43 protein-coding genes are annotated in these 47,691 nt (G+C 64.5%); 18 read left to right on the top strand and 25 right to left on the bottom strand.

From position 1 onward, the window contains the following. Window positions 1-115: 115 nt before the first annotated feature. The 8 genes from G3O00_RS12380 to G3O00_RS12345 all read right to left on the bottom strand — a co-directional run bounded on the left by G3O00_RS12380 (window position 116) and on the right by G3O00_RS12345 (window position 6,201). On the bottom strand, window positions 116-1,060 hold the full coding sequence (locus G3O00_RS12380; protein ID WP_206143098.1) for a catechol 2,3-dioxygenase: 945 nt from the start codon (window positions 1,058-1,060) through the stop codon (window positions 116-118). 17 nt (window positions 1,061-1,077) lie between these two features. Then, complete coding sequence (locus tag G3O00_RS12375; RefSeq protein WP_206143097.1) at window positions 1,078-1,434, bottom strand: 2Fe-2S iron-sulfur cluster-binding protein; 357 nt, start codon at window positions 1,432-1,434, stop codon at window positions 1,078-1,080. 1 nt (window position 1,435) lies between these two features. After that, entirely contained in the window at window positions 1,436-2,500 is a 1,065-nt protein-coding gene (locus G3O00_RS12370) for a 2Fe-2S iron-sulfur cluster binding domain-containing protein (RefSeq protein WP_206143096.1), read from the bottom strand. 26 nt (window positions 2,501-2,526) lie between these two features. After that, complete coding sequence (locus tag G3O00_RS12365) at window positions 2,527-2,883, bottom strand: phenol hydroxylase subunit P4 (protein WP_206143095.1); 357 nt, start codon at window positions 2,881-2,883, stop codon at window positions 2,527-2,529. A gap of 79 nt (window positions 2,884-2,962) precedes the next feature. Beyond that, a complete protein-coding gene (locus G3O00_RS12360; protein WP_206143094.1) occupies window positions 2,963-4,513 on the bottom strand; it encodes an aromatic/alkene/methane monooxygenase hydroxylase/oxygenase subunit alpha in 1,551 nt (516 codons plus the stop codon). 38 nt (window positions 4,514-4,551) lie between these two features. Further along, on the bottom strand, window positions 4,552-4,821 hold the full coding sequence (locus G3O00_RS12355) for an MmoB/DmpM family protein (RefSeq protein WP_059684923.1): 270 nt from the start codon (window positions 4,819-4,821) through the stop codon (window positions 4,552-4,554). A 35-nt stretch (window positions 4,822-4,856) separates the two neighbouring features. Then, the gene (locus tag G3O00_RS12350) at window positions 4,857-5,852 is read right to left on the bottom strand and encodes a phenol hydroxylase (RefSeq protein ID WP_206143093.1); all 996 of its coding nucleotides are present in this window, start codon (window positions 5,850-5,852) and stop codon (window positions 4,857-4,859) included. 16 nt (window positions 5,853-5,868) lie between these two features. Beyond that, on the bottom strand, window positions 5,869-6,201 hold the full coding sequence (locus G3O00_RS12345) for a phenol hydroxylase subunit (protein WP_346778968.1): 333 nt from the start codon (window positions 6,199-6,201) through the stop codon (window positions 5,869-5,871). Window positions 6,202-6,385: 184 nt separating this feature from the next. Here G3O00_RS12345 and G3O00_RS12340 point away from each other — a divergent pair, with 184 nt between their 5' ends. Both G3O00_RS12340 and G3O00_RS12335 read left to right on the top strand, forming a co-directional pair. Then, window positions 6,386-8,074 (top strand): sigma-54-dependent Fis family transcriptional regulator, encoded by a 1,689-nt coding sequence (locus G3O00_RS12340; protein WP_206143092.1) that lies wholly within the window; start codon window positions 6,386-6,388, stop codon window positions 8,072-8,074. Between the two features lies 1 nt (window position 8,075). Beyond that, the gene (locus tag G3O00_RS12335; RefSeq protein ID WP_206143091.1) at window positions 8,076-8,831 is read left to right on the top strand and encodes a GntR family transcriptional regulator; all 756 of its coding nucleotides are present in this window, start codon (window positions 8,076-8,078) and stop codon (window positions 8,829-8,831) included. 24 nt (window positions 8,832-8,855) lie between these two features. Here the strand turns inward: G3O00_RS12335 and G3O00_RS12330 are convergent, their stop codons facing one another. Then, window positions 8,856-9,680 (bottom strand): PhnD/SsuA/transferrin family substrate-binding protein, encoded by an 825-nt coding sequence (locus tag G3O00_RS12330; protein ID WP_206143090.1) that lies wholly within the window; start codon window positions 9,678-9,680, stop codon window positions 8,856-8,858. Window positions 9,681-9,981: 301 nt separating this feature from the next. Here G3O00_RS12330 and G3O00_RS12325 point away from each other — a divergent pair, with 301 nt between their 5' ends. Beyond that, the gene (locus G3O00_RS12325; protein WP_206143089.1) at window positions 9,982-11,007 is read left to right on the top strand and encodes a fatty acid desaturase; all 1,026 of its coding nucleotides are present in this window, start codon (window positions 9,982-9,984) and stop codon (window positions 11,005-11,007) included. 184 nt (window positions 11,008-11,191) lie between these two features. After that, entirely contained in the window at window positions 11,192-12,394 is a 1,203-nt protein-coding gene (locus tag G3O00_RS12320) for a benzoate/H(+) symporter BenE family transporter (protein WP_206143088.1), read from the top strand. A gap of 25 nt (window positions 12,395-12,419) precedes the next feature. On the opposite strand, the gene G3O00_RS12315 is transcribed toward G3O00_RS12320, so the two are convergent. Together G3O00_RS12315 and G3O00_RS12310 are read right to left on the bottom strand one after the other, a co-directional pair. Further along, window positions 12,420-13,307 carry an NAD(P)H-binding protein gene (locus tag G3O00_RS12315; protein WP_206143087.1) on the bottom strand — a complete coding sequence of 296 codons (888 nt, stop codon included), beginning with the start codon at window positions 13,305-13,307 and terminating at the stop codon, window positions 12,420-12,422. Window positions 13,308-13,660: 353 nt separating this feature from the next. After that, window positions 13,661-14,578, bottom strand: coding sequence for an AraC family transcriptional regulator (locus G3O00_RS12310; RefSeq protein ID WP_206143086.1), 918 nt, complete (start codon window positions 14,576-14,578; stop codon window positions 13,661-13,663). 194 nt (window positions 14,579-14,772) lie between these two features. Between G3O00_RS12310 and G3O00_RS12305 the strand changes: the two genes are divergently transcribed. Further along, window positions 14,773-14,970, top strand: a complete 198-nt coding sequence (locus G3O00_RS12305; protein WP_206143085.1) for a hypothetical protein — start codon at window positions 14,773-14,775, stop codon at window positions 14,968-14,970. Between the two features lie 64 nt (window positions 14,971-15,034). On the opposite strand, the gene G3O00_RS12300 is transcribed toward G3O00_RS12305, so the two are convergent. Further along, window positions 15,035-15,988: a LysR family transcriptional regulator gene (locus G3O00_RS12300; protein ID WP_011356572.1), complete on the bottom strand. Its 954-nt coding sequence runs from the start codon at window positions 15,986-15,988 to the stop codon at window positions 15,035-15,037. Window positions 15,989-16,089: 101 nt separating this feature from the next. On the opposite strand from G3O00_RS12300, the gene G3O00_RS12295 reads away from it, so the two are divergent. From G3O00_RS12295 to G3O00_RS12285, 3 genes are all read left to right on the top strand, one after another. Further along, window positions 16,090-17,448: an NAD(P)/FAD-dependent oxidoreductase gene (locus tag G3O00_RS12295; protein WP_206143084.1), complete on the top strand. Its 1,359-nt coding sequence runs from the start codon at window positions 16,090-16,092 to the stop codon at window positions 17,446-17,448. A 326-nt stretch (window positions 17,449-17,774) separates the two neighbouring features. Next, a complete protein-coding gene (locus G3O00_RS12290; RefSeq protein ID WP_043178987.1) occupies window positions 17,775-18,209 on the top strand; it encodes a phosphatase in 435 nt (144 codons plus the stop codon). Window positions 18,210-18,388: 179 nt separating this feature from the next. Then, the gene (locus G3O00_RS12285) at window positions 18,389-20,008 is read left to right on the top strand and encodes a histidine-type phosphatase (protein WP_206143083.1); all 1,620 of its coding nucleotides are present in this window, start codon (window positions 18,389-18,391) and stop codon (window positions 20,006-20,008) included. Window positions 20,009-20,098: 90 nt separating this feature from the next. Here G3O00_RS12285 and G3O00_RS12280 read toward each other — a convergent pair whose 3' ends face one another. From G3O00_RS12280 to G3O00_RS12270, 3 genes are all read right to left on the bottom strand, one after another. Further along, window positions 20,099-20,629: a YcxB family protein gene (locus tag G3O00_RS12280; RefSeq protein WP_206143082.1), complete on the bottom strand. Its 531-nt coding sequence runs from the start codon at window positions 20,627-20,629 to the stop codon at window positions 20,099-20,101. A gap of 229 nt (window positions 20,630-20,858) precedes the next feature. Beyond that, on the bottom strand, window positions 20,859-21,539 hold the full coding sequence (locus tag G3O00_RS12275; RefSeq protein WP_206143081.1) for an alanyl-tRNA editing protein: 681 nt from the start codon (window positions 21,537-21,539) through the stop codon (window positions 20,859-20,861). A gap of 36 nt (window positions 21,540-21,575) precedes the next feature. Next, window positions 21,576-22,595, bottom strand: a complete 1,020-nt coding sequence (locus G3O00_RS12270; RefSeq protein ID WP_206143100.1) for a sterol desaturase family protein — start codon at window positions 22,593-22,595, stop codon at window positions 21,576-21,578. A 94-nt stretch (window positions 22,596-22,689) separates the two neighbouring features. Here G3O00_RS12270 and G3O00_RS12265 point away from each other — a divergent pair, with 94 nt between their 5' ends. Next, window positions 22,690-23,736, top strand: a complete 1,047-nt coding sequence (locus G3O00_RS12265; RefSeq protein ID WP_206143080.1) for an AraC family transcriptional regulator — start codon at window positions 22,690-22,692, stop codon at window positions 23,734-23,736. 74 nt (window positions 23,737-23,810) lie between these two features. Continuing rightward, complete coding sequence (locus G3O00_RS12260; protein ID WP_206143079.1) at window positions 23,811-24,116, top strand: hypothetical protein; 306 nt, start codon at window positions 23,811-23,813, stop codon at window positions 24,114-24,116. 35 nt (window positions 24,117-24,151) lie between these two features. Here the strand turns inward: G3O00_RS12260 and G3O00_RS12255 are convergent, their stop codons facing one another. Beyond that, the gene (locus tag G3O00_RS12255) at window positions 24,152-24,448 is read right to left on the bottom strand and encodes a hypothetical protein (RefSeq protein WP_206143078.1); all 297 of its coding nucleotides are present in this window, start codon (window positions 24,446-24,448) and stop codon (window positions 24,152-24,154) included. Window positions 24,449-24,940: 492 nt separating this feature from the next. Between G3O00_RS12255 and G3O00_RS12250 the strand changes: the two genes are divergently transcribed. Beyond that, complete coding sequence (locus G3O00_RS12250) at window positions 24,941-26,509, top strand: EAL domain-containing protein (RefSeq protein WP_241025096.1); 1,569 nt, start codon at window positions 24,941-24,943, stop codon at window positions 26,507-26,509. Between the two features lie 145 nt (window positions 26,510-26,654). On the opposite strand, the gene G3O00_RS12245 is transcribed toward G3O00_RS12250, so the two are convergent. Beyond that, the gene (locus tag G3O00_RS12245) at window positions 26,655-27,029 is read right to left on the bottom strand and encodes a nuclear transport factor 2 family protein (protein WP_206143077.1); all 375 of its coding nucleotides are present in this window, start codon (window positions 27,027-27,029) and stop codon (window positions 26,655-26,657) included. Between the two features lie 103 nt (window positions 27,030-27,132). Here G3O00_RS12245 and G3O00_RS12240 point away from each other — a divergent pair, with 103 nt between their 5' ends. Further along, entirely contained in the window at window positions 27,133-28,119 is a 987-nt protein-coding gene (locus G3O00_RS12240; protein ID WP_206143076.1) for a LysR family transcriptional regulator, read from the top strand. Window positions 28,120-28,303: 184 nt separating this feature from the next. Here G3O00_RS12240 and G3O00_RS12235 read toward each other — a convergent pair whose 3' ends face one another. From G3O00_RS12235 to G3O00_RS12210, 6 genes are all read right to left on the bottom strand, one after another. Continuing rightward, window positions 28,304-29,221 carry a hypothetical protein gene (locus G3O00_RS12235; RefSeq protein ID WP_206143101.1) on the bottom strand — a complete coding sequence of 306 codons (918 nt, stop codon included), beginning with the start codon at window positions 29,219-29,221 and terminating at the stop codon, window positions 28,304-28,306. A gap of 25 nt (window positions 29,222-29,246) precedes the next feature. After that, entirely contained in the window at window positions 29,247-30,284 is a 1,038-nt protein-coding gene (locus G3O00_RS12230) for a sel1 repeat family protein (protein ID WP_206143075.1), read from the bottom strand. Window positions 30,285-30,422: 138 nt separating this feature from the next. Then, window positions 30,423-31,595, bottom strand: a complete 1,173-nt coding sequence (locus tag G3O00_RS12225; RefSeq protein ID WP_346778967.1) for a sel1 repeat family protein — start codon at window positions 31,593-31,595, stop codon at window positions 30,423-30,425. Window positions 31,596-31,736: 141 nt separating this feature from the next. Beyond that, on the bottom strand, window positions 31,737-33,047 hold the full coding sequence (locus G3O00_RS12220; RefSeq protein ID WP_174929867.1) for a sel1 repeat family protein: 1,311 nt from the start codon (window positions 33,045-33,047) through the stop codon (window positions 31,737-31,739). Window positions 33,048-33,050: 3 nt separating this feature from the next. Then, complete coding sequence (locus G3O00_RS12215; RefSeq protein ID WP_206143074.1) at window positions 33,051-35,066, bottom strand: phosphatidylserine/phosphatidylglycerophosphate/cardiolipin synthase family protein; 2,016 nt, start codon at window positions 35,064-35,066, stop codon at window positions 33,051-33,053. 3 nt (window positions 35,067-35,069) lie between these two features. Continuing rightward, a complete protein-coding gene (locus G3O00_RS12210; protein ID WP_206143073.1) occupies window positions 35,070-37,916 on the bottom strand; it encodes a type VI secretion system Vgr family protein in 2,847 nt (948 codons plus the stop codon). A 184-nt stretch (window positions 37,917-38,100) separates the two neighbouring features. Between G3O00_RS12210 and G3O00_RS12205 the strand changes: the two genes are divergently transcribed. The 5 genes from G3O00_RS12205 to G3O00_RS12185 all read left to right on the top strand — a co-directional run bounded on the left by G3O00_RS12205 (window position 38,101) and on the right by G3O00_RS12185 (window position 43,630). After that, a complete protein-coding gene (locus tag G3O00_RS12205) occupies window positions 38,101-38,340 on the top strand; it encodes a hypothetical protein (protein ID WP_278648012.1) in 240 nt (79 codons plus the stop codon). Window positions 38,341-38,582: 242 nt separating this feature from the next. Then, window positions 38,583-39,341, top strand: a complete 759-nt coding sequence (locus G3O00_RS12200) for a hypothetical protein (RefSeq protein ID WP_174929863.1) — start codon at window positions 38,583-38,585, stop codon at window positions 39,339-39,341. Between the two features lie 96 nt (window positions 39,342-39,437). Continuing rightward, window positions 39,438-41,819, top strand: a complete 2,382-nt coding sequence (locus G3O00_RS12195) for a DNA polymerase II (RefSeq protein WP_206143071.1) — start codon at window positions 39,438-39,440, stop codon at window positions 41,817-41,819. A 90-nt stretch (window positions 41,820-41,909) separates the two neighbouring features. Then, window positions 41,910-43,031, top strand: coding sequence for a J domain-containing protein (locus G3O00_RS12190; protein WP_206143070.1), 1,122 nt, complete (start codon window positions 41,910-41,912; stop codon window positions 43,029-43,031). Window positions 43,032-43,306: 275 nt separating this feature from the next. Continuing rightward, window positions 43,307-43,630: a DUF4148 domain-containing protein gene (locus G3O00_RS12185; protein ID WP_206143069.1), complete on the top strand. Its 324-nt coding sequence runs from the start codon at window positions 43,307-43,309 to the stop codon at window positions 43,628-43,630. A 101-nt stretch (window positions 43,631-43,731) separates the two neighbouring features. Here G3O00_RS12185 and G3O00_RS12180 read toward each other — a convergent pair whose 3' ends face one another. Further along, the gene (locus G3O00_RS12180; protein WP_206143068.1) at window positions 43,732-45,108 is read right to left on the bottom strand and encodes a pectin acetylesterase-family hydrolase; all 1,377 of its coding nucleotides are present in this window, start codon (window positions 45,106-45,108) and stop codon (window positions 43,732-43,734) included. A gap of 66 nt (window positions 45,109-45,174) precedes the next feature. Then, complete coding sequence (gene plcR / locus G3O00_RS12175; RefSeq protein WP_206143067.1) at window positions 45,175-45,888, bottom strand: phospholipase C accessory protein PlcR; 714 nt, start codon at window positions 45,886-45,888, stop codon at window positions 45,175-45,177. A gap of 430 nt (window positions 45,889-46,318) precedes the next feature. Between plcR and G3O00_RS12170 the strand changes: the two genes are divergently transcribed. After that, a complete protein-coding gene (locus G3O00_RS12170) occupies window positions 46,319-47,545 on the top strand; it encodes an amino acid deaminase/aldolase (RefSeq protein WP_206143066.1) in 1,227 nt (408 codons plus the stop codon). The last annotated feature ends 146 nt before the right edge of the window (window positions 47,546-47,691 follow it).

The following is a 47,691-nucleotide window of genomic DNA, read 5'->3' as shown; positions in this document are numbered from 1 at the left end:
CGGCGGCCGCTGCCGCCGCCTGCGCGGCGCGCGCCGCGGCGGGCCAGTCGATCGTGCGCGTGACGACGCTGCGGGTCGAATCGTTGCAAGCCATGGCGGTGTGCTCCTGTGCGTGTCAGGTGTAGACGGTCGTGAACGCTTCGTTCAGCTCACCGGAATGGAAGAAGATCCCGCGCCCGAGCTCGTCTTCGGTCCAGGTCGTGACCGGGCGGTCGGGCTGCGCGAGATAGCCGAGCCCCGCGAAGGTCTCGTTGCGGTTGCCGCTCGGATCGAAGAAATAGATGGTCGTGCCGCGCGTGATGCCGTGCCGCGTGGGCGCGACGTCGATCTTCACCTTGTTCTTCGCCATCACGTCGGCCGACTTCAGCACGTCGGCCCAGTCGTCGAGGAAGAACGCGATGTGATGCAGCCCGTTGCGCGGGCCACCGACGAACGCGATGTCGTGCGGCGTCGAGCTGCGGAACATCCACGTCGCGGCCTGGATCGTGTTGCCCGGGCCGACCATGACCTGCTCGGCCAGGTGGAAGTCGAGACACTCGGCCATGAAGCGCGTGTTCTCCTCGACGCGGTTCACGCCGGCTTCCGGGTTCATCTCGCACATCAGCAGGCAGTGATCGAGCCAGTGCACGGCCGAGCCCGGAATGTCGTCGGGCCACGGATCGGGATTCAGCGAGCCGACCGCGGTGCCGACCTGCTCCTTCTGCGCGAACAGGCGCAGCTCGTGCCCGCTCGGCAGCAGGAATCGCAACTGGCGGCCCACCGCCGGCAGCGCGCCGTCGGGCAGCATCTCGGTCCGGATGCCATACGCCTCGATACGCTGCTGCAACGCGTCGAGATCGGCGTCGTGCTCGACCTTGTACGCCGCATGCTTGAGCCCCGCCTGATCGGACGACGACAGGATCAGCGAATACCGGTCCCATTCGTCCCAGCATTTCAGGTAGACGTTGCCGGCCGCGTCGCGCATCGTCTCCTGCATGCCGAGCACGCGCACGTAGTGACGCAGCGCCGCTTCCATGTCCATCACCTTCAGATTGACATGACCAATACGCATCACACCCATGGTGAGTCTCCTCCTGGTTACTTGTTGAATACCGGCGCCCCGGCGCAGGCCGAGCCGCAGAAAAACGGTTTTTTCAGCCGGCCCGCCACTTCCAGCTCGACGTCGCCGTCCGGCGCGACGCGGCACGCGAGCGCATAGCCGTCGCGCTCCTCGTCGGCGCTCACGTGCGCGCGGCTGATCGGCCCGAGCCGATGCACGACGCCGCGCAGCACGCGCACCTTGCACACGCCGCACCCGCCGTTCAGGCACCCGACCGGAATGCCGCGCCGGCCGAGCTTCGCCATCCCGGCCAGCAGCGATTCGCCGGACGCGCACGCATAGCGCTCGTCGGTCTGCGCGATCGTCACCGTGGCGCACACGCGGCCCGCGTCCATGTCACACCCGCCGGAACAGCGGACTGCGCGTCTGTTGCGCGTCGGCCGCCGAGATGAACTTCTCGTGATAGATGTCGCGCTCGAACAGGCGGCCCTTCATCAGCGCGGTGATGCAGGCGTCGATCATCGCGGGCGGCCCGCACAGGTACGCCTGGTGGCCGGAGAAGTCGCCGTCGAAATGCGCGTTCGCGACGTCGTGCACGAACCCCTGCGCGATTCCGCCACCGGCATCCGCCGCGCCTTCGGACAACGCCGGCACGTACGTGAAGTTCGGGTAGCGCTCGGCGAGCGCGCGGAATTCGTCGTGGTAATAGAGTTCCTTCGCGTTGCGCTGGCCGTAGACCAGCGTGATCGGCGCGGTGACGCCGCCGTCGAGCAGGTCCGCGATCATCGAGCGCGGGCTCGACAGGCCCGATCCGCCGGCCATGAAGATCATCGGCAACGCGGCCGAGCGGCGCACGAAGAAGCGGCCGTACGGGCCCGACAGCCGCACGCGGTCGCCCGCCGCCAGTTGCTCGTGCAGGTAGCCGGTGCCGAGACCGCCCGGCACCTGCCGCACGTTCAGCTCGATCTCGCCGGTGGCGGCCACGTCGGCCGGCGAATTCGCGATCGAGAACGCACGGCTCTGCCCGAGCCCCGGAATCTCGAGCTGCACGTACTGGCCGGCCTGGAAATGGATCGGTTGCGACAGCTTCAGGCGGATCGACTTGATGGTCGGTGTGAGCTGCTCGATGTGCGTGACGTCTGCCGCGAAGTCCTTGACGGGGATGATCTCCGCGTCCGGCTCCTCGTCGACGTCGGCCTCGATCACGGTGTCGGCCTGCAACGTCGCACAGCACGCGAGCGCCTTGCCTTCCTCGCGCTCGAAGTCCATCAGCGCGAACGGGTTCGCGTCGCCGAGGTCGGTCTCGCCGTCGAGCACCGCGACCTTGCAGGTGCCGCACAGCCCGTGACAGCACGCATGCGGAATGTAGATGCCCTGGCGCAGCGCCGCGTCGAGCATCGTCTGTCCTTCCTCGACCTCGATCGTGACGCCCAGCGGCTCGATGGTAAGTTGGTGGCTCATGATGGTTCGTCCGTCCGCGCTTGCGGTCAGAAGCTCGCGCCGCCGAGGCCGTCGAGGCCCGGTGTGCGGAAGCTGATCAGGTCCTTGTGCCCGAGGCCGTTGCCGGCCAGGCTCTTTGCCGCGTCCGGCGCCCACGGCTCGCCGGAACGGAACCACTCGACGCGATTCCAGTCGATCTTCGCGAAGTCCGGGTGGTAGCCGTAGACGGGCGGCAGCACGTCGCGTGCGAGCGCGCCGAACGGCAGGTCCGGCGGCAGCGGCAGGCAGAACGGCGCCGGGAACATCAGGTGGTCTTCCCAGCACACGTAAAGCAACGGTGCCGGAAACTTCCCGACCTCATCCTTGATCGGGAAGTCGTAGGGTTTGAGCGCGATGACGGCCATGCTTGTCTCCTGTCGGCCGGCGTTCGCGCATGCGCGCGTGCGCCGGTCTCGTTCAAGTTGCGTAGGGGATGCGGATCGATCAGTTGCTCGTTGCCTGGCCACGCCATGCCGCGAAGTTCTTCTGGTCTTCGGAGCCCTCGAAATCGAGGTTGTCGCGACCCATGCCCACCGCGTAGTAGTCGAGTACGGCGGCGAGCGGATCGAAGCCTTCCGCGCTCGGGTCCGCATCGGGCGGGAAGCAGTTGCCCTGGTGGATCTGGTGCACGGGCAGCCACGCCTGCACGTACTTCTGCGGCTCGTGATCGAAGATTTCCTTGCAGTGATCGCTGCAGAAATGGAACTTGTTGCCGAGGTAGTCCGATTCGCGTGCGCCGATCTTGCGCGGGTTGCCGCGCTCGGTGAACAGCATCGGGATCTGGCAGGTCTGGCACAGCATCGGCAGCGTCTTCATGTAGAAGCGGTTGCCGGCTTTCGCCTGTTCACCCCAGTGGTCGAAGCGCGGGCGGTAGTAGCGGTCGAACGAGTCGGGATATTTCGCCGCCAGCCAGGTCATCTCGTCTTCCGTCGGCACCCAGGTGTGGAACGCGGATGCCGCGTTGAAGCCGTAGAACGTCGACCATGCCTGGTGGCTGATGTGGTCCTTGCCTTCGCACGCGTCCTGCCAGCCCTTCGGCTCGCGAATGCCGTAGCGCGCGAGATCCTTGAACAGCGCGCCGCCGTTCTGCTCCGCGTACATCTCCCACGATTCGCGCCAGCTCATCACGCGCTTCGGCTGCATGTAGTCCATCATCATCGCGACGAGCGTCAGCAGCCGGTAGCCGCGCCAGAACCACTTGTCGATCCAGCGCTGCACGATCGGCACGTTGCCCGGGTCCTGCTCGAGCAGGAACTTGATGCACTCGATGCCGAGCGTCATGTGGCGCGATTCGTCCGACTGCGCGGAGAAACCGAACGTGACGGTCGACATGTCGCCGTTGTAGGCCGCACCCGACATGAACGGCACGAACAGCAGGTTCGTCAGCACGTATTCGAACGAGAAGCTCACGGCGGTCAGGAATTCGAACGGCCCCGACGAGTACGCATCCTCGAAGAACGACTTCGGCACCGACAGATACCAGACGCGATCGAACCAGTGGTTCGAGTGATGGAACCCGTTGAAGAACTTGTTGTACGTCGACATCGCGTGCGTTTCGGTCTGGTAGTGCCGCAATTCGTCGATCGACTGCATCTGGCACGCGATGCGCGCCCCCTCGCCGGTGAAGTGCCGGCCGACGTGCGCGAAGCCGCGATGCGCGAGGTATTCGAGCGGCGTCACGCCCTGGATGAACAGCTTCAGCGCGTTGATGTAGCGCGCATCGGTCACGCCGAGGAACGCGTTGTTCTGCGTGAACGCGTCGATCACCGCGTACAGCTTCTTTTCCTTCTCGCCCTGGTATTTCCAGTACGCGTCCATCGTCAGGCGGAACGGGTCGACCCATTTGTCCCAGTCGTGGATCTTGATGCCCTCGTAGCGGTCGTACGGGAAGACCTTGTCCATCGGCTGGTAGGTCGTTTCCCAGCCGAGGCCGCGCGTCATCGCCGCGTAGCGGTCCTTCAGGCCGAGTTTTTTCTTGAGCGTAGGCGTGTCCATTCGTGTCTCCGGTGTTGTCGGTGCGCGTGGCGCGGCGTTCAGTGCGACCAGCTCAGCGTGAACTGGTCGTCGTCCTCGTCGATATGGCCGGACAGCGTGATCAGGTTCACCTGCAGTTGCTGCAGGTCGAAACGCGTGCCGGTGAGTTCCTCGATCGTTTCGCGGCGGATCGTCAGCCGGTCGGGCGAATCGATCTTGACCATGCCGGGCGACTCGACCACCGTCGCGAGCGGGTTGTCCGCGACGATCGCCTCGACGATCGGTCTGGACTCCTCATTGGCCTGAAAGGCGATGAATACGTTGGACATGCTGGTTTCCTGGATGAAAGTTGGGCGGCCCGGGCTCAGAGCGCGATGCCGAGCTTCGCGACACGCGTGTGGAGCTGTTCTCGCGCTTCGTCGAGCGCGGCGCGGCCGTCGTCCTGCAGCGCCAGCGTCGCCACCGGCGCGAGCGCCGCGTCGGCCCGCTCGGACCAGTCGCGCGTCCAGCGTGCCAGCAGCGCGCGGTTGTCGTCGGATTCGGACGCCATCGTCTTTACAACGGCATCGATCCAGCGGTTCGATTCGGTGTGCCATTCCGGCATGAACGCGGTCAGCATCGCCACCGCCGAGCCGCCCGCGAGCGCGATCCGCTCGTCGACGAAGCGGTCGTACACGAGCGGGTAAAGCAGCCCGTCGAGCGCCAGGTTCTGCGCGACGAACAGTTCGACCGGATCGGCAACCACCAGCGTGTCCTCGACATAACGCCGCAGCGGCTGCCACGCGGCGCCGGTCGTCCACGCCGCCTTGGCGGTGTCGAGCACATCGGGCTCGGCCATCGCGAGCGCGAGCCGCGTGAGGTATTGCGCGACCCCGAGGTTGTCCATCGCATGAAACATCGCGGGCGCCGTGAACGCGGTGCCGTAGCCGAGCGCGCAGACCTGCGCGTTGTTCATGTTCGCGCCCCAGGCCGCGTGGCGCAGCGGCACCAGCACGTCGAGCGCATGCGCGGCGACGTCGTCGCGCATCAGGCCGATCATCCGGCGCGACTCGACGAACTCGAAGTTCGCTTCCATCGTGTCCTGCTGGCGCGCCCGCGTGGTCGCCCACGACGCGTAGTAGAACTGGCGCGGGTCCTTCAGCGCGTACCAGTTCGCCATCCGGATCGCCGAACGCGACGCGTCGAAGATCTCGTAATCGGGATCCCACGTCGGGCGGTAATGGAAGTTCGCCTGGGGCTGCGCGCCCATCATGCCTTCCTGGTAGCGCGTCGCCGTCTTGTCGCCGCCGATGTTCTGCGCCACGTGCGCAAAGGTGTGCCGGAGCGGCTTGATGTCGACTGTCTTCAGCTCGATGGTCACTTCTTGCTCCTCAAGGTCATGGGTTCGCTTCGACGTCCAGCCGCGTGACCTGCTGTTCGCGGCAGAACGCGTCGAAGGCGGCAGGAGGCAACGTCAGCTCGACGCACAACTCCGGCGCGCCGCCGATCGAAAACTCGAATTCGACGAAGCCGCGGGTGTTCGTGCCGGTCACGCGGACGCATTTGCGGCCCGGGTCGAGCGGGAAAAGATCGGTGTCGGTTGGATTCATGTCCGGTGTCGCCTCCATGCCGTCCTTCAATGCAGCATCCGTGCCACGCGCGGCCGGTTCGGCAAAAAATCTCGATAATTCAGGGAAAGCCCTGACGCAAAGTTCAAATTCGCGATCCACAATGGCGGTTAACCAGAATCGAAACCGCGCCCGGGCGATAGCGCTGAACCCCAGATTCGGCGGCCCTCTTCATCATTTGAGCAACCCGGCAGCGCGCATTTGATGAAATGATCAAACGGCTGCCCGGGTTCGGGCGCCGCGAGCGGAAATTTCGAAAATCACGAGAAATCTCGACGGAGGAGACATGACGCGGCCCAGCCTGCCCCCCTTGCCGCCGGACACCGACCTGCGCAAGCTGATCCATTTTTCGGCGAGCGACGGCCGCATCTGGCTCGCCGGACAGCGGATGGTGCTGCTCCACGCCGGCGCGCTGGCAACGCTGCGCCAGGAGTTGATGGAAAGCGTCGGGCCCGCGCAGACGCGGCGCTTCTTCACGCGCGTCGGCTTCGCCGCCGGCGAACGGGACGCCGCGCTCGCCCGCGAGATCCGCAGCGGCGCGTCGCTGTTCGACATGTTTCATGTCGGCCCGCAACTGCACATGCTCGAAGGCGCCGTGCAGGTCACGCCGTTGCGCTTCGAGGCCGATCCCGCGACGGGCGCGTTCTATTGCGAATACCGCTGGGAACATTCATGGGAGGCCGACGTGCATCGCCGCACGTTCGGGCCGCAGCCCGAGCCGGTGTGCTGGATGCTGATCGGCTATGCAACCGGCTATACGAGCGCGTTCATCGGCCGGACGATCCTGTTCAAGGAAACGAGCTGCGTCGGCATGCAGGACCCGCACTGTACGATCGTCGGCAAGCCGGCCGAGGAATGGCCCGATGCCGAGGAAATCTCGTCGTGGTTCAAGGCCGATTCGCTGATCAATACGATCCGCGACCTGCAGACCGAGGTCGAATCGCTGCGCCTCGAGATCGCGCCCGACGATGACCGCACGCGGCTCGTCGGGCGCTCCGACGCCTTTCGTGCCGCCTATGCGCTGCTGGAGACGGCCGCGCCGACCAAGGTGGCCGTGCTGCTCACCGGCGAGACGGGCGTCGGCAAGGAGCGCTTCGCCCGCGCGCTGCACAGCCTCAGCCCGCGCGCCGCGAAGCCGTTCATCGCGATCAACTGCGCGGCCATTCCGCACGCGCTGATCGAGTCGGAACTGTTCGGCGCGGAGAAAGGCGCATTCACGGGCTCGCAGGTCGCGCGTGCCGGGCGCTTCGAGCGCGCGAACGGCGGCACGCTGTTCCTGGACGAGATCGGCGAGTTGCCGCTCGACGTGCAGGCCAAGCTGCTGCGCGTGCTTCAGGAGGGCGAGGTCGAACGGCTCGGCGCGACCGACAGCAGGAAGGTGGATGTGCGCGTCGTCGCGGCCACCAACCGCGATCTCGAACAGGCCGTGCGCGACGGCACCTTCCGCGCCGACCTCTACTACCGGATCAACGTCTACCCGGTGCTGATTCCGCCGCTGCGCGACCGGCAGGACGACATCGCGCTGCTCGCCGACGCGATGCTGGAGCGCTTCGCCTCGCTGCACGGCAAGCCGGCGCCCACACTGACCGACTATGCGTACGACGCGCTGCGCGGCTACCGGTGGCCCGGCAACGTACGTGAGCTCGAAAACCTGATCGAGCGCGCGGTGATCCTGTCGCGCCCGAACCGGCCGGTCGACGCGAAGGACCTGTTCCCCGGCGTCGGGCTGCCCGGCGGCGCAACCGTCGACCGGGCGGGGCAGATCAAGCCGGCCGCCGCGCTGTCGATCGACTGCGCGACGATCCTCGACCAGTTGCAGGGCGGCGGCGGGCTCGACGGCCTCGAGCGCGCGCTGCTGCACGAGGCCGTCGATCGCGCGAACGGCAACCTGTCGGCCGCCGCCCGCCTGCTCGGGCTGACGCGCGCGCAGCTCAGCTATCGCCTCAACCGCAAACAGGATCAGGAGGAAACGTGACATGAACACCATCCTGCCCGCCCACCCGTTCGCCAACGCACTGCCCGACGACACCCCGCCCGCGAGCGAGCCGGCCGCCGACGACGCGGTGGAACCGCATGCGCGCACGCTCAGCGAGCATGCGTACCACCAGCTTCGCCAGCACATCATCGAGGGGCACTACCCGCCCGGCGCGAAGCTGCGCGTCGAGCACCTGAAGAACGTGTACGGCGTCGGCGCGGGCACGCTGCGCGAGGCGCTCACGCGGCTCGTCAGCGATGCGCTGGTCGTCGCCGAAGGACAGCGCGGGTTTCGCGTCACGCCGATGTCGGTCGACGATCTCGAAGCGATCACGCGGCTGCGCATCCATATCGAGGTCGATGCGCTGCGCGAATCCGTGCGGCGCGGCGACGATGCGTGGGAACACCGGGTGCGGCAAAGCTTCGAGATGCTGTCGGCCTGGGAGCAGCCGGTATCGATCGAGCACCGCACCGCGTGGGAAGCATGCAACCGGCGCTTTCACGAAGCGCTGATCTCGGCGGCCGCGACCCCGTGGACCTACCTGATCCTGCGCATGCTGTCGCAGCAAAGCGAACGGTACCGGCGCGTGTGCATCGGGCTTGGCGATTCGAAGCGCGACGTGCATGCGGAGCATGCGTGCCTGTTCGAAGCCGCAATGCGGCGCGCCGATGCGCGCGCGGCGCTCGCGCTCGAAGACCATATCGGCACGACGCTCGCCGTCGTGCGCAACGCGCCGCCCGGTACGCTGCCGTTCTAGTGCTTCACGGCGCGCTCGTAGCGCTCAGGCCAGCGCGGGATACCCGTGCGCGGCCGCCTCGCGCTCGAACCTCGCAATCGTGTCGTAATCGCCTGACGACAACCGTTCGAATCCCTTCAGCCGCAGTACGCGCGCCCGCTCGGCATCGGCCGCGACCGCGTGATCGAGCGCGTCCCGCAACGCGGCGACCTGCGTTTCCGGCAGCGCGTGCGATGCGATGAACGGCAATCCCGGCGCAGCGGCCGTCGTACCGATGATCCGGATGTCCTTCAGCAATTCGGGCAGTGCGTCCCGCACGTACGCGAACGTCACGCAGTCGATCGCCGCGCAATCGGCCTCATCTGAAGCCAGCGCACGCAGCACGTTCAGATGCGAACCGAACGGCGTGACCGATCCGAAGAATCGTCCGTCGCGCGCATGCGGCGCAACCGCATGCCGAAGCGCGCTCATCCCGCTGTGCGAATCTCCGCCGTTGAATGCGGCCCGCAGCCCCCGGCATGCGGCGAGCGTCGTCGCGCCGCCCGCATGCGCGCGTGCCGACACGACCAGCACGCTGCTGTAGTGCGCGCCGTGGCAGCCGTCCGCATCGAACACGGGGGTCGCGATCAGTCGCACGACATCGCGCAAGCCCAGCATCCGGTACGGATAGCCGCAGGTCTGCGACAGCAGCAGATCGTCGCGCTGCCATAGCGCGTGCAGGTCGTCGAACGATTCGTCCGGAAGCGCGACATCGACGGGCCCACCCGCGTTCGCGAACGCATCGAGCGCGTCGCGCAGCAGTGCGCGCCATAGCGCGTCATGGCGCGGCGTCACGTTGTACATCGGCAGTACTGCGATCCATGGGTTCATGCGGGCATTCTACGCATCGCCGCTCGCATAGCGGAATCTGAGTCGATCTTGGCAAAACGGGGGCCGAACGTGGCGCAGCGCGCCCGAAGCTTATCGGCCACGCGACGATAAGCAAATGCGAATCGATTGGTTGGCCGCCCAGCGCGATCCCGGTACCGTCGTGATGCCTGCCCGAGCATCGCCATCGCACGTGATAACGGACAGGCCGACCGTGATCCGCGAGACACCTGCGCACCCGGGCCGAGCGCACCGGTTCAACCGCTCGTTCCCCGCACCGCCCATTCAATCCCGCCTCAACGCCATGGCCGAATACTTCGACGTCGACCACGCGCGTGCGATCGCCGCGCTCGACACCCGCTTCACCGCCCGCACCGAGTGGCCGACCTGGCTGCTGGTCGTCGCGATCTACGGCGGCTGGCTCGCCGTGCTGCTGCTCGTACGCGACGGCACCCTGTCGCTCGCGGCCGCGACGCCGCCGCTGATCCTGCTCGGCGCGTGGCATCTGTCGCTGCAGCACGAGCTGCTGCACGGCCATCCGACGCGCTCCGCGCGCGTGAACAAGCTGCTCGGCTATCCGCCGCTGACGGTCTGGTATCCGTACACGCTGTATCGCGACACGCATCTCGACCATCACCGCGACGAAGACCTGACCGTGCCGGGCGTCGATCCCGAAACGAACTACGTCACGCGCGAACGCTGGGCGCAGTTGCCGCGCTGGCGCCGCGTGCTGACGGTTGCACGCAAGACTTTCATCGGACGATTCGTCGCCGGGCCGCCGTTGAGCATCTTTGCGATGGGCATCGATGCATGCGCTGCGTTTCGTCGCGGCGACTTTCGCTATCTGCCGATGTGGGCGATGCACGTCGCCTGCGTGGTTGCGCTGCTCGCGTGGCTGCAATGGGCGATCGGCGTGCCGTGGTGGTATTACCTGCTCGCGGTCACGTGGCCCGCGTTGTCGATCGCGATGATCCGCTCGCTGTACGAGCATCGTGCCGCGCCGCATCCGAAGGCGCGCATCGCGATCAATGAAGCCGGCTTCGCGATGCGGCTGCTGTACCTGAACAACAACTATCACCTCGTCCATCACGACCTGCCGAAGCTGCCGTGGTACGACTTGCCGCGCGCGTACCGGATGCGTCGCGACGCGTATGCGCGGAAGTGCGGCGGCTTCGTGATTCGCGGCGGGTATCGCGAACTGCTCGCGCGCCATGCGTGGACGCCGACCGATACGCCCGTGCATCCGTTCGATCAGGGCACGGCGTCGTTGTCGACGGGGAGCGGCGTGAAGGTGGCGGTAGTCGACAAGGTGGTGCAGATCAGTACGTGACGTTCGGCGAAGCCTACGATTCGTCCGCTCAGCGGCATATTTCTTACGAAATGCCGACAATTTGACGGACACCCGCGCATTGCCAATTACGCCGGCAATGCCCAGAATGACGGCTCGTCCGGGGCTTCCAACAATCATTCGCCCCGGCTCTGCTCCCGGCCGCGCGCCGCACTCCCCCACGACGATGCAACCGAACACCCCGCCCGGCGCAATCCGCGCGATCGGCAACGACTGGTCCGTTTCCGCGATTACCGCGGGCTTTCTCGCGGTACTGATTTCTTACGCGGGCCCGCTCGCGATCTTCTTCCAGGCCGCGCAGGCGGCGCATGCGTCGAACGCGATGGTGTCGTCGTGGGTCTGGGCGATCTCGATCGGCGCGGGCGTATCGGGCCTGTTCGCGAGCTGGAAGCTGAAGGTGCCGGTCATCACTGCGTGGTCGGCGCCCGGCACCGCGCTGCTCGTCGGCCTGTTTCCACAACTGACGCTCAACCAGGCCGTCGGCGCGTACATCACGGCTGCGCTGATCATCCTGCTGATCGGCGTGACCGGCTATTTCGACCGGCTCGTGCGCCACATTCCGCGCGGCATCGCGTGCGGGATGATGGCCGGCATCCTGCTGCCGTTCGGCACGCATGCGTTCGCTGCCGCGTCGGAGCAGCCCGCGCTCGCGTTCGGGATGATCGCGGCCTACGTGATCTTCAAGCGCCTGCTGCCGCGCTACAGCATCGTGCTCGTCTTGCTGACGGGCGCCGTGCTGGCGACGCTGCTCGGGATGACGCATCTCGGCAACGTGTCGGCGAGCCTCGCGCACCCGATTTTCATCACGCCCGAATGGACGCTCGGCACGACGCTCAGCCTCGCGCTGCCGCTCGTCGTCGTCAGCCTCACCGGCCAGTTCCTGCCGGGCATGACGATCCTGCGCGTGTCCGGCTATCACACCCCCGCGCGTCCGATCATCACGGCGACCAGCGTGATGTCGCTCGTGGTCGCGTGCTTCGGCGGGATCACGATCGTCGTCGCGGCGATCACGGCCGCGCTGTGCACCGGCAAGGATGCGCACGAGGATCCGGACCGGCGCTACGTCGCCGGGCTCGCGAACGGGGCAATCTACCTGCTCGGCGGACTCTTCGCGGGCTCGATCGTCGCGGTGTTCTTCGCGCTGCCGAAGGCGTTCGTCGCAATCCTCGCGGGGCTCGCGCTGATCGGTGCGATCGGCGCGAACGTACACGGGATCTTCGAGGACGAGAACCACCGCGAAGCGTCGCTGATCACGTTCCTCGCGACCGCGTCGGGCATGACGTGGCTTGGGCTCGGCTCCGCGTTCTGGGGGATCGTGATCGGGTCGCTTTCATATGCGGTACTGAACAAGGTGCGGCGACCGGCGTGATGCGCAATGCGGGTCGCCACCGCTGTTACCGCGCGTGCTGGCGCACCAGTTGCGCGAGCGCGTCGGTCAGCGTCGTCGTGCCGTAAAGCCGCTCCGACACACCCGCCTCGACGTCGATCTGCCCGGCGTTGTGCACGTCGTAGAGATCGACGATCAACTGCGCATGGCGTTCGCTGAGACCCGCACGCAGCAGCGTCGCCACCCACGTGTCGCGCGGAAGTTCATGCGCGACGATCGCGCGGCCGGCCGCCGCGCCGAGCGTATCGGCAATCGCCGTCACGCTCACCCGTCGCGGCCCTTCGACACTGACGATGCGCGGCCCGTTGCCGCCTTCCGGCGCATCGAGCAGCAGCCGCGCCGCGACGACGCCCACATCGGGCGCCCAGACCGTCGGGAACACCTTGCCGACCGGATGGTGAAAGCTCGGCAGCACGCCGGTGCCGAGCGCAACCGGCAGGATGCGCGTCCAGTTCTGCAGATGCTCGGCCGAGCGCAGCAGCGTCACGTGCGTCGGGATCGTCCGCAGCCGTTCCTCGAAGTGATGAAACAGCCGGGTGATACCCGTATTGCCGTCGCGCTCCGCACCGTAGTCCGACAGCGCGAGCAGCACCGGCGGCGGGTTGGCGGCGAGCGCGGCGGTCGCGACGTCGATCGTCCGCGTCATCGTCGCGGCCGGATCGGGGTCGGCGACAGGTACCGGGCACAGTATCTGGACGGCCCGCGCGCCGTCGATTGCCGCTGCGACCGCGTTCGCGTCCGTCAGCTCCGCGATCACGACGTCGCAGCCGAGCTGCGCGAAATGCTCACGATGGCGTGCGTCGCGCAACACCGCGCGCACGGGATGGCCGGCGTTGCGCAAGGCCGTCACGGTCGACTGGCCGACGTTGCCGGATGCACCGAAGATCACGAACACGATTCGCTCCTGAGGGGATGAAGGTGGGGTGATTGTCGGTTTGCGCGACGGGAACGGCGCGCAGGGAGGGATGAATACAGCAGGAAAGGATGATCGATTGGAGAGAGGCGGCGGCCATGCGAGTCGCCCGCTGCCTCGCCAGTCGCTTCGAATCTGACGCTCTACCGACGACGAGCAACGGCACACCCTCGATCGATGCGTCGCTCACGCTCAATGCGTTGCGCGTCAGCAGGCTCGCCGATGAGGCGCTTTCCGGATGAGGGCGCGCGCGACAATTGTCCAGCAGCCTGCTGGAGAGAATCGCCCCGGAATCTAACGCGACAACTCACATCCTCCGCGATGCCATCACTTCGCTACGCCCCGCTCCCGCTGCCCTCACCGTCATACGCGAGCCGCAGCCCACCCCGCCCCCCCGACCGCGCAATCTCGGTCGGCGTCGCCCCCAGCACGCGATTCATCCAGTTCGCCATGTGGCTCTGGTGTGCGAACCCGGCTTCGAGCGCGATCTGGCTGATGCTGAGCCGGCCTTCGAGCAGCAACGCCTTCGCGCGCTCGACCCGGCGCCGCACGACGTACTGGTGCACCGGCATCCCGAGCGTTTCGCGGAACAGCACCTTGAAATGCGGCACGCTGATCGACACGAGCGCCGCGAGTTCGGCCAGCGTCATGCGCCGGTCGAGGTTCGCTTCGACATAGTCGATCACGCGCGCGGCCGCCTTCGGCGCGAGCGTGCGGCGGCGCTCGCGGAACGCCGGCTGGCCATCGACCAGCCGCGCGACGAGCGCGGTGCACAGGCTTTCCGCATAGAGCGGATCCGACGCGTCTTCCGCTTCGAGTTCGGCGGCCATCGCCCATGCGATGTGCTGCAGGCGCGGGTCACGCACCTGCAGCCGGCGGCGGATCTGCCCCTGCGACGGCTTCAGTTCGAGCTGTTCGACGGTCCGCCGCACGAACGTGTCGCTGAGCGCGATATGGAGGATCTGGCAGTCGGCGCTGTCGGTCCACTGGCCGGGCAGGCCCGCCGGAATCACGTCGACGTCGCCATGCGCCTGGATGCGCGACACGCGCTCGCCGTCGCACACGCAATCCGCGCGAACGGGCGACCCGATATGCACGCCGATCCGGTGATGCTCGGCCGCCGGAATCCGGTAGGTGCCCGCGCGGATTTCCAGCAGCGACGCGCCGAAGCCCTGCCAGCCAAGCCCGCGGCTCGAGCGCAGGCTGACCGGGACGCCGTTGTCCGTCGGCGCCGCGAGAATCGCATCGCTCATGGCCTTCCTCCAGTCGATGGGGATGTCGAACGCGCATTGTGACGCGTTTTCGGACCGTCTGCCGGGCCGGCCGGTGGCCCGCCCGGGTCGAGCAGAAAAAGATCATCCGTTTCTGCTCAGGGCCATCCTTGCGTGTGCGCCGGCGAGCGCCGCGCCGCTTACGATGGCCTCATCCGACACCTACGGAGACCGTCATGCCCCATCAGTGCCTTGTGCAACGCACCGCGCTCACCGCGCCGTCGCCCGCCACCACCCACCCTTCATCCGGCCCCCGCTCCCGCAGCAATCGCACCACGTTCGCCGCCTGGTGCCTGCGCATCGTCGGCTGGTACCGGCTCGAACGGCTGCTCGCGTCGATCCCCGACAGCAACGACGACTTCGGGCTCGTCTGACCGGCCACGCGGCGGCGTCGCCCGACTCATTGCGCCACCTACTTGCACCACCTACTTGCGCCACCTACTTGCGCCGCCGTTCATGCGGCGCCACCGTCGCGCCGTCGATCACCGGTGCGCCCTGCTTGATCAGGAAGTCGCGGAACAGCCCCGTGACCTGCGAAATCCGCCGGTCGGCGAGCGTGACCACATACCATTCCCGCTCGATCGGGTTGCCGGGGAACGGCAGTTGCCCGAGCAGCCCGGTGCGCAGTTCGAGTGCACACGCGTGCAACGACAGGAACGCAACGCCGAGCCCGGCTTCGGCCATCTGCTTGATGGCCTCGTTGCTCGACAGTTCGGAGCCCACATGGAACCGGTAACCCCCGTTCTTGAACAGGCTCTCGACGGTCGAGCGTGTACCCGCGCCGCGTTCGCGCACAAGCAGGTGCGCGGATTCGAGATCCTTCAGCGCGACACGCTTGCGCTGCATCAGCGGATGGCCGGGCGCCGCGACGAACACCATCGGATGCTTCGCGAACTCGACCGCGTGCGTGCGCAGTTCCTTCGGCGCGCTGCCCATCACCGCGAGATCGATTTCATGCGTCGCGAGCATGCGGATGATGTCGTCGCGATTTCCAACCTTGAAATAAGTCTTCACATGCGGACGCGTCGCGGTGAATTTCACGAGCAGCGGCGGAATCAGGTACTCGGCCGTCGTGATCGCGCCGATTCGCAACGTACCGCCGAGATCGCCCGTCAGCGCTGCCACTTCGTCACCGGCCTCGCTCCACAGATGCAGGATCTCGCGCGCGTAGCGCGACACGATCTCGCCGGCCGCGGTCAGCTGCACGCCGCGCCCCACCCGCTGCAGCAGCGCGGCGCCCACCGCCTCCTCGAGCAGGCGAACCTGCAGCGACACGGCGGGCTGCGTCAGGTTCAGTTCCTCGGCCGCCCGCGACACGCTGCCGAGCCGCGCAATCATGTCCAGCGCCTTCAGCTGCCGGAACGTCGCGGTCTTTCCTATAAGTGAATACATATGAGTCGCTTATAAACATTAAATTGTTCGTGTGGGTTCGAAACTATATCGTCGGTTCTTGAGCAATGTCATCCGAATCGTCATTAAAGCGGGAGCCCAACATGGACAACACCACGCCCAACCTTGCAACGGACCGCGCATCGCGCCTGCCGCGCATCGTGATCGTCGGCGGCGGCGCCGGCGGCCTGCACCTCGCCACGCGTCTCGGCGATACGGTCGGACGCCGCGGGCAAGCCGAAGTCGTGCTCGTCGACCGCTACCCCACGCACTTCTGGAAGCCGCTGCTGCACGAAGCCGCCTCGGGCCATCGCGACCCGGCATCGCACACGATCGAATACGCGGCGCAAGCGAAGCGCCACGGTTTCCGCTTCGTGCAGGGCGCGCTGCAACAGGTCGACCGCACGGCACGCACCGCAACGATCGCGGCCGTGCAGGACGCGGACGGCACGGAAATCCTGCCGCAGCGCGAGCTCGACTATGACGATCTCGTGCTCGCCGTCGGCAGCGTGACCAACTTCTTCAATGTGCCGGGTGCGGCGCGCCACGCGCTGCCGCTCGAAAACCTCGACCAGGCCGAGGATTTCCGGCGGAAGTTTCTCGCGGCCTGCACGAAGGCGAATCACCTGGCCGAGCAGCAGCCCGCGCGGCGCGCGGCGCCGATCTGCATCAACGTGATCGGTGCGGGCGCGACGGGCGTCGAGCTGGCAGCGGCATTGCGGGATTCGATCCAGCAGTTGACGACGTACCGCTTCAAGGCGCTGGTGTCCGCACGCGACGTGCACATCCGGCTGATCGAAGGCGGCCCGCGCATCCTGCCGGCGCTCGACGAGCGGCTGTCCGGCAAGATGCACGCGCAGCTTCGCGCGCTGAACGTCGACGTGCTGACCGATACCCGCGTCGCGGAAGTCGGCGCGGATGCCGTGACGACCTCGACCGGCGAACGGCTCGCGAGCGACATCACAATCTGGGCGGCCGGCGTGGCAGGCCCCGCGTTCCTGCGGCAGATCGGCGACATCGCGCTCAACCGTTCGAACCAGGTGATCGTGACCGATACGCTGCAGACGCCGGACGATCCGCACGTGTATGCGTTCGGCGACTGCGCCGCCTGCCCGACGGCCGGTGCAAACGGGTTCCTGCCGCCGCGCGCGCAGGTCGCGTATCAGCAGGCCGTGTACCTGGTCAACGCGTTCGCGCGGCGCGTCGCCGGCAAGCCGGTGGCCGGCTTCACGTTCCGCGATGCGGGCACCGTCGTGTCGCTCGGGCATGCGGGCGCCGTGTACCAGGCCGACATCAGCGTGCGTTCACGCTCGCTGATCGTCGACGGGCTTGCGGCGATCGGGCTGTACAAGTTCCTGTATCGCAAGCACCTGTTCAGCGTGGTCGGCGTGAAGCGTGCGCTGTTCCAGTCGCTGAGCCACTGGCTGCAAAGCCGCAACCAGCCGTCGATCAAGCTGCACTGATCGCGCCGGTTCACACGCGCCATCGCAAGACGGCATATCGGGCGTGCTTCGCTCGATATGCCGTTTTTTCATATGCACATGTGCGGTGCATTCAACGTGTGCGCGAATCTGGTGCATCACATCGAAGGCCGTCGATACGATGCGATGCGCGCGGAACAGGCCGTACGACACGCATCCCGCGCCCACATTGGCTCGCCACCCCATTCATTAGTCAAATCGTATGGGTCGGATATAAATATTAATTGGTCGCGATTTCGGGATCGACGCTAAGGTGTGTGGCATTCCCGTCGGCGAACGGATCATCACGTCTCTGAAGAGGAATTACCGTGGTTATCGAAGCCATCGTCACCCGTCTCGACGCAGCATTCGCGCAAATCGAAGCAACACCGGATTCGCATGAATCGCGCCATCAACGCGACGCGATCATCCAGTGGCTCGACCGAGCATCGGAAGAAGGATATCGACTCGGTCTCGTCACGACGCTGCCGGCCGCACGGCTCAGCGACATGTTCGAAGGCCAGTTCGGCCGCGCGAATCTCGACCGCTTCTCGGTCGTCGTCACGGACGCCAATCAGCAGGACTCCGGATCAAACCAGCATCCTTTCGACGTCGCGCTGCAGGCACTCGGCGTGCCGCCCGAACGCGCGGTGGCGATTGCGAGCAGCGAACCGGAGCGGCGCGAAGCCGAGCATTTCGGCCTGTCGCGCTGCGTGAACATCACCGACACCGTGCGCTCGATCGCATCGGCCGGCCTGCACTGAACGCCGGCACACGGGCCGGCAGTGGCCGGCCGGCCTCGATCCGGCGGCAATCCGACGATTGCCCGACCGAATCCTGACATTCTACTGTCAAAGTCGCTTGCAACACTTCCGGGCTTGACCGATCTCTCCCGGAGACGGGACGACGCGATCCTGCATCGTCCCGCCCGTTGCACGCCACGATGACACGCCCGATCCGCACCGCCACCGCCCTCGTCGTTTCCTGCCTGCTGCTCGCCGCTTGCGGCGGCGACGACTCGACACCGCCCGCGGCTTCTGCCGACAACAGCGGCTCGACGCCCGCACCGCAGCCGCAGCCTCAGCCCAAGCCGACACCCGCGACCTACTACCAGACGAAGACGCCGTACCGCCCGCAGCAGGATGCCGCGACGTACGAAGCGCCGCCCGCCGGCTACGCGCCCGTCTATACCGAACTCGTCGCGCGCCACGGCTCGCGCGGGCTGTCTGGCTTCAAGTACGACGGCGCGATCTACGCGATGCTGGTCAAGGCCGAGGCCGACGGCGCACTGACCGCGCTCGGCGCGCAGCTCAAGGCCGACACGTACGCGATGATGAAGGCCAATGCGCTGCTCGGCTATGGCGTGGCGGGCATCTCGACGCCCGGGTACGGCAACCTCACGCAAACCGGCATCCGCGAACACCAGCAGCTCGCCGCACGTCTCGCGCAGCGGCTGCCCGCCCTGTTCGCGGCCGGCAACCGGCAGGTCGTCGTCGTCAACTCGGGCCAGGATCGCGCGGTCGACAGCTCGACGTATTTCTCCGCGTCGCTCGTGGCCGCGCAGCCGGCGCTGGCCACGGCGATCACGCTGCCCGCCGCGCCGTCCGGCTATCCCGCGAACGCGCCGGTCGCGCAGCCGGCCGGCACTAATCGCTTCCTGCTGTATTTCCACTCGCTGAAGCCGGCCACCGATCTCGTGACCGATACGGGCAATCCGTACTACGCGACCTACCAGGCGAGCCAGGCATACCAGGCCTATGCGAGCGACGCGACGGTGGCCGCGAAGCTCAACGCAATCAAGGCCGCGCCGCAGGCGGCCGACGTCGCGCAGACGGTGCTGTCCGCGCTCGTGTCGCAGGCATTCGTCGCGAAGCTCGGCACCAACGGCTACACGTTCGCGAACACGGGCACCTATGCGTTCACGTCGGCGGACGGCAAGTTCACCAACACGCTGAAGGGCGACGGCAAGACGAAGATCGCGACGGCCGTCGATGCAGTGAACGTGCTGTACAACCTGCTGCAGGTCGCGCCAGCGATGACGGCGGAAACCGGCGGCGTCACGATGGAGAAGTACATCGGCGCGGAGCAGGCGCAGTATCTCGCGTATCTGCAGGATGCCGAGGACTACTACCAGAAGGGGCCCGGCATCCAGGAAGCGAACCCCGTCACGTACCGGATGGCGAAGGTGCTGCAGGACGATTTCTTCGGCGAAGTCGACGCGATCGCGCGCGGCGACCTGACCCGCGCCGCGAAGCTGCGCTTCACGCACGCGGAGATCGTGATTCCGTTCGCGTCGATCATGAACCTGAAGAACGTGTTCGTGCCGACGCCGCAGGCGCAGACCTACACGTATGCGAACAACCCGTGGCGCGGCGATCAGGTGTCGCCGATGGCCGCGAACATGCAGTGGGATGTCTATCGCAACGGCTCGCGCCTCATCGTGAAGATGCTGTACAACGAGCGCGAAACGGATTTCCAGGCCGCGTGCGACGGCGCGAAGATCGCGCCGGGCAGCCACTTCTATGACTACGCGGGGTTGAAGCAGTGTTACGGGTATCAATGAGGTGAGGCGGCACGCGCATCCCGTGCCGTGCCCGGTTCGACACCCGGGCGCAGCACCGCGTCCGCGTGTCGACGTGCGCGTGGCTGCCCGTCAGATCTTGCGGACGCCGTTCCGGACCAGCGTCTGGTGCAGGAGAGCCACCTGCGACTCCGCCAGCACCCGCTTCGGTATGAGGCGGAACATCACCCCCGACTGATAAAGCAGGATCACGTCTCGATCCTCGCTCCAGTGAATGAGATCGGCAAAGCGAAGTTCCTCGCGTGAGGTCGGGGATTCGACGATGAAGCATTCGCTGCGCCAGTCGACTGTGTGCGGCTGATGGAGTGCCTTTTGCTGGCTGTAGATCTTGCGAGCGGCACGACGCAACATCAGATGGCCGACCAGCGGCACGCCGATCGTGACCACCGCCGCGATTCCCGCGATCCACCAGACATTGCGCCAGTCCAGCCAGGCGCCGTTAACCACCCGGAAACCGCCGAAAAAAAGCACGACGTACACGATCACGATGATCGCAAACGACTTGAGCAGATATTTCCAGTTGTATCTGCGCCAAAGGTTCAGGCGGTAAGCGTGGACCAGGTCTTCCACGGTCAATTGAAATACGATCTCGGTATCGCTCATGCGCGGGCTCGGAATGTTCGCTGTTGTTATGCTTGCGCGGGAAGTTTCACCGCGAGCGCCGCGACCCGAATAGCGGGCGATGCGTGCGCAGCGTGACCTGCAAACGGAGCCACGCGAAATCGCTGGCCATTCGATGCATGGATCGCCAATATACATGCGCAGAACACAGGCTTTGCCGAATCGCGTATCGGCGACGGCGTTCAGCCTTTCGAGCGTGCCCGTCCGAGGATCACGCAACCTGCCCGGCCCGATGCCCGCCGGCCATCTCCGGCTCGACCAGCATCACCTCGATCCGCTCCTTGCCCTTACCGGTATTCCTGCGCTTGAGCGTCAGCATGCCGATCTCGCCGGTCGACGCCGGATGCGTGCCGCCGCACGCCATCGTCGCGAAGCCATCGACCGTCCAGAACCTGCGTTGCGCGTCGACATCGCTGAAGTCGGTCACGATGCGCAGGTCGCGCTTCGACAGATCGGCCGCGGCCGATTCGATCTCGGGAAACAGCGGCGCCACGCTCGTGTCGCTCGCGAAGTCGATGCGCGCCTTGTCCTGTCCGATATGCGCACCGATGCGCTCGATGCCGGGCCTGAGCCGATAGACCAGCTGCAGCACCATTTCTGCCGCGAAATGCAGACGCATCAGCCGGTACCGCCGTGCCCAGTCGATGCGCCAGGTCACGCGATCGCCGACGCTCAGCGCATGATCGTGCGGCAGCGTATAGACGATGTCGAGGCCCTGCTTGTCGGCCTGGATGACCGGATAGCCGCCCAGTGATCCCGCGTCGCTTTCCTGCCCGCCCGAAAACGCAAAGAAGATGGTTTCGTCCACCTGCACGCGGTCGCCGTCGACGTGGCTGACGACGGTATCCAGCGTGGTCCGGTAGGGATCGTCCCAGAATACTTTCTTCGTCATTGCCTGCCGTGCCTTTCGCCGAGGAAAACGTGCAGGTTAGCCGGATCGCGTCCCCGTGGCTTGTACGATCTTGCGCCCTTGCGCTGGCGCCCCCTCGTCAGGCATGGCACGCGATGCTGCCGCGGCGTCCTCCTCGCCCTTGCGCTCGACACTCCACGTATGAATCGGTCGATGCCCCGGCCGCTCCCATTCCGGCGGCATCCACAGGTGTTTCAGCCGTTGCACGACGGGACCGGGTGCGAACACGTCGCGCCACATGTCGACGAATTCATGCAGGTTCAACACCAGGAAGTTGTACGAACGAATCTGCTGCGTGATCCCGTAGTCGACCGGCTCCGTCTCCTCGACATACGTGCCGAACAGGCGATCGAAGATGATCAGCACGCCGCCGTAGTTCCTGTCGATGTAACGCGGATTGCGGCCGTGATGCGCGCGATGGTTCGACGGCGTGTCGAACACGTACTCGAACCAGCGCGGCAACCGTTCGATCGCTTCGGTATGCACGAAGTACTGGTATGCGAGATCGACCGCGAGCAGGAACAACACGACCGCGGGCGGGATGCCGAGCCACACCGGCGGCAGGTAGAACACGAACACGCCGACGAACGCGTTCAGCAGCGACTGCCGCATCGCCGTCGTGAAGTTCATCACTTCGCCGCTGTGATGCGGCACGTGCGCGGCCCAGAACCAGCGCACGCGGTGTGACGTGCGATGAAACCAGTAGTAGCAGAATTCCACGACGACGAAGATCGGCACGATCGTGAGGCCGTTCACCGGCACGTCGAACAGGCGGTGCCGATACACCCACGCGAAAATCGCGCCCGTGAACAGCAGCCCCATCACGGTCTCGGCCACCTGATAACCCGCGCCGAGCGACAGGTTCGCGACGATCTCCTTCCAGCGAAACGGCTCGCGGCGGCCGCGCCCGGTCATCACCGCGTATTCGATCGCGAACGCGATCAGGAAGACCGGCGTCATGCCGATCAGCAGCACCTGCTTCCAGTCCACGTCGTTACCCAGGAACGCATGGAGCCACGTCATCAACTCGGTCGGCATGTTCGCGGCCTCGATCAAGAACTGACCGGCAGTATGGTCGCGCACGGGTCGACCCGCGTTGACACTTGCCGACGATTACTTGACACTTTCCGCCATGCCCGCCGCCTCCCCGCTATCGACGCAGCGCGTCTACTACTCGAGCACCTACGTGCGGCTGCTGTTCGACTATCTGTCCGAGCAGGGCAAGGATGCCGCGCGTGTCCTCGGCGAGGCGAGGCCACCCGAGGACGATCGCGGGCTCACGCTGTACGCGAGCGCGCACTGGCGGCGCCTGCTCGAATGCGCGGTGCGCGCGCTCGACGATCCGCTGCTCGGCCTGCATGTCGGCCAGCGCATCACGCCCGCTCATCTCGGTGCGCTTGGCTATGCGTTGCATGCCTGTCGCGATGCCGGCGCCGCACTCGCACGCTGGCAGCAATACGAACACCTGATCGCGAACGTCGCGCGCATGGAAGTGCGGGTCGAGGCGACATCGGTCTCGATCGAATGGCACGACGCGCCCGAGCCGCTCGGCCCGCTCGTCGACGAAGTGGCGCTCACGGCCATCGTCCAGTTCGCGCGCAATATCACCGGCACGCGTCACGGGCCCGACGAGGTCTGCTTCATGCACCCGTCACCCGCCGACGAACAGCCGTACGTCGACTATTTCGGCTGCCCGGTGCGGTTCGGCCAGCCGGTGAACCGCCTCGCGTTCCCGTTGCACCTGCTCACGCAGCCGCTGCGCCAACCGGATGATGCGCTGCTGCAGATGATGGAACGCCAGGCCAGTGTGCTGCTTGCCGAGTTGCGGCAGACGGACGATCTCGAACAGTCGGTGCGCGAAGCCGTTGCGCGCCTGCTGACGCAGGGCGAAGCGAGCATCGAGCAGATTGCTGCGGACCTGCATGTATCGTCGCGCACGCTGCATCGTCGGCTTGCCGAACTCGGGCTCAACTTCCGGATACTGCGCGAGGACACGCGACGGCGGCTCGCGATCGACCACCTGAACGATCCGCGGCTGACACTCGCGGAGGTCGCGTGGCTGCTCGGCTATTCCGAACACAGCGCATTTACGCGCGCCTTTCGGCGCTGGACCGGCGAATCGCCGCAGCAGTGGCGCAGCCGGCAACCTGCGCGGGCCGCGAACGTCGTGCGCGGCTGAGCGCAGCGCGCATGCGTGCCGTCGACGAACTCGCCTCCGCGCGCGCGGTCGAACGAGCATCGCCGGAGAATCCCATGAAACGCATTGCGATTGCCGCTGTCCTGACCCTGCTGGCCGCCGTCAGCTTGCCGGCCGCCGCCGGTGCACCATCCGGCAGCGCCGAGCCGGCTCCCGTTCAAGCGCACGCAAAAAACTGCGTGCCGTCCCGCGACGCCACACACGACACCCGCTCGCCATCGAAGGCGCCGCCGATCCGCGTATGCGTCAGCGATTCCAATACGCAGTTGAACCTGCCGTGGTTCCTGACCGATGTGCTCACCGCAGTGGACACGCACCAGTCGGGCGGTGACCTGCTGCGCAAGATGCGCAACGATTTCTGAATCGCGGCCCGTGCGACGCGCCGGCACCGTATCGTTCACTCACCTTCAGACGCCTGCAGCACCTGTATGAACGTGCCGACCATGCCGGCCCACATCGCAGGGTCCGCAATGCTGCGCAACAGCACGAGCAATTCCTTTCGCTCACCTTTCGAAAGCGGCCCATGTGCGCCGCTGATGGTGTTGTAGCGCGGCGTCCCGCGTGAAGCGAGCGCGCGGTCGAGCGCGTAATTGCGGGCCTGCCCGTTCACGTCGATCCGGATCCACAGCGAACCGCCATCGGCCGCGGCTGCACCATCGGTCACGATGACCGTGGGCACGGTATTTTCTGCCATCCCGAAGCTCCGGCGAGACGCGCGACCGACTCGCGCGGCGACCGATCACCGGCCGCCGGCAGGTCGACGAAGACAGCATCCCGAAAGAATGTTTCCTGTCGAGACACAATGACAAAATTACACCAATAGTTGAATAACAATATTTCGTAATCTCTCTTCACATCTTATACTTGCCGCGCACCATCCTCGTGCCAAAGAGACGGTGTTTTTAGTCCCGGCCGCAAGACCATGCGGCCGGGGTTTTTTTCGGTGTGCTACGTCAATATACATGCGCCGTATGCACATGTTTATAGAGGCAAGCCTCCGAAATAAATGGCCGATTGCAACGGGGCTGCCGCATATACCCGTCGCGACCGTAGAATCGATCGCATCGCCGCGATACCGGCGCGCACAACGCATCGCCCGACCCTGGCATGACGCGTGCGCGCCGTTCGTGTGCCGACCGGTTCGACTTGCCTCTCTCTGCAAACAACACCAAAGGCGACCGCGGGAATGTCGGCGTTCACGCCAGGCTCGAAGGCAGTTTTCCAGCACAGCGGTGCGTGGCCGCGAATCGTCTTTTTCGTTGCCGTAATCGTTTGCGTGCTCGTGCCGGCATGCGCGCTCGTGCTTGCCGACCGCTACGCGCGCGACACCGTCACCGAGCATGAACACGTGGTCGCGACCGACATCGCAGCCTCGGTGGACCGCATCCTCGACGGTGCGCGCCTGCGGCATGTGGACGAACTGACCGCGCTCGTCGGGCGGCCGTGCGCAACGGTCTTCCGGACGCTCGCCGAGATCGGCACGCGGCTGCGCTACCTGCGCGCCGTTGCGCTGGTGCACGACGGCCGCGTCATGTGCTCGTCGGCGCTGGGGGCGATCGACTTGCCGCTCGGCGCGTACACCCACGAGCCGGAACCGGGATCGACGCTCGTCACGCTGCTGCGCCAGACGCCGTTCCAGCAGGGCATCCCGGTACTGCCCGTGTTCTATGCCACCGCGCCCGGCGCGGGTGTGCTCTACCTGATCGAAGGCGACTACGTGGCCGACGCGCTCGCACACGGCGCCCGCTACGGGACGGAAACCGCGACGCTGTCGATCGCCGGGTCGGGCCATCTCGATCAACATGGGAAGTTTTCACCGGAGTCGGCCACGGAACCCACCGGCGGAAGCACGATCGTGTCGCCCCGCTGGCCGTTCACGGTGCGGGTGGCCGCCTCCACGCACTATGCGTCGCAGATCCGGCAGCACTATCGGCTGATCGGCATCACGATCGTGCTGCTGGCGGACGGCCTCGTGATGGCAGCCTACCTGCTGGCGATGGCACCGCGCCGGCTGCTGCTGAAGGCCGTGCGCAACGCGCTCAGGCGCGACGAGCTCCATGTCGTGTACCAGCCGATCGTCGATGTCGAGACGCGCCGGACCGTCGGCGTCGAGGCGCTGCTGCGCTGGCAGCATCCCAAGTGGGGGGCCATCAGCCCGGCCGTGTTCATCCCGCAGGTTGAGTCGAGTGCGGTATTGCCGAAAGTGACCGAATTCGTGCTGCGGACAGCCGTGTCGGAATTGTCCGCGCTGACGCCATCCGTGCCGCTGCGCATCGCCATCAACATCGCGCCGAAGGATCTCGAGCGCACGCGGTTCGTGTCCGTCGTCGAGGAGGCGATCCGCGCGCTGCCGCCGGGCTTTACGCTGGTGCTCGAAGTGACCGAGCGCATCCTGCTCGAGAAGAACGCGCGGACCACCGCGATCTTCCATGCGCTGCGCGCAAAAGGCGCGAAGTTCGCGATCGACGATTTCGGCACGCATCACAGCAATCTCGACTTGCTGTCGCGCTTTCCGTTCGACTACGTGAAGATCGATCGCCAGTTCGTGTCGCAACTGAACGGCGGGAATGCCGGGTTGATCGAAGGGATCGCGTCCGTGGCGCATCACTACGACCTGAAGATCATCGCGGAAGGTGTGGAGACCGAAGTGCAGCATCGCGCGCTGCATACGGTCGGGATTCAGTATGCGCAGGGCTACCTGTATCAGCGGCCGCAGCGGGTGGAGCATTTGAAGCAGGATGTTGCGTGGGTGTAGGCGTAGCGGGCGGTGTCGCCGGCGCATCCGCGCCGACGGCTACCGTGCGCCGTATTGACCGTCTTTTTTCGTTCGTCGGCGTTTGCGTGCATGCTGTCGCGCACTCACGAATCCGGACATTGATGCGCATCCGCCGAGCAGCACTTCAGTCGAACGTACGCACTATCGCGGATGCCTTGGTAGCGATCAGCCAGCTTCCCTCGATCTTATGCATGACGAAGTGATCGTTGAACAGCCTGCTTCCGATCCGCACCCGCACCGTCGCCGTTGAAAGGCCGTCCGAGACATGCGCCATCGAGAGGATCGCCTCATCTCTGGGCGCGCCAGTCGATCGGGGACTCTGCCTGCCGTTGATCAGCGCCGCATACTCCTGCGACGACAGGGTGCGCAACTGGCCTTCATCCACCCACTGAATCAAGCAGCTCGGGTGAAAGATCGTGTCGAAGTCACGGCTCTTCGGCTCATAAGCCAAATTGAAATAATCGTCGATCAAAGCGGTGACGGCTTGGGTCTGGGTCATGGCTGGCTTTCCTCGATAGTGAACGGCTCGTATAGTGAGCGCTCCTCTCCGCCTTCGGCTACGGCGATCCGGTTATCGCTGCCATTACAGGAACACATGGATCATGGAAGACCTCGATGGAGGGCTCGTCGGCGGCTTGCTCGTTCTGGCAGCCATCGCCGAATCCGGGAGCTTCGGCCGTGCTGCATCTCGTCTCGGCAAAACCCAGCCGGCGGTCAGTCGCGCTATCCAGCGACTGGAGGACCGCCTGCGCGCGAAGCTCGTGCATCGCACCAGCCGGCACGTCGAAGTGACGGACGCCGGCCACGCGCTGCTGTCCAAGGTGCTGCCGTTACTCCAGGGGATTGAAGAAGCGACCGCCGGCGCCTCTCACCAGACCTCGATCGTCAACGGAACGCTTCGTGTGGCGTGCGATGCCGTGTTCGCCCGCCTGGTGCTCGCGCCGGAGCTGGCCCAGTTCATGAAGGATCACCCTGCGCTTCACGTGAAGCTGGAGACCCGGAACGACCTCTCGGACCTGATCAGCGACGGCTTCGATCTCGCCATCCGATTCGGACCGCCAACCGTTTCAACCCTGGTCTGCCGCAGGCTGTACAGTCCGCGGGTCCTGACCGTGGCCGCACCGTCGTACCTGGAGCAACGCGGTCGGCCGACGTCGCCGCAGGATCTGGTCGACGATGGCCATGAATGCATCCTGGCCATCGATCCGGCTACCGGCAGACCCTTCGATTGGGAGTTCTGGCGTGGCAGCGAGAAAGTGAAGGTGGCAGTCGGCGGGAAGCTGATGGTCACGGATGCGGGAACCAAGATCGGTGCCTGCCTTGCAGGCTACGGGATCGCGCAGATAATCGACCTCGGGATCGACACCCACCTGCGGGCGGGTGCGCTGGAGCCGGTTCTGACGGACTGGTGCGACGAGACGTTCCCGCTTTACGTCTACTATCCCAGCCGGAATCACGTGCCGGCCAAGGTGAGAGCGTTCATCGACTTTGTTGTCGGCATGATGCCCGGGCTGCGGTCGAAAGGTGATGATGCCGCCGCTGGCCGGCAGCCATCAGCGGCGGTGCTTGAAACGTTGCGTCGCGAGTAGCCTGCTTCTTTCCGTCGCGGGCGCTTGCGCCCGCCCGAAGCCGTTCCCGTCGTGCGACCTCGAATACGTGTCGCAGGCACTGCTCGTCGAAGGCAAGTCGATCGACAACCCGTGCCAACCAATCGACGAGTTCCAGTTCCTCTTCGATCACGACGAGCCCGTACTCGCGCGCTACCACCTGAAGCTACGGCGACGGCATGCCCTGCGGCGTTTCGACCGTGTCGCGGCTCACGGACGCGTAGAACACGCGGAACCACACCCAACAAGCCACAAAGACACCGCCAAGAACAACGATCGCCATCATTCCGGACAACACGCGCGCCCTCAGCATGCCGCCAAGCAACTGCACCGCGAAATAGAACACCATCGAGGTGGATGCCATCGCCGCAAGCGACGCGCCCAGCAGACGCCAGCCGTGCAGTCGCACGAGATCGCGAGGCAGGCCGAGTCGCGCTCCCGCAAAGACCAATGCTGCGGGAACGGCAACCGCGCCAACGTAGCCGAACATCATGCGCGCAAGGTCGTCGTCAAAATAGTCGAGCAACATCGGCACCGTCGTCGTCATCAAGAGCAGACATACGCTGGCGAACAGCCACGCCGCGAGACCGGCAATGGACCGCGCTGCGCGATCTCGCGGCGCCTCGGGTAACGCATCGTTGCGAAACATGCGCGTGACGAGCCACCATGCGAACCAGGCCACGCATGCATAAAGGGCAGCGCTCACCGGCGCGATGAGATTCACGATGGCCGTCAGATGGGTGCCGTTGCCGACCAGACTCAGCACCACCGCCTGGATGATGAATATCTGTGCGATCTGCCAGACCAGCAGGCACAACGCATAGCTCGCGAGCAGCCTCGCTGGGCGACGGAATGCAAGCTGATCGCGATGCTCCCCGTGCCATCGAACAATCAGATAAACCAGGCCGGTTCGAAACACCAGGTTCTGGATGTAACTGGCCAGTTGGAAAGCCAGCATCTGCGGGTTTAGCGAGAACTTCGTCATCTGCACGAAGAGGCCGGACAGAAACAGCACCGTGATGATGAACGCTGCGATGAGTGCCGCCGCGCCGGGTAGCGAGACGGGCCGGGTGGGTGAATTCATGCGGACTCCGGGGTCGATGAGGTAATCAGCCGTGCGGTGCCGGGCTTCCGGGAAGCGGTAGTCCCGTCGCGGGGTCGAGATGCCTGGCTTTTGCCAATTCGTTGATGAGTTCGTCCGAGGGCTTCGGGGGCGGTGTGGCGGCGTCTTGATCCTTTTGCCATTGGAATGTGCCGTTCCACGCCGGGAGCTTTGCAGGCGGCAATGGAACGATCTTGTCCAAGTCGGAGACCTTGGGATTACGGCCGTCATTGGCTCGAAGAAATTTTCCGATAACGTTGTATCGGTGAACACGCTCAGGATCGGCGTGAACGTCAAGATTGCTTACGGGGTCGTTCCCACCATTTGCATCAAACGCGCTCTCAAGTATAAGTGCCGATTGACTGCTTCCTGCCGCGACGCTCATTTGAAATGCCTTGGCAGCACCACTGAATTCTTTGTCGGTCTGCAAGCTCACGCCAAGGTAGTTCGCCGCCTCGGCATGACCCTGCTCCGCTGCACATTGAAACATCTGGCGAGCGATGTCGGGCGCAGCATCGGCCGGATCAAGCAAGTTCGCAACGTAATATTGAGCATCGGCGTTGCCCAGATCAGCCGCTTTACGAATGTACCGGCGTGCGGCGTCTTCATCATGCTGGAGGCCATAGCCGTTCAGCAGGTAGTGGCCAATATCGTAATAGCCGCTAGCGACACCCGCCGCGATCAACTGCTCTGCAAGGTCCACACTCTCCTTCCCCGCGTCAGGTGACGACGCAGCCCCGGACGAAATCAGAATTTGTAGATTGTGATTGGCCTTGTAATGCCCGAGCGCTGCTGCAATCCGGTAGTAGCGAGCGACGTCGTTGAAATCTTTCTGCCCGTCTTTCTTCTCAAGATACCGGCCGTATTGAAACAATTTATCCGCCTCCGGATCGACAGGGGGCAGATGATCGACCTCGTGCACGCAGGTGAAGGCTAGATTCAGACGTACCGCGCTCACATCAGGTAACGGATTCGCGGCATTTTCGCTCTTCGAGCAAGCTGCCAGCAGACACGAAATCAGGAGGACGATACGCGTTCTACGCATGACTGATCTAGCCTGTTTCGCGTGACTTCAATCGCTCGAGCGATTGGCCACGCAGCGTTGGTGAATGAGTCGATCAAGCCTGATCAAGGTATGCCACAAGTTCCCACGAAACCCGTTCGACGCGTTGACGTGTTCCCATCATGCTGTCGAGTACCACCAATTTTCTCGATTCATACACGACGATGGACGGCAATACGTCGCCCTTGAGAAACCGGCGCTGTGTATCGGCAATCTGAGCCGTTCCGAGTTTCGCGCACCATACGCCGTCTTCCTGGCAGGTTCGCCGATGTGTGCAACCGTCCCCAACGGCAGGCGGGATGCGACGCTCTCCGGTTGATCGGTCAGTGAGGTCTTGTCCGTCGATCCCGGAAGCGGTAGCCCCGTCGCGGGATCGAGGTGCTTGGCTTTCGCCATCTCGTTGACGAATTCGTCCGAGGGCTTCTGCGGCGGAGTGGCGGCATCCTGCTCCTTTTGCCACTGGAACGTGCCATCCCATGGGGGCAGCTTCGCGGGTGGCAGCGGAACGATTTTGTCGAGGTCGGGAACCTTGGGGTTGCGACCATCGTTGGCGTTGAGAAACTTGCCAATCAAATCGTAGCGTCGCGAACGCTCCGGATCGCTCTGCAATTCAAGATAGTCAAGTTGATTCGACTTCGGCGGCCCCTTGAATCCGTCTCGCAGGAACGACGCCGACATGGCATCGCCTGCACTCACCCCTTTCTGGAAAGTCGTCACAGCGTCCAGGTAAAGCCCGCCGGTCTTTTGATCGACACCCAGCAAGTTTGCCGCCTGGCCGAATCCCTGATGGGCCGCACACGCCAGCATTTGCCTCGCAATATCAGGCGCTTTGTCATTGGGCAGCAGCAGGTCGCCTAGATGGAACTGCGCTTCCGGATTACCCAAATCGGCCGCTTTGCGGAAATTCTGCAGTGCACCTTCCGCATCCTGCTTCAAGCCATAGCCAGTCTCAAGATAGTGCCCGATATCGTAGTAACCGCCCGGGATTCCTTGCTTGACCAGTTTCATGCCAAGGTCGACGACCTCGGTCCCAGCATCCGGCGAATCCGCCAATCCTTGCGAAATGAGCGATTGCAGGTTTTGGTTCGCTCTGTAGTGGTCGTGCGCCGCGGCGATCCGGTAGTAGCGGGCTATATCGTTGAAGTCCTTGGGACCATCTTTTTTTTCCAGATACCGTGCGTAACGGAACAGGTTATCGGCCTGCGGATCGAGAGGTGGCAAATGATCCGCTTCATGCACGCAAGTGAAGGCAAGGTTCTGACGCACAGCACCCGCATCAGGCGGCAAATTCATCGCCTTTTCGCTCTTCGAGCAACCTGTGAGCAGACACGTAACGAGCAGGACAACAGGCGTTCTACGCATGATCAATCGAGCTTGCTTGCGTGGCCGTCATCGCGCGAGCGATTGGCCACGCAGCATTGTTGAATGAGTCGATCAAGCCTGATCAAGGTACGCAACGAGTTCCCATGCAACTTGTTCGACGTGCTGGCGCGTACCCATCATGCTGTCGAGTACCGCCAGCTTTCTCGGTTCATGCACGACGACGGACGGCAACGCGTCTCCCTTGAGAAATCGACGCTGCGTGTCGCCAACCTGGCCGGTAACAAGTTTCGCGCACCATACGCCGTCTTCCGGACAAGGTTGGCCAGTGTGTGCGACCGTACCCAACGGCACGCGGGATGCGACGTTTTCAGGTTGCTCGACCTGTGACGTCTTGTCTACCGATCCCGGAAGCGGCAACCCCGTCGCGGGATCAAGGTGCTTGGCTTTCGCCATCTCGTTGATGAATTCGTCCGAGGGCTTCTGCGGCGGAGTGGCGACATCCTGCTCCTTTTGCCACTGGAACGTGCCGTCCCATGGCGGAAGCTTTGCGGGTGGCAGCGGAACGATCTTGTCGAGGTCGGGAACCTTGGGATTCCTGGTTTCGTTGTCGGTCAGAAATTTCCAGATTGCTTCGTAGCGCTTGGTTCGCTCGGGATCGTTCTCGAGGCCGAGATAATTTAGACGATCGGATGGCGGCGGACCTTTAAAACCATTACTCAAAATTGCGGCGGACATAGCGTCCCCCGCTCGAGTGCCAGATTGAAATGTCTTAACGGCCTCATTCTGATTTTCATTATTCTTCTGATCTATTCCTAACGTCCCCGCAGCACTCCCATATCCTTGGTCCATTGCACATTTCAACATCTGCCGAGCGATATCGGGAGCCCGATCATGTGGTGCAAGCTGCTCGGCGACGTAGGCTTGTGCCTCAGGACTTCCCATGTCGGCCGCCTTCCTGAAATACCGCAAAGCCATCTCGGCATCCTGCTTCAATCCGTATCCGACTTCGAGATAGTGCCCGATGTCGTAATAGCCGCCAGGAACACCATCGTCGATCAATTTTTTTGCCAATCCGACGGTCTCTTTTGCTCCATCCGGTGAATTGGCCAACCCTTGCGAAATCAGCTTCTGCGCATTGTTGTTGGCCTTGTAGTGACCATACGCTGCAGCTATCCGATAGTATCGAGCAATTTCATTGAAATCCTTTGGCCCATCTATTTTCTGCAAATATCGACCGTATTGAAACAACCGATCAGCCTGCGGATCCAGTGGCGGAAGGTGCTTGACCTCATGGGCGCATGTGAATGCGAGATTGGCCCGCACGGCCGACATATCGGGTAGGTTCGATTCCACTGAGTCTTCCTTATGGGTGCAAGCGCACACCAACAACACGACCGCATAAATCACAAGTGACTTTCTCATCTTTCAGTCTATGTAGGTGCGTTTGTCTGACGTGCGCATGAAACGAACAATCGAAGCACATGGCGATTTTCCTCCGTCATTCTTTAAGCTATCGTTATTCTTTATCATTATTTCCCATTGAATGTACGCCTTCTCCGGATCATCCTGTGCACCCTCCTTATTTGTATGCAGGCTCCACAACTGCTGGCGTAGCCTCTTGGTCACGTCACCATTCTCGTGACAAATATTGAGTTCGCTATCCGCTTCCATGCTACGTGTGTTGATGTTTGCCGAACCCAGTGTCGTAAACACATCGTCGATCGTCATCAATTTTGCATGAACATAGACGGGCACCCAGTTGCCCGGCGGGGAATCCGGAGCCACGAGCGTACAGACATGAACCTTGAGGCCCTCGTATTCCTTGTTGAGAACAGGCTGCGGTGCACTCTTCATTTGCGATGCAATCGATTCCCGTTGCTGTTTCAATTGTTCGATTCTCGCCTTCGCATCGGCAACCCGCTTTGCCGAGTCGGGCGAGTCGACGACGCCTTGCACTTCGAACGCCCCAAGCAACGCCTGGTTTGCCTGCGACTGCTGATCCACAACCGCCGCCATCTGACTCTTCAAATCGACCTGGCGAGCGTCCTCTTGCTCCAACGTCGCGACACCCGGAATGCTCTGCGCCTTCCCCAACGCGTTCAGCATCCGGTAAGTATTGACGGTCCCGTTTCCGACTGCCTCTTCACCTGAATTCGTGATGGCAAACAGATACAGCGGGCCATTCTTGGTGACGTTGCGTCCCCAATGGACATGCTTGCCAGCGATCTCTTGGATTGCATTCGCAAGCGGCGGCCATCGGAAATATTGATTCTGGATAAAGATGTGCTGCGTTGCGTTGTTCACCGCTTGCAGATAAAGCTTCTCGATGTCGCGTCGCCCCTTCTGGGACTGTGTGCGCACGATCTGGGCCATCATCGGCGTATCACCGCCTGGAGCGTATCGAACCTTGAGGCGATCCTTAAGACCGTCCCGTGCCTTGCCAAGGCCTTGGCCGGTGGCATCGTCCCATGCCTGGCAGAAGTTCGCATTAAGATGCTGCAATACTGGGCCGGTCACATAGCTGGAGATGTCCTGCCACGGGCTTGGACCATTTCGCCCGGTCGAAGGCGTCTTTGGCTTGTAACTGTGATCATCCGTATCCCAGTACTGATCGAGCATGTTATGCCCCATCACGAAGCCGACGGCATTCTCCGGGTCCTCATAATCGACAAGCACCATCTTTTGATGGTGTGTCGGAATTCCGGCACCCATGCCAACACTGTTCATCGCCTTCGTCTCGAGGTCACGGCCCTTGTCTTTCCCATGCCAGAAAGTACGCCATGCAATCTCCGCCCGATTGGTGGGACTGAAACCCCGAGTGGCGAAGTCGATATTCTTTAGCGCGTGGTCTTTGTAGTACAGCGCACGTGCTTTTTCATAGGCCAGTTTCGCCATGGGCTTCAGGGGTGACACGGGCGACAGTAGTGAAACGCTTGTTACATTATTCAGGTCAGCGCGCCAATACCATTCCGCGTCGAATTTTCTTTCTTCATCAGTTTGATAGTCACGGGACAACATCGTGCTCCGGCGATAGGTGTCGTCAGAGATATGTTGCTTCAACCCGGTCACCACATCGTAGCCCGGCATGTTGTTCTCACTCAATTCGGTGAGGTACAACGGGTCCCGCCAACACAGCAATCGGATCTTGACGCCTTTCTGCCCTTTCTGCTCGAGCAGTTCTCCGATCCGAAGTGATTTACCGTCGCGCTTGAAATACATGGACGGCTGAAACCCCCAGCAAATGATGTCGATGGTGTGCTGTGCTTTCATGAGCACATCATAAAGCGTCTCAAATGCCTCCTTACCGTTTACCAAGGGTCTGAATGTCGCTTGCTTCGCCGCGTATTCGGTAAATTGCAGAAACCATGGCAACGTCGCCGTCGCGTTCGACGTGTGATTCAGAGCCAGCGGCGTAGTGAAGGTATTGTTCGGCATTGCCATGAGCTATGCGTCCGAAGAAGGGTTGAGCAGATCGTTGTACTGTTGTCGGTGGACGGCCCGATCGGGAGCGACTTCGTCGTCAGGCGAACTTTCAAGGAACTGAAACCCCTGATTGGCGAGCGCGCCATTCGCCGCATCCCGATACTCCCCCGGCACCGGAATCTCGTGCTTCACGCCGTTCGCCATCTCCAGCGTGTACTTCTGCGTGGTGACCTGGTGATCGATCGGCAACTGCCCCGTCTTGTCGAACACGCCCTGCTTGACCAGCGCCCCGTCCGCATAAAGCTTGTACGGCATGCCCACCGGAACGACACCGGTGGCGGACGGCGACGCCATCGTATTCAGCATCAGCCGTCGCGTCGGCAGATCCTTGAACGCGGGATTGGTCACATCCATGCTCGTCGGACCGCTGAACGCATGCTGCGCCCCCTTGACGTCGATCTTGCCGGGCGCGTGAATCTCGATGTCGCCGCCTTTGAGCCGGATGTACGCGCCGCCCGACGTCAGCAGGATTTCCTGCTGTGCCGATGCCTGGACCTTCTCGGTCACGGACGCCAGCAACAGCGACTTCTGCGCCGTCACTTCGACATTGTCCGCGTGAGTCTGAACCTCGATCTTCCCCTTCGCCGCAAACAGCTTCATCCCGGCGTTCTGCACGAACAGGCTCAGTTTCTCCGTAATGCTGGCAACGAGCGACTTGCCGGTCGCAACGTGCGTGCTTTGCCCGCTGACGATATTGACGTGCTGATCGGCTGCAACGTGCGTCGACTTCTGCGTCGACAGGCCGATGCCTGCAGGCGCGGCAACCAGGATCACGGGCTGCTTGAACGCGCCGGCATCGCCCGTCCCGCCACCGGCCGTCACTCCGCCACCGCCCGTCGCGCCCGACTCGTTGTGCTGCGCCGCATCCGCAAAAGCCTTGAAGGTGTCGTGGCCCTCCTTCAGGCTTTCCGCCTTCGACGTTTCGCTTGCCTGCGACAGGCCATCGAGGATATTCGCCGAGCCGTTCAATTGACGCGTCGCCAGCGTGGTATCGAGCGGCTGACTGGCGACCGGGTGCGTCGTGACGAACAGCCCTCGCCCCGCCCGCAGCGCACCGTAGGCGTCCGAACTCAGATCGAAGCCTTTGCCCAGATAACTGCCGCGCGTGTTGTCGCTCTGGTCGATCAGGTAGCCGAGATGCAGCGCCGCGTTCGTGCTGCTGCTGTACAGGTGCACGCGGTTCTGGCCCGTCGAATCGTCCATCACCATCTGGTTGTAACCGCTCCCCGAGAACTCCTGGGACCGGTAACCCGACAGCAGGGCATTCGAATGCCATCGCGGCTTCGCGCCCCCGTTGTACACCCGGTGTAGCGCAATCGGGCGATCGATGTCGTTCCCGATATGGCCGATCAGCAGTTCCTCACCCGCACGCGGCATGTGAACGCCGCCGTACCCGTCGCCGGTATCGGATTGCGCGACACGCACCCAGCACGAAGCGCGCTCGTCGCCTTCGTTATGCCGGTCCCAGATGAACAGCACCTTGATCCGGTTCAGGTCGTCGGTATACGCCTGCTCCCCCTTCGGACCGGCAACGATCGCCGATTCGAGTTTTGCTTCGGGTTTCCGGTGTTCGAGGGGGCTGTGATACGGGACCGACGTGCGCTGCGCTTCGATGGCAACCCGATAGAAACCCGTCGAGCCGTCGGCATGCGACACGGCGAACACCTTGTCCGTGTCATCCGCATCGGCCTGCTTCACGGCCTGATAGAGGCTGTGCGGGTAATTTGCTTCGTGTCCCGAAAGAGGCACGTTGTTGACGATGATCCACTCGACCTCGATCACCGCGAATTCCCGATGGTCAGCCGCGTCCTGGTCATGCTCGGGATGTCCGGTCAGTGTGAATCGCCGCCCCGCATCGATGCGGCGCACCCCGCCGACACCGTCGTAGCGCTTCGCCTGCGACTCCCATTCCTCCATGCGGATCTTGCTGAGATGGTCGCCGCGCTCCTGTTCGGGGTACGTATAGGCGCCCGTGTATTCATACACCTCGGCCTGCGACGGGAGATCGCCCTGATTGGCCATCGTGGGAACCGACGTCGCCTTCGGATTGGCGGGCGTGGCCGGATTCTTGTAGTCGAACGTTCGCGTCGACAGCAGGACGGACTGCAGCGTCCGGGTTCCGGCCCACTGCGTAAAAGCGTCCACTTCACCATGAACGCTCGCGCGGGAAAATTCGACCGTTGCCGGCGCAAGCGGCTCGAGCGTCTGAAGACGATCGGTAATCACCAGCGTATGGGATTTTCCGTCCTGCGCCTGTTTCCAGATGCCGTACAGGCCCTCGGATTCGAGAAGCCGGTGCACAAAATTCCAGTCGGTTTCGTCCTGACGGCAGTAGGAACGCGAAGGCAGCGGTTGCGACAATTCAAAGCGATACATCCCGCGCGCCTGCGGATGATCGTTGAATACATCGGCAATGATCGCGTCGACGCTTTTGTCTTGCCAGTGACGCTGGTCGCGGCGGAATTTCAGAAAATGCAGCCACGACGAGAAACTCAGCTGGTAACACGCGAGGCCACCGTCAACGCCGAGTTTTCTCGCGGTATGAACGTAGCCGTGGTGAGGAAGATAGGTCTTGTCGGTTTGCTGGATCCACAGCGTGATCGGCTGCGAAATCAGTGTCTTGAGCTGGACATCGTTCGACGTCGACACGCAGTCGATCATGAACAGGTAATCTCGACCGATGCGGGACTGCCCAAACACCCGGTGCGGGATCAAAACGTTACTGCCAAGCGGTGTATCGAGCTTGAGTAATCGTTCCTGCTGAACCAGCCCTCCCGTGATTGTCCCGATCATGCTGTGCGCATCCATAGCGCCTCTCTCAGAATTATGTTGTTGTTGACTGGCGATTCTACGAATGACGATTCTGTGACGTCAATCGGGTGGAATTCAAATAATTGAAAACTGTAATTATTCATTCATCATTATGAATGGCTTTCGTAATTCCACCCTGCTGCTCCGCACAACCCATTCGCACCTGTATCCCGGCTGCACAGTGACGCTTGGCAATGACGCGCCGCGCAATGCGACGCCGCATCCCGCCGTCATCGAATTCGCGGATGGATCCGGCGCGACCGCGACACTCGTCTGCGTCGACGACGACGCGCTCGAACTCGCCGTCGACGAATACGTTACGCAGAAGCGCCACAAGGTCATCGCGCGCCGCTGGCTGCTGCGGCCTGCCGATACCACGCGTACGGCATGGCGTGTCGCCGAGCGGCTACACATCGCCTGACGTTTGCACCCTCACAACGCCCGCCAACTGCGATCCCCGCCCCCAACGCCCTGTTATGATCGTTCGCCTCGTGTCCCTTGTCGGCCCCTCGTGGAAAGGGTGACAGAACACCCACGCCATCGGCGCGAGCACCTGCAGCACCCAGGAAAAGCAACCGAGAGACGGCAGGACGCCACGCGTACCCGCCGCATATTTCCGATCCGGCCGTGCGGACTTCCCGTCCGCCATCAGGAGACATCGCCATGAATTTCATCCTGCGTGTCGGGCGCACCTGGGATACCCAGATCGCCGCCATTCGCGACGCCGTTACCGAAGACACCAACCTGATTCGCTACGACAACACGTCGTATCGGATCTGCTCGAACGCGTTGCCGCCCGCCTTCACGATCAGCGTGCTCCCCAGCACCGTCAGCCCGCCGCTCGTGCTGAACATGCGCACGCGCGACCTGTACGTCGAGCTGATCGGCGGCCATCCGTTCGAAAACTACTCGCACAACCTCGACAGGATGCCGTTCGAAGCAACCGCCACCAGCGGCGACGACGCGGAGCGCGGCTTCTCGCTCGACAGCGCGATTCGCGGCCTGCTGCGCACACAGGGTGGCGACAAGCGCATGCTCAGGCCCGACGACCGCTTTCTCGCGCAATCGCTTGTCGTGTTCTGCGTGGCCGAATCGCTGCGGTTCGACAAGATCGCGACCGAACTCGGGCAGTTCTTCCGGTCGTCTTACGACCCGAACCATCCGAAAATCGGCAATTTTCTGAAAGGGGTCGCGCGGATCCGGTACCTGCATTCGTGGCTGCAGATGGCGAAGAACTGGGAGAAGACGACCAAGGACGTCTTCGACGGCATCCCCGACACGATGCGCGAGATCGTCGTCCAGCCGCGCAGCCGGTTGTCTCCGGCCGACCGGCAAGCGTCCGCGCGCGTCGACCTCGCCGGGTTCGGCGAGGTGACGCGGTCCATCGCGCCGGGCATGCGGGTACTGATGCGGCCGTCGTGATGCGGTGACGTCGTGACACGCTCGCGGCCGGCACCTGCACAGCCCCCGCCCAAGCGCTAAAATCCGCCGCCTGAGCATCCACAACGAGCAAGCGTTTTGACGGCGTTCGAGCAGGGTTTCATCCTCACCCGCCACTGGCGGGACACCGCATCCGGCATCGAGATCGAGTTCTGGCTGGCAACCGAACACGGTCCGCGCCGCGTGCGGTTGCGCCCGCAGGAAGCCGTCGCGTTCATTCCGGCCGAACAGCAGGCGCTCGCCGAACGCGCACTCGCCGGCGAGCGCGAGGCCGAGTTGCGCCCGCTCGCGCTGCGCGACTTCCGGCAGCGCCCGGTCGTCGGCCTCTATTGCAAGCGCTACCGCCACCTGTCCGGGCTGCAGAAACGCCTCGCGGCGGCCGGCATCGACGTGTACGAAGCCGACGTGCAGCCGCCCGACCGCTACGCGATGGAGCGCTTCATCACGGCGTGCGTGCAGTTTCGCGGGCAGCCCGATCGCGACGGCACGCTGACCGCCACCGAACTGAAAACCGCGACCGGCTACCGCCCGGCGCTGCGCTGCGTGTCGCTCGACATCGAAACCAGCGTTCACGGCGAGCTGTATTCGATCGCGCTCGAAGGCTGCGGGCAACGGCAGGTCTACATGCTCGGCCCGCCGAACGGGGACGACAGTGACGAAGCGGGCGCCAGCGACTTCCGCCTCGACTACTGCGACAGCCGGCCCGCGATGCTCGCGCGGCTCAACGAATGGTTCGACGAACACGATCCCGATGCGGTGATCGGCTGGAACCTCGTGCAGTTCGACCTGCGCATCCTGCATGCGCATTCGGAGCAATACGGCATCCCGTTGAAGCTCGGCCGCGGCGGCAGCGTGCTCGACTGGCGCGCGCACGGCCAGCAGCCCGACCACTTCTTCGCGGGCGCGGCCGGCCGGCTGATCCTCGACGGCATCGACATGCTGAAATCCGCGACGTGGACGTTCCCGTCGTTCAGCCTCGAATACGTGTCGCAGGCACTGCTCGGCGAAGGCAAGTCGATCGACAATCCGTACCAGCGGATGGACGAGATCCAGCGCCGCTTCGATCACGACAAGCCGGCGCTTGCGCGCTACAACCTGAAGGACTGCGAGCTCGTCACCCGCATCTTCGACAAGGCCGACCTGCTGTCCTTCGCGCTCGAACGCGCGAGCGTGACGGGCCTCGCGGCCGATCGCACCGGCGGGTCGGTGGCGGCCTTCACGCACCTGTACCTGCCGCGCATGCATCGGCTCGGCTATGTCGCGCCGAACCTCGGCGACGTGACGGGGCAGAACAGCCCCGGCGGCTTCGTGATGGATTCGCGCCCCGGGCTGTACGACTCGGTGCTCGTGTTCGACTACAAGAGCCTCTATCCGTCGATCATCCGCACGTTCCTGATCGATCCGGTCGGGCTGATCGAAGGGCTCGCGAATCCCGGCGACGACGCATCGGTGCCCGGCTTTCTCGGCGCGCGCTTCTCGCGTTCCGCGCACTGCCTGCCCGATATCGTGCGCCGCGTGTGGGAAGGCCGCGACGACGCGAAGCGCCAGCGCAACGCGCCGTTGTCGCAGGCGCTGAAGATCATCATGAACTCGTTCTACGGCGTGCTCGGCTCGACGGGCTGCCGCTTCTTCGACCCGCGCCTCGCGTCGTCGATCACGATGCGCGGGCACGAGATCATGCACCGCACGCGCGAGCTGATCGAAGCGCAGGGTTACGAAGTGATCTATGGAGACACCGATTCGACGTTCGTGTGGCTCGGTCGCGCACACGACGACGGTGAAGCCGGCGCCAAGGGCCGCGCGCTCGTCGAGCACGTGAACCGCTGGTGGCAGGCGCACCTGCGCGACCACTTCGGGCTCGACAGCGCACTGGAGCTGCAGTACGAGCGGCACTATCGCCGCTTCCTGATGCCGACCGTGCGCGGTGCGGAAGAAGGCAGCAAGAAGCGCTACGCGGGCCTCGCGGCAGCGGCCGACGGCGGCGAGGATCTCGTGTTCAAGGGGCTCGAAACGGTGCGCACCGACTGGACGCCGCTCGCGCAGCAGTTCCAGCGCGAGTTGTACCGGCGCGTGTTCAACCGCGAGCCGTACCAGGATTTCATCCGCGACACCGTGCGGCGCACGCTGGCCGGCGAATTCGACGACCAGCTCGTCTACCGCAAGCGTGTGCGCCGGCCGCTGCGCGAGTACGAACGCAACGTGCCGCCGCACGTGCGCGCGGCGCGGATCGCCGACGAGTTCAACCAGGCGCAGGGCCGGCCGCTGCAGTATCAGCGCGGCGGCTGGATCAGCTACGTGATGACGACGGCCGGCCCCGAGCCGCTCGAAACCATGCGCTCGCCGATCGACTACGCGTTCTACCTGAGCCGCCAGCTGCAGCCCGTCGCCGACGCGATCCTGCCGTTCCTGCGCGACGATTTCGAACGCGTGATCTCCGGACAGGGGCAGTTGTTTCAGTAACGGCGGCGCCATGTCGGGCACGGGAGAAACGCCGGGCCGGTTAAAATACCGCGCTGCGGCGCGTCCTGCCGCAGCCGAAGGAGAGTCATCATGACCGCACGTCGCGGAACAGCGGTCGCCATCGCGCCCGGCCACGAGACAGCCAGCCTGTCGAAAGCCCAGAAAGCATTCAATACGCTCGTCCAGCAGATCGAGAAGCGGCGCGAGCGTCTCGGCGCGTGGGAAGCCGCGATGCCGGCCTTCCAGAAGAAATTCGTCGACGAGCTGTTGCCGCTCGAACAGACGTCGACCGCGCTGCGGATCCGGTTGCTCAATCAGCTCGACGACGCGTACCTGCAGAAAGGCTTGAGCAAGGCCGAGCAGCGCACCCTGTCCGGGGTGATCGCCAACATGGCGCGCGACTTGCTCGACTTCAGCGACGATGCGCAGTTGAAGGCCATCCACGCCCGGCACAGCGCGGCCGATCACGGCAGCAACGCGGCAGCCGAGCCGGAGCCGGCGCTGGAACCGGAGTCGGCATCGACGCCTGGCGCGACAACGGAAGACGATCTCGACGCGCTGTCGCCCGAAGCACTCATGGCGCGCGTGCAGGCCGAACTGGACGAACAGTTCGCGCGGGACATGGCCGAGCACGCGGCCCGCGAGGCACAACGCGCCAAACGCAAGAAAGCGCCCCGCCAATCGGCCGCGCTGGCGAAACGCGAAGCCGAGCAGGCCGAAGCGAGCCGCTCGATCCGCGAGGTCTATCGGAAGCTGGCGAGTGCGCTGCACCCGGATCGCGAGACCGATCCGCAGGAACAGGAACGCAAGACCGTGCTGATGCAGCGGGTCAACCACGCTTATGCGAACGGCAAGCTCCTGCAACTGCTGGAGCTGCAACTGGAGATCGAACAGATCGACCGGCACGCGATCAACGGTCTCGGCGAAGATCGGCTCGCGCGCTACAACGGCATCCTGGAAGATCAGCTGCGCGAGCTGGACCAGGAGATCCAGGACGTCGAGACCGGATTCCGGCGAACCTACGGGATTGCGCCGTCGGTGAAGGTCGCGCCCGATACCATCATGCGCATGCTCACGCGCGACATCGCGGGCACTCAGCGCAGCATCCACGACCTGAACCTGACGCTGCGCGAGTTCGACGATCCCGCGAACGTCAGGGAATGGCTGAAGGACATGAAGCGCCAGCAGGCCTTCCCGCGCTTCGACGACTGACCGTGCCGGGCGGGCATGCGTCTGCCCGCCGACCATCGAATGCGTAGCCAGCCTGACGGTATGGCTGCGCGCCCCTCATCGATCGGCATTCCGCGCCACCGATACAAGCCGGAGCCGGCCATCCCGGACACCGCGCATCACCCACTTTCACGGATTCAGGAACACAGCTGGACAGGAATCGGCATTTATCCGCCCGATCCGGGTTCCTAAACTTGTCTCGTCGGTTCAGCCAGCCCCAATCGCGCCGAGCCGCAACGAAACCGTCTGAGGAAACCGTGAAATCCATCATCGTCACCATCGCCACCGTCGCCGCTACCGCCACAGCTCTCCTCGCCGCACCGACCGCGTCGTACGCGCAATCGTCGCACTCGACGCTCACGCGTGCGCAGGTACGCCAGGAACTGCTCGACCTCGAGTCGGTCGGTTACGAGCCGATCGCCGGTGATGGCGACAACTATCCGGGCGACATCGTCGCCGCGCAGGAACGCCTGGCCGCCAAGCGGCTGGCCGAACGCAAGAGCGCCGAAGCGGCCTACGGGTCGAACGGTGCGGCGAGCACGGAGTCGGGTGCGCCGGCGGTTGCCGTGGTGAAGCCGTAACGCCGTCACGCACGGCCACGTATCGACGCAGGCGAGCGGCCACGACACCCGGCCGCCGCACTGAGTCGCGGTCACCCGCTCGGGCGAACCGCTGCTTCACGTCACGCCCGGTGCCCCGAGATCGGCCCCGCTTCGCCGGTCAGGTTGAAGATGCTGTCGATCCACGCCAGGAACGTCGAGAACGTGAAATCCGACCACTGCTGCGTGCGGAACGCCTTCATCACCGGCGTATCGGCCGGGTCCTGCTGGTTCAGCAGGTTGTCGACGAAGGTGCCGATATCCGCGTCGATTCCGTTCTCGTGGATCCCCGACCCGGTAAAGCTGACCGCCGTCACCTGGTGGTTGTCGATGAAGTCGTTGCGCGCCCACGGCATGAAGTAGCCGAAGTTCGGCAGCGGGTTCAGCGTCTGCTTCAGCCCGTCCAGCTCCTGGTCGAACATCGCGAGCGACAGCGCATCCTTCGTCGCGTCGTCGGGCGCCGCGATCACGGCCGGCACGAACGCGCGATAGTGATACGCGGCGATGATCTTGTCGCGCTGGTAGCTCGAGAAGCCGAAGCGGTCGTGCGGATACGTCGCCGACAGCGCCGCGTACGCGCTCCCCATGTTGCCCGGATCGAAATGGCTGGTCAGCCGGCTGTTCACGGTGATCATCCCGTCGGGGCCCGTCATCCCCCATTCGGTGCGCACGCGGTCGTACAGGCCGACCGACGGATGCGTGGCCGCGTCCGCATCGAACGGCGTGTTGAACACCGTGCCGGCGTCGTCGAGCAGCGAACTATGCGCCTGCGGCTGCAGCGTGTTGCGCAGCGTCGCGTAGTTCGCGAGCGTGCCGTAGCCGCCCGCGCTCATCCCGTACACGAGCAGCCGGTTCGGCTTGCCGAAGCCGTGCGACGTCAGCCACTGCGCGACGGCCTGGATGTTCTTCAACCCGCTGTAGTGCTGCAGCCGCCAGTCGCCGCTCGGCGCGGTGTAGTTGCGCACCGCGCTGCCCATGTGGATATCCCCGGTGCAATAGGGCACGAAAACCTGTGTCCACTGCTGCGTCTCGACCTTCGGCTCGCCGACGAGAATGTGCGCGAGATCCATCCGCGTGAGCAGCGGCGACAGGAACGACGACAGCAGGCTCTCGTTCGCGGTGCCGTTCATGTAGTTGTGCGGGATGCCGTCCGGATTGAAGCCGCCGAGGCCGGCCTCTGCGCCGGTCGACGTCTGCGTGCAGGTGCCGTAGTCCCAGCACGCGCCGCCGGGCTCCATCATGTACAGCAGGTTGTCCGACTGCGCGCGATTGATGTAGAAGCGCATCGGCGTGCCGTTCCCGCACGATGCACCGGTACTCTCCGGCAACGTCACTTCGTACCACGAATAGTATGGAATCGACGGATCCGGCATCGTCGTATCGGCCGCGTGGCCGTTCAGTGCCGCGCAACCGAGCAGTGCGGCAACGGCCGCGCGCAGCAGGCTTCGTGCTGTGGACATCTCCCCTCCTTGTCGATGGACATGACGCGGCCGCCGGGCTCCGTCCCGGCGTCGCGGATTCGGCGCTCAGTGCACGCCGGTCGGTGAAGCGCCGTCGAACAGCTGGACCCGCAACGCCTGCAGGCGCTGCGCGATGACGGCTTGTTGCTGGTCGGGATCGGGAATGCTCGCCTGAACCTGCCGGACGACGTCGCGGCTCTGCTGTTCGTACGAGAGATAGCGCGGGTCCTGCGCCGGCGACGGGCCGACCGTCTGCTGCGAGTAGGTGTCCCATTGCGCGCGCATCGACCGGATCGCCGCGCTGCGTGTCGCAGGGTCGGCTTCGGTATCGGTCAGCAGCGCCGCGCTCAGCGCTTCGGCCTGCACCGGCACGATCTCGTTGCGTGCGACATGGTCGGGCAGTTCGTCGAGAATCCGGTGCGCGAGTGCGGCGCGCTCGGCTTGCGGCATGCTGTTGCGGCGATCCCCATACGCGGCAACCTCGTCGCGAAAGCGTGCGAACGCGACGATGCGCTTCACTTCGGCATCCGCGTCGGGGCGCGCTGCAAGGCTGCGGCGCAGCGCATCGACGTCGAGCCGCCGCTCCTCGGGGCCGGGCGTCGCCGCGCCGGCGCCGAACGTATCGGCTGCACCCGGCTGCGCGCTCGCCGTCGCGGCCGGTGTGTCGGTCGACGCGGCTTGTGCCGGTGTCGCCGCTTCATATCGCCAGATTGCAACGACGGCCACGCCGATCGCCGCGATCGCGCCCGTGCGCCGCCAGAGTGCCCTGTTCTTCTTCACGTCGCCTCCTCGTCACGTCATGCCGTTCTTCGCCGGTGCATCCGCGAGTAGGTTCTAGGTCGAATCCGGCATGCAGTCAAAAGCGGCACTAGAACGCGGGCACTAAACCTGCTCGCAGCGGCCACGTCCAGCACAACGTTTGAAACGCATTTCGTCGTCGCATGGGCCAGCACGCGATGTCGCGCGCCACGCCCGTACGGCGGCGGTTCGGACCTGTACGCGCCGTGTGCGTCGCGACACCAAGCAAGCAGCGATCCAGCCGCGCGGCGCACGACGGTCACGCATCGGCGTGGCCGATACGGATGGCCGGATCAGACCCGTCGAACGACCCGCTGAGCGCTTGGTCGGTATTTTGGCCAGCCCTATGCTGGTTTCCGACACGCGCCGAACGGTCGGCGCGACGCCCACCCCACCCAGCCGAGCCCGTTCCATGAGCCGTGCAGACCTTCCGCATCGCGCACCCGCCGCCGTCCACGACTATCCGACCTATCGCGACGCGCTCGCGGGCCGCCGGCTGCCTGCCGCCTTCGTCAATCTCGACTGCCTCGACGCGAACCTCGCCGACCTGAAGCGCCGCGCACGCGGCGTGCCGATCCGGCTCGCGACAAAGTCGGTGCGCTCGCGCGAACTGATCGGCGCGGTGCTCGCCACCGGCCCGTTCATGCAGGGGCTGCTGTGCTACTCGGCCGCGGAAGCCGCATGGCTCGCGGACGGCGGCTTCGACGACATCGTCGTCGCGTATCCGACCGTCGAGCCCGACGACCTGCGCGCGGTGGCCGCGCAACTCCGGCGCGGACGCTCGATCACGCTGATGGTCGACGATGCCGCGCAGGTCGACGCGATCGATCGAGTCGCCCACGACGAACGCGTGACGATCCCGCTCGCGATCGATCTCGACATGTCGTCCGCGTATCCGGGCCTGTACTTCGGCATGTACCGCTCGCCGGTGCGCGATGCGGCCGGCGTGCTCGCACTCGCGCACCGCATCGGCGAGCGCCCGCATGTGCGGCTCGACGGGCTGATGGGTTACGAAGGACAGATCGCCGGCGTGGCCGACACCGAGCCGGGCAACGGCGCGCGCAACGCGCTGGTACGTCACCTGAAACGCCGCTCGGCACGCGAGATCAATACGCGCCGCCAGGCGGCCGTGCAGGCGCTCGCGGCGGCGGGCCACCGGCTGCGCTTCGTGAACGGCGGCGGCACCGGCAGCATCGAGAGCACGCTCGGCGACGCGTCGGTCACCGAGCTTGCAGCCGGCTCCGGCCTCTACGCGCCCGCGCTGTTCGATCACTACGCGGCGTTTCATGCGCAGCCGGCGGCCGGCTTCGCGCTGCCGGTCGTGCGGATTCCTCAGCCGGGCATCGTGACCTGCTCGGGCGGCGGCTATATCGCGTCGGGCCCGGCCGGCAAGAGCCGGCTGCCGCGGCCGTGGCTGCCGGCCGGTTGCACGCTGATCGACAACGAAGGCGCGGGCGAAGTGCAGACGCCCCTGCGCGTGCCGCACGGCGTCGCACCCGCGATCGGCGACCCGATCCTGTTCCGCCACGCGAAGGCCGGCGAGCTGTGCGAACGCTTCAACACGCTGCTGCTGATCCGAGGCGGCCGCGTGGTCGGCGAGGCGCCCACCTATCGCGGCGAAGGCAAGAGCTTTTTCTAGCGGGCCGCGCGGCCCGTCGATCAAACCGGTCAACCCGTTCAATCCATTCAAACGACAACCACGGAGACAATGCCATGTGGCGCAACTGGTCGGGATATGTCTGCAGTCCTGATGCAACCGTGTCGACGCCTGCGTCGCACGCCGGA

The organism is Burkholderia sp. Ac-20384 (assembly GCF_017104605.1).
Classification (GTDB): Bacteria; Pseudomonadota; Gammaproteobacteria; order Burkholderiales; family Burkholderiaceae; genus Burkholderia; species Burkholderia lata.
The sequence above is the reverse complement of the archived record's forward strand: the minus strand, read 5'-3'. Positions and strand labels throughout refer to the sequence as shown.

What these genes read in the sequence shown, in the direction of transcription:
- G3O00_RS12380 (WP_206143098.1), bottom strand. Translation starts at nt 1,060, where the DNA reads ATGGGTGTGATGCGTATTGGTCATGTCAATCTGAAGGTGATGGACATG.
- G3O00_RS12375 (WP_206143097.1), bottom strand. Translation starts at nt 1,434, where the DNA reads ATGGACGCGGGCCGCGTGTGCGCCACGGTGACGATCGCGCAGACCGAC.
- G3O00_RS12370 (WP_206143096.1), bottom strand. Translation starts at nt 2,500, where the DNA reads ATGAGCCACCAACTTACCATCGAGCCGCTGGGCGTCACGATCGAGGTC.
- G3O00_RS12365 (WP_206143095.1), bottom strand. Translation starts at nt 2,883, where the DNA reads ATGGCCGTCATCGCGCTCAAACCCTACGACTTCCCGATCAAGGATGAG.
- G3O00_RS12360 (WP_206143094.1), bottom strand. Translation starts at nt 4,513, where the DNA reads ATGGACACGCCTACGCTCAAGAAAAAACTCGGCCTGAAGGACCGCTAC.
- G3O00_RS12355 (WP_059684923.1), bottom strand. Translation starts at nt 4,821, where the DNA reads ATGTCCAACGTATTCATCGCCTTTCAGGCCAATGAGGAGTCCAGACCG.
- G3O00_RS12340 (WP_206143092.1), top strand. Translation starts at nt 6,386, where the DNA reads ATGACGCGGCCCAGCCTGCCCCCCTTGCCGCCGGACACCGACCTGCGC.
- G3O00_RS12335 (WP_206143091.1), top strand. Translation starts at nt 8,076, where the DNA reads ATGAACACCATCCTGCCCGCCCACCCGTTCGCCAACGCACTGCCCGAC.
- G3O00_RS12330 (WP_206143090.1), bottom strand. Translation starts at nt 9,680, where the DNA reads ATGAACCCATGGATCGCAGTACTGCCGATGTACAACGTGACGCCGCGC.
- G3O00_RS12325 (WP_206143089.1), top strand. Translation starts at nt 9,982, where the DNA reads ATGGCCGAATACTTCGACGTCGACCACGCGCGTGCGATCGCCGCGCTC.
- G3O00_RS12320 (WP_206143088.1), top strand. Translation starts at nt 11,192, where the DNA reads ATGCAACCGAACACCCCGCCCGGCGCAATCCGCGCGATCGGCAACGAC.
- G3O00_RS12310 (WP_206143086.1), bottom strand. Translation starts at nt 14,578, where the DNA reads ATGAGCGATGCGATTCTCGCGGCGCCGACGGACAACGGCGTCCCGGTC.
- G3O00_RS12305 (WP_206143085.1), top strand. Translation starts at nt 14,773, where the DNA reads ATGCCCCATCAGTGCCTTGTGCAACGCACCGCGCTCACCGCGCCGTCG.
- G3O00_RS12300 (WP_011356572.1), bottom strand. Translation starts at nt 15,988, where the DNA reads ATGTATTCACTTATAGGAAAGACCGCGACGTTCCGGCAGCTGAAGGCG.
- G3O00_RS12295 (WP_206143084.1), top strand. Translation starts at nt 16,090, where the DNA reads ATGGACAACACCACGCCCAACCTTGCAACGGACCGCGCATCGCGCCTG.
- G3O00_RS12285 (WP_206143083.1), top strand. Translation starts at nt 18,389, where the DNA reads ATGACACGCCCGATCCGCACCGCCACCGCCCTCGTCGTTTCCTGCCTG.
- G3O00_RS12280 (WP_206143082.1), bottom strand. Translation starts at nt 20,629, where the DNA reads ATGAGCGATACCGAGATCGTATTTCAATTGACCGTGGAAGACCTGGTC.
- G3O00_RS12275 (WP_206143081.1), bottom strand. Translation starts at nt 21,539, where the DNA reads ATGACGAAGAAAGTATTCTGGGACGATCCCTACCGGACCACGCTGGAT.
- G3O00_RS12270 (WP_206143100.1), bottom strand. Translation starts at nt 22,595, where the DNA reads ATGCCGACCGAGTTGATGACGTGGCTCCATGCGTTCCTGGGTAACGAC.
- G3O00_RS12265 (WP_206143080.1), top strand. Translation starts at nt 22,690, where the DNA reads ATGCCCGCCGCCTCCCCGCTATCGACGCAGCGCGTCTACTACTCGAGC.
- G3O00_RS12260 (WP_206143079.1), top strand. Translation starts at nt 23,811, where the DNA reads ATGAAACGCATTGCGATTGCCGCTGTCCTGACCCTGCTGGCCGCCGTC.
- G3O00_RS12255 (WP_206143078.1), bottom strand. Translation starts at nt 24,448, where the DNA reads ATGGCAGAAAATACCGTGCCCACGGTCATCGTGACCGATGGTGCAGCC.
- G3O00_RS12250 (WP_241025096.1), top strand. Translation starts at nt 24,941, where the DNA reads ATGTCGGCGTTCACGCCAGGCTCGAAGGCAGTTTTCCAGCACAGCGGT.
- G3O00_RS12245 (WP_206143077.1), bottom strand. Translation starts at nt 27,029, where the DNA reads ATGACCCAGACCCAAGCCGTCACCGCTTTGATCGACGATTATTTCAAT.
- G3O00_RS12240 (WP_206143076.1), top strand. Translation starts at nt 27,133, where the DNA reads ATGGAAGACCTCGATGGAGGGCTCGTCGGCGGCTTGCTCGTTCTGGCA.
- G3O00_RS12235 (WP_206143101.1), bottom strand. Translation starts at nt 29,221, where the DNA reads ATGAATTCACCCACCCGGCCCGTCTCGCTACCCGGCGCGGCGGCACTC.
- G3O00_RS12230 (WP_206143075.1), bottom strand. Translation starts at nt 30,284, where the DNA reads ATGCGTAGAACGCGTATCGTCCTCCTGATTTCGTGTCTGCTGGCAGCT.
- G3O00_RS12225 (WP_346778967.1), bottom strand. Translation starts at nt 31,595, where the DNA reads ATGAATTTGCCGCCTGATGCGGGTGCTGTGCGTCAGAACCTTGCCTTC.
- G3O00_RS12220 (WP_174929867.1), bottom strand. Translation starts at nt 33,047, where the DNA reads ATGAGAAAGTCACTTGTGATTTATGCGGTCGTGTTGTTGGTGTGCGCT.
- G3O00_RS12215 (WP_206143074.1), bottom strand. Translation starts at nt 35,066, where the DNA reads ATGGCAATGCCGAACAATACCTTCACTACGCCGCTGGCTCTGAATCAC.
- G3O00_RS12210 (WP_206143073.1), bottom strand. Translation starts at nt 37,916, where the DNA reads ATGGATGCGCACAGCATGATCGGGACAATCACGGGAGGGCTGGTTCAG.
- G3O00_RS12200 (WP_174929863.1), top strand. Translation starts at nt 38,583, where the DNA reads ATGAATTTCATCCTGCGTGTCGGGCGCACCTGGGATACCCAGATCGCC.
- G3O00_RS12190 (WP_206143070.1), top strand. Translation starts at nt 41,910, where the DNA reads ATGACCGCACGTCGCGGAACAGCGGTCGCCATCGCGCCCGGCCACGAG.
- G3O00_RS12180 (WP_206143068.1), bottom strand. Translation starts at nt 45,108, where the DNA reads ATGTCCACAGCACGAAGCCTGCTGCGCGCGGCCGTTGCCGCACTGCTC.
- G3O00_RS12170 (WP_206143066.1), top strand. Translation starts at nt 46,319, where the DNA reads ATGAGCCGTGCAGACCTTCCGCATCGCGCACCCGCCGCCGTCCACGAC.